The 55,131-nt window shown below is 65.8% G+C and carries 56 protein-coding genes, 1 tRNA gene and 1 pseudogene (1 of these 58 only partly in view); 22 read left to right on the top strand and 36 right to left on the bottom strand.

The features are described from left to right. Positions 1–2,196, bottom strand: the 5' portion of a protein-coding gene (locus ACQGNJ_RS01135; protein WP_426687387.1) for an efflux RND transporter permease subunit. Its footprint begins 1,044 nt before the window's first position; the window shows 2,196 of its 3,240 coding nt (coding positions 1–2,196); it begins with the start codon at positions 2,194–2,196; its stop codon lies off the left edge, out of view. A gap of 99 nt (positions 2,197–2,295) precedes the next feature. After that, complete coding sequence (locus tag ACQGNJ_RS01130; protein ID WP_426687386.1) at positions 2,296–3,549, bottom strand: efflux RND transporter periplasmic adaptor subunit; 1,254 nt, start codon at positions 3,547–3,549, stop codon at positions 2,296–2,298. A 472-nt stretch (positions 3,550–4,021) separates the two neighbouring features. On the opposite strand from ACQGNJ_RS01130, the gene ACQGNJ_RS01125 reads away from it, so the two are divergent. After that, a complete protein-coding gene (locus ACQGNJ_RS01125) occupies positions 4,022–4,543 on the top strand; it encodes a c-type cytochrome (protein WP_426687392.1) in 522 nt (173 codons plus the stop codon). A gap of 185 nt (positions 4,544–4,728) precedes the next feature. On the opposite strand, the gene ACQGNJ_RS01120 is transcribed toward ACQGNJ_RS01125, so the two are convergent. Further along, complete coding sequence (locus ACQGNJ_RS01120) at positions 4,729–5,316, bottom strand: acyl carrier protein phosphodiesterase (protein ID WP_426687385.1); 588 nt, start codon at positions 5,314–5,316, stop codon at positions 4,729–4,731. A 48-nt stretch (positions 5,317–5,364) separates the two neighbouring features. Between ACQGNJ_RS01120 and ACQGNJ_RS01115 the strand changes: the two genes are divergently transcribed. Together ACQGNJ_RS01115 and zapE are read left to right on the top strand one after the other, a co-directional pair. Beyond that, positions 5,365–6,054: an alpha/beta hydrolase gene (locus ACQGNJ_RS01115; protein ID WP_426687391.1), complete on the top strand. Its 690-nt coding sequence runs from the start codon at positions 5,365–5,367 to the stop codon at positions 6,052–6,054. Positions 6,055–6,090: 36 nt separating this feature from the next. Then, positions 6,091–7,212, top strand: coding sequence for a cell division protein ZapE (gene zapE / locus ACQGNJ_RS01110; protein ID WP_426687384.1), 1,122 nt, complete (start codon positions 6,091–6,093; stop codon positions 7,210–7,212). 15 nt (positions 7,213–7,227) lie between these two features. Here zapE and ACQGNJ_RS01105 read toward each other — a convergent pair whose 3' ends face one another. The 3 genes from ACQGNJ_RS01105 to gpmA all read right to left on the bottom strand — a co-directional run bounded on the left by ACQGNJ_RS01105 (position 7,228) and on the right by gpmA (position 8,998). Continuing rightward, positions 7,228–7,782 (bottom strand): CcdC protein domain-containing protein, encoded by a 555-nt coding sequence (locus tag ACQGNJ_RS01105; protein ID WP_426687383.1) that lies wholly within the window; start codon positions 7,780–7,782, stop codon positions 7,228–7,230. Between the two features lie 97 nt (positions 7,783–7,879). Next, a complete protein-coding gene (locus ACQGNJ_RS01100; RefSeq protein WP_426687382.1) occupies positions 7,880–8,251 on the bottom strand; it encodes a cupin domain-containing protein in 372 nt (123 codons plus the stop codon). 3 nt (positions 8,252–8,254) lie between these two features. Then, positions 8,255–8,998 (bottom strand): 2,3-diphosphoglycerate-dependent phosphoglycerate mutase, encoded by a 744-nt coding sequence (gene gpmA, locus ACQGNJ_RS01095; RefSeq protein WP_426687381.1) that lies wholly within the window; start codon positions 8,996–8,998, stop codon positions 8,255–8,257. A 154-nt stretch (positions 8,999–9,152) separates the two neighbouring features. Between gpmA and ACQGNJ_RS01090 the strand changes: the two genes are divergently transcribed. Further along, on the top strand, positions 9,153–9,812 hold the full coding sequence (locus ACQGNJ_RS01090) for a DUF4097 family beta strand repeat-containing protein (protein ID WP_426687380.1): 660 nt from the start codon (positions 9,153–9,155) through the stop codon (positions 9,810–9,812). Between the two features lie 98 nt (positions 9,813–9,910). Here ACQGNJ_RS01090 and hemF read toward each other — a convergent pair whose 3' ends face one another. Both hemF and ACQGNJ_RS01080 read right to left on the bottom strand, forming a co-directional pair. Beyond that, complete coding sequence (hemF, locus tag ACQGNJ_RS01085) at positions 9,911–10,813, bottom strand: oxygen-dependent coproporphyrinogen oxidase (protein WP_426687379.1); 903 nt, start codon at positions 10,811–10,813, stop codon at positions 9,911–9,913. Between the two features lie 125 nt (positions 10,814–10,938). Next, positions 10,939–11,643 carry an ElyC/SanA/YdcF family protein gene (locus tag ACQGNJ_RS01080; RefSeq protein WP_426687378.1) on the bottom strand — a complete coding sequence of 235 codons (705 nt, stop codon included), beginning with the start codon at positions 11,641–11,643 and terminating at the stop codon, positions 10,939–10,941. Between the two features lie 152 nt (positions 11,644–11,795). On the opposite strand from ACQGNJ_RS01080, the gene ACQGNJ_RS01075 reads away from it, so the two are divergent. The 5 genes and pseudogenes from ACQGNJ_RS01075 (at position 11,796) to ACQGNJ_RS01055 (ending at position 16,490) form a co-directional block, all read left to right on the top strand. Continuing rightward, the gene (locus ACQGNJ_RS01075; protein WP_426687377.1) at positions 11,796–12,989 is read left to right on the top strand and encodes a beta-ketoacyl-[acyl-carrier-protein] synthase family protein; all 1,194 of its coding nucleotides are present in this window, start codon (positions 11,796–11,798) and stop codon (positions 12,987–12,989) included. After that, entirely contained in the window at positions 12,986–13,777 is a 792-nt protein-coding gene (locus tag ACQGNJ_RS01070; RefSeq protein WP_426687376.1) for a beta-ketoacyl synthase chain length factor, read from the top strand. Before ACQGNJ_RS01075 ends, ACQGNJ_RS01070 begins: the two co-directional genes overlap by 4 nt. Beyond that, complete coding sequence (locus tag ACQGNJ_RS01065; protein ID WP_426687375.1) at positions 13,774–14,529, top strand: glycosyltransferase family 2 protein; 756 nt, start codon at positions 13,774–13,776, stop codon at positions 14,527–14,529. The genes ACQGNJ_RS01070 and ACQGNJ_RS01065 overlap by 4 nt, the downstream gene beginning before the upstream one ends. A gap of 63 nt (positions 14,530–14,592) precedes the next feature. Then, positions 14,593–14,855 (top strand): annotated as a pseudogene (locus ACQGNJ_RS01060) (cation:proton antiporter domain-containing protein); the annotation flags it as partial. A 54-nt stretch (positions 14,856–14,909) separates the two neighbouring features. Beyond that, positions 14,910–16,490, top strand: a complete 1,581-nt coding sequence (locus ACQGNJ_RS01055; RefSeq protein ID WP_426687374.1) for an NAD(P)/FAD-dependent oxidoreductase — start codon at positions 14,910–14,912, stop codon at positions 16,488–16,490. 12 nt (positions 16,491–16,502) lie between these two features. On the opposite strand, the gene fabG is transcribed toward ACQGNJ_RS01055, so the two are convergent. The 8 genes from fabG to ACQGNJ_RS01015 all read right to left on the bottom strand — a co-directional run bounded on the left by fabG (position 16,503) and on the right by ACQGNJ_RS01015 (position 22,993). Beyond that, complete coding sequence (fabG, locus tag ACQGNJ_RS01050; protein ID WP_426687373.1) at positions 16,503–17,240, bottom strand: 3-oxoacyl-ACP reductase FabG; 738 nt, start codon at positions 17,238–17,240, stop codon at positions 16,503–16,505. Between the two features lie 17 nt (positions 17,241–17,257). Continuing rightward, a complete protein-coding gene (locus ACQGNJ_RS01045; RefSeq protein WP_426687372.1) occupies positions 17,258–17,692 on the bottom strand; it encodes a hotdog family protein in 435 nt (144 codons plus the stop codon). Continuing rightward, on the bottom strand, positions 17,676–20,069 hold the full coding sequence (locus ACQGNJ_RS01040; RefSeq protein WP_426687371.1) for an MMPL family transporter: 2,394 nt from the start codon (positions 20,067–20,069) through the stop codon (positions 17,676–17,678). Before ACQGNJ_RS01040 ends, ACQGNJ_RS01045 begins: the two co-directional genes overlap by 17 nt. Before the next feature lie 2 nt (positions 20,070–20,071). Next, on the bottom strand, positions 20,072–20,728 hold the full coding sequence (locus tag ACQGNJ_RS01035) for a LolA-related protein (RefSeq protein ID WP_426687370.1): 657 nt from the start codon (positions 20,726–20,728) through the stop codon (positions 20,072–20,074). Further along, positions 20,655–21,611, bottom strand: a complete 957-nt coding sequence (locus tag ACQGNJ_RS01030) for a lysophospholipid acyltransferase family protein (protein ID WP_426687369.1) — start codon at positions 21,609–21,611, stop codon at positions 20,655–20,657. The genes ACQGNJ_RS01035 and ACQGNJ_RS01030 overlap by 74 nt, the downstream gene beginning before the upstream one ends. After that, entirely contained in the window at positions 21,608–21,913 is a 306-nt protein-coding gene (locus ACQGNJ_RS01025; RefSeq protein WP_426687368.1) for an ApeI family dehydratase, read from the bottom strand. Before ACQGNJ_RS01025 ends, ACQGNJ_RS01030 begins: the two co-directional genes overlap by 4 nt. Next, complete coding sequence (locus ACQGNJ_RS01020) at positions 21,910–22,626, bottom strand: COG4648 family protein (protein ID WP_426687367.1); 717 nt, start codon at positions 22,624–22,626, stop codon at positions 21,910–21,912. Before ACQGNJ_RS01020 ends, ACQGNJ_RS01025 begins: the two co-directional genes overlap by 4 nt. A 97-nt stretch (positions 22,627–22,723) precedes the next feature. Beyond that, on the bottom strand, positions 22,724–22,993 hold the full coding sequence (locus tag ACQGNJ_RS01015) for a phosphopantetheine-binding protein (RefSeq protein WP_426687366.1): 270 nt from the start codon (positions 22,991–22,993) through the stop codon (positions 22,724–22,726). A gap of 92 nt (positions 22,994–23,085) precedes the next feature. On the opposite strand from ACQGNJ_RS01015, the gene ACQGNJ_RS01010 reads away from it, so the two are divergent. Next, positions 23,086–24,078, top strand: coding sequence for a chorismate transformation FkbO/Hyg5 family protein (locus ACQGNJ_RS01010; RefSeq protein WP_426687365.1), 993 nt, complete (start codon positions 23,086–23,088; stop codon positions 24,076–24,078). Between the two features lie 96 nt (positions 24,079–24,174). Here the strand turns inward: ACQGNJ_RS01010 and glmU are convergent, their stop codons facing one another. The 15 genes from glmU to ACQGNJ_RS00935 form a co-directional block, all read right to left on the bottom strand. After that, positions 24,175–25,545, bottom strand: a complete 1,371-nt coding sequence (gene glmU / locus ACQGNJ_RS01005) for a bifunctional UDP-N-acetylglucosamine diphosphorylase/glucosamine-1-phosphate N-acetyltransferase GlmU (RefSeq protein WP_426687364.1) — start codon at positions 25,543–25,545, stop codon at positions 24,175–24,177. Positions 25,546–25,617: 72 nt separating this feature from the next. After that, the gene (locus ACQGNJ_RS01000; RefSeq protein ID WP_426687363.1) at positions 25,618–26,151 is read right to left on the bottom strand and encodes a hypothetical protein; all 534 of its coding nucleotides are present in this window, start codon (positions 26,149–26,151) and stop codon (positions 25,618–25,620) included. 166 nt (positions 26,152–26,317) lie between these two features. After that, a complete protein-coding gene (locus ACQGNJ_RS00995; protein ID WP_426687362.1) occupies positions 26,318–26,743 on the bottom strand; it encodes a F0F1 ATP synthase subunit epsilon in 426 nt (141 codons plus the stop codon). 120 nt (positions 26,744–26,863) lie between these two features. Further along, positions 26,864–28,276, bottom strand: a complete 1,413-nt coding sequence (gene atpD, locus ACQGNJ_RS00990; protein WP_426687361.1) for a F0F1 ATP synthase subunit beta — start codon at positions 28,274–28,276, stop codon at positions 26,864–26,866. 128 nt (positions 28,277–28,404) lie between these two features. Continuing rightward, positions 28,405–29,322 (bottom strand): F0F1 ATP synthase subunit gamma, encoded by a 918-nt coding sequence (gene atpG, locus ACQGNJ_RS00985; RefSeq protein ID WP_426687360.1) that lies wholly within the window; start codon positions 29,320–29,322, stop codon positions 28,405–28,407. Between the two features lie 120 nt (positions 29,323–29,442). After that, positions 29,443–30,993 (bottom strand): F0F1 ATP synthase subunit alpha, encoded by a 1,551-nt coding sequence (gene atpA / locus ACQGNJ_RS00980; RefSeq protein ID WP_426687359.1) that lies wholly within the window; start codon positions 30,991–30,993, stop codon positions 29,443–29,445. A 233-nt stretch (positions 30,994–31,226) separates the two neighbouring features. Further along, complete coding sequence (locus ACQGNJ_RS00975) at positions 31,227–31,760, bottom strand: F0F1 ATP synthase subunit delta (protein ID WP_426687358.1); 534 nt, start codon at positions 31,758–31,760, stop codon at positions 31,227–31,229. A 3-nt stretch (positions 31,761–31,763) separates the two neighbouring features. Continuing rightward, on the bottom strand, positions 31,764–32,234 hold the full coding sequence (locus tag ACQGNJ_RS00970; RefSeq protein ID WP_426687357.1) for a F0F1 ATP synthase subunit B: 471 nt from the start codon (positions 32,232–32,234) through the stop codon (positions 31,764–31,766). A gap of 102 nt (positions 32,235–32,336) precedes the next feature. Continuing rightward, positions 32,337–32,630, bottom strand: coding sequence for a F0F1 ATP synthase subunit C (atpE, locus tag ACQGNJ_RS00965; RefSeq protein WP_426687356.1), 294 nt, complete (start codon positions 32,628–32,630; stop codon positions 32,337–32,339). A gap of 68 nt (positions 32,631–32,698) precedes the next feature. Next, positions 32,699–33,523 carry a F0F1 ATP synthase subunit A gene (gene atpB / locus ACQGNJ_RS00960; protein ID WP_426687355.1) on the bottom strand — a complete coding sequence of 275 codons (825 nt, stop codon included), beginning with the start codon at positions 33,521–33,523 and terminating at the stop codon, positions 32,699–32,701. Positions 33,524–33,526: 3 nt separating this feature from the next. Further along, positions 33,527–33,991 carry a hypothetical protein gene (locus ACQGNJ_RS00955; protein ID WP_426687354.1) on the bottom strand — a complete coding sequence of 155 codons (465 nt, stop codon included), beginning with the start codon at positions 33,989–33,991 and terminating at the stop codon, positions 33,527–33,529. A 161-nt stretch (positions 33,992–34,152) separates the two neighbouring features. Then, positions 34,153–34,539 carry a phasin family protein gene (locus tag ACQGNJ_RS00950; protein WP_426687353.1) on the bottom strand — a complete coding sequence of 129 codons (387 nt, stop codon included), beginning with the start codon at positions 34,537–34,539 and terminating at the stop codon, positions 34,153–34,155. 302 nt (positions 34,540–34,841) lie between these two features. Continuing rightward, the gene (locus ACQGNJ_RS00945) at positions 34,842–35,576 is read right to left on the bottom strand and encodes a 3'-5' exonuclease (protein WP_426687352.1); all 735 of its coding nucleotides are present in this window, start codon (positions 35,574–35,576) and stop codon (positions 34,842–34,844) included. A gap of 25 nt (positions 35,577–35,601) precedes the next feature. After that, positions 35,602–35,958 (bottom strand): 6-carboxytetrahydropterin synthase QueD, encoded by a 357-nt coding sequence (queD, locus tag ACQGNJ_RS00940; RefSeq protein WP_426687351.1) that lies wholly within the window; start codon positions 35,956–35,958, stop codon positions 35,602–35,604. A gap of 301 nt (positions 35,959–36,259) precedes the next feature. Further along, positions 36,260–36,336 (bottom strand) — tRNA-Met (locus tag ACQGNJ_RS00935). A 179-nt stretch (positions 36,337–36,515) separates the two neighbouring features. On the opposite strand from ACQGNJ_RS00935, the gene ACQGNJ_RS00930 reads away from it, so the two are divergent. The 9 genes from ACQGNJ_RS00930 (at position 36,516) to ACQGNJ_RS00890 (ending at position 42,370) form a co-directional block, all read left to right on the top strand. Then, positions 36,516–37,073, top strand: a complete 558-nt coding sequence (locus ACQGNJ_RS00930) for an RNA pyrophosphohydrolase (protein WP_426687350.1) — start codon at positions 36,516–36,518, stop codon at positions 37,071–37,073. A 94-nt stretch (positions 37,074–37,167) separates the two neighbouring features. Further along, positions 37,168–37,377: a (2Fe-2S)-binding protein gene (locus ACQGNJ_RS00925; protein ID WP_426687390.1), complete on the top strand. Its 210-nt coding sequence runs from the start codon at positions 37,168–37,170 to the stop codon at positions 37,375–37,377. A gap of 134 nt (positions 37,378–37,511) precedes the next feature. Continuing rightward, on the top strand, positions 37,512–37,982 hold the full coding sequence (gene bfr, locus ACQGNJ_RS00920) for a bacterioferritin (RefSeq protein ID WP_426687349.1): 471 nt from the start codon (positions 37,512–37,514) through the stop codon (positions 37,980–37,982). A 100-nt stretch (positions 37,983–38,082) separates the two neighbouring features. After that, positions 38,083–38,838: a DUF6776 family protein gene (locus ACQGNJ_RS00915; RefSeq protein WP_426687348.1), complete on the top strand. Its 756-nt coding sequence runs from the start codon at positions 38,083–38,085 to the stop codon at positions 38,836–38,838. After that, positions 38,825–39,256, top strand: a complete 432-nt coding sequence (locus ACQGNJ_RS00910) for a bactofilin family protein (protein WP_426687347.1) — start codon at positions 38,825–38,827, stop codon at positions 39,254–39,256. Before ACQGNJ_RS00915 ends, ACQGNJ_RS00910 begins: the two co-directional genes overlap by 14 nt. A 46-nt stretch (positions 39,257–39,302) precedes the next feature. Beyond that, entirely contained in the window at positions 39,303–39,671 is a 369-nt protein-coding gene (erpA, locus tag ACQGNJ_RS00905) for an iron-sulfur cluster insertion protein ErpA (protein WP_426687346.1), read from the top strand. An 11-nt stretch (positions 39,672–39,682) separates the two neighbouring features. After that, complete coding sequence (nudC, locus tag ACQGNJ_RS00900; RefSeq protein WP_426687345.1) at positions 39,683–40,657, top strand: NAD(+) diphosphatase; 975 nt, start codon at positions 39,683–39,685, stop codon at positions 40,655–40,657. 66 nt (positions 40,658–40,723) lie between these two features. After that, positions 40,724–41,410 carry a hypothetical protein gene (locus ACQGNJ_RS00895; protein WP_426687344.1) on the top strand — a complete coding sequence of 229 codons (687 nt, stop codon included), beginning with the start codon at positions 40,724–40,726 and terminating at the stop codon, positions 41,408–41,410. Between the two features lie 90 nt (positions 41,411–41,500). After that, positions 41,501–42,370, top strand: a complete 870-nt coding sequence (locus tag ACQGNJ_RS00890; protein WP_426687343.1) for a beta-lactamase induction protein — start codon at positions 41,501–41,503, stop codon at positions 42,368–42,370. Between the two features lie 10 nt (positions 42,371–42,380). Here the strand turns inward: ACQGNJ_RS00890 and ACQGNJ_RS00885 are convergent, their stop codons facing one another. Both ACQGNJ_RS00885 and ACQGNJ_RS00880 read right to left on the bottom strand, forming a co-directional pair. Next, entirely contained in the window at positions 42,381–44,255 is a 1,875-nt protein-coding gene (locus ACQGNJ_RS00885; RefSeq protein ID WP_426687342.1) for an MFS transporter, read from the bottom strand. Between the two features lie 172 nt (positions 44,256–44,427). Then, complete coding sequence (locus ACQGNJ_RS00880) at positions 44,428–47,454, bottom strand: TonB-dependent receptor (protein ID WP_426687341.1); 3,027 nt, start codon at positions 47,452–47,454, stop codon at positions 44,428–44,430. Between the two features lie 288 nt (positions 47,455–47,742). Here ACQGNJ_RS00880 and ACQGNJ_RS00875 point away from each other — a divergent pair, with 288 nt between their 5' ends. Continuing rightward, positions 47,743–48,312, top strand: a complete 570-nt coding sequence (locus tag ACQGNJ_RS00875) for a helix-turn-helix domain-containing protein (protein WP_426687340.1) — start codon at positions 47,743–47,745, stop codon at positions 48,310–48,312. 59 nt (positions 48,313–48,371) lie between these two features. Here the strand turns inward: ACQGNJ_RS00875 and glyS are convergent, their stop codons facing one another. Both glyS and glyQ read right to left on the bottom strand, forming a co-directional pair. Further along, the gene (gene glyS, locus ACQGNJ_RS00870) at positions 48,372–50,519 is read right to left on the bottom strand and encodes a glycine--tRNA ligase subunit beta (RefSeq protein WP_426687339.1); all 2,148 of its coding nucleotides are present in this window, start codon (positions 50,517–50,519) and stop codon (positions 48,372–48,374) included. Beyond that, complete coding sequence (gene glyQ, locus ACQGNJ_RS00865; protein WP_426687338.1) at positions 50,516–51,439, bottom strand: glycine--tRNA ligase subunit alpha; 924 nt, start codon at positions 51,437–51,439, stop codon at positions 50,516–50,518. The genes glyS and glyQ overlap by 4 nt, the downstream gene beginning before the upstream one ends. Before the next feature lie 95 nt (positions 51,440–51,534). Here glyQ and tfpB point away from each other — a divergent pair, with 95 nt between their 5' ends. Together tfpB and ACQGNJ_RS00855 are read left to right on the top strand one after the other, a co-directional pair. Beyond that, positions 51,535–53,355 (top strand): type IV pilus assembly ATPase TfpB, encoded by a 1,821-nt coding sequence (gene tfpB / locus ACQGNJ_RS00860; RefSeq protein WP_426687337.1) that lies wholly within the window; start codon positions 51,535–51,537, stop codon positions 53,353–53,355. A 33-nt stretch (positions 53,356–53,388) separates the two neighbouring features. Next, a complete protein-coding gene (locus ACQGNJ_RS00855) occupies positions 53,389–54,117 on the top strand; it encodes a glutamine amidotransferase (protein ID WP_426687336.1) in 729 nt (242 codons plus the stop codon). Positions 54,118–54,122: 5 nt separating this feature from the next. On the opposite strand, the gene ACQGNJ_RS00850 is transcribed toward ACQGNJ_RS00855, so the two are convergent. Further along, on the bottom strand, positions 54,123–54,806 hold the full coding sequence (locus tag ACQGNJ_RS00850) for a rhomboid family intramembrane serine protease (protein WP_426687335.1): 684 nt from the start codon (positions 54,804–54,806) through the stop codon (positions 54,123–54,125). Positions 54,807–55,131: the final 325 nt, after the last annotated feature.

Raw genomic sequence — 55,131 nt, 5'->3', positions numbered from 1 at the left:
GATGCTCTGCACCGGCACGCCCAGGCGGCTGGCTTTCTCGCGGTCGATGTCGAGCTTCAGCGCATTGCCGTTGTCGGCGAGGTTGTTGTCGACATCGGCCAGCTCCGGCCGCTGGCGCATCGCCTCGGTCATCTGGTTGGCATAACCGGCCAGCTCGGCCGAGTTCACGTCGGACATCGTGTACTGGTATTCGGTGGCGGCGACGCGGCTGTCCAGCGTCACGTCCTGCACCGGCTTGAGATACAGCGCCACGCCGGGAATGCCGGCCACCGCCTGTTGCAGCCGCGGCAGCAGCTTGTCCAGGCCGTCGCGGTCGCCACGATCCTTCAGCACGATGCTGAGCTGGCCCTGGTTGAGCGTGGGGTTGATCGTGCCGGCGCCGATGAAGGCGGCCACGCCGGCCACCGCCGGGTCCTTGCGCAGGGCTTCGGCGACCGCCTTGGTGCGGTCTTCCATCTGCGGGAAGGCGACGTTATCGTCGGCCTGCACCACGCCGGTGATCAGGCCGGTGTCCTGCTCGGGCAGCAGGCCCTTCGGAATGGCGATGTACAGGAACACGGTCAGCACCACCGCGGCGCCAGCCACCAGCATGGTCAGGCGCTGATGATCGAGCACCCAGTCCAGCGAACTTTCGTAGACCGCCACGGTGCGCGACCACACGGTGCGCTTGCCCGCCGCGGCGTGGTGCTCGTGCGCGTCGTCGCCCTCGGGCAACTGGTCGGGCTTGAGCAGGTAGGCGCACATCATCGGCGTCAGCGTCAGCGAGACCAGCATCGAGATGGTGACCGCGATGGTCAGCACCCAGGCGAACTCGTGGAACAGCCGGCCGGTGACGCCGGGCATCAGCAGCAGCGGCAGGAACACCGCCACCAGCGACACGGTCAACGACAGCACGGTGAAACCGATTTCCTTGGCGCCGATCTCGGCCGCTTCCTGGCCGCTCTTGCCCTTCTCGATGTAGCGCACGATGTTCTCGATCATCACGATCGCATCGTCGACCACGAAGCCGGTGGCCACGGTCAGCGCCATCAGCGACAGGTTGTCCAGCGACATGCCGGTGAACGACATCACCCCGAAGGTACCCAACAGCGACAGCGGTACCGCGGTGGCCGGAATGATGGTCGCCCACAGCCGGCGCAGGAACACGAAGATCACGCCGATCACCAGGAACACGGTGAGGATCAGGGTGAATTCGACATCGTGCACCGAGGCGCGGATGGTCACCGTACGGTCGGCGAACACGTCCAGGTGCACGTCGGCCGGCAACGCGCTGCGCAGTTCCGGCAGCACGTTGCGGATCTGCTCCACCGTCTGCACGATGTTGGCGCCGGGCTGGCGGCGCACGTCCAGCAGCACCGCCGGCTGGCCGTTCGCCCACGCGGCGAGCTGGTCGTTCTCGACGCCGTCGACCACCTTGGCCACGTCGGACAGCCGCACCGGCGAGTTGTTCTTGTAGCTGATGATGGTGTTCTTGTACTCGGCCGCATCACTCAACTGGTCGTTGGTGCCGATCGAGTAGCTCTGCGTCTTGCCGTTCAGCGTGCCCTTGGGCGCGTTGACGTTGGCCTGGGTCAGCGCGCTGCGCACGTCCTCCATGGTCAGGCCGAGGTTGGACAGCTGCGCCGGGTTCACCTGCACGCGCACCGCGGGGCGCACGTTGCCGGCGATCGAGACCAGGCCCACGCCCTGCACCTGCGACAGCTTCTGCGCGATGATCGAGTCGGCCAGGTCGTTCACCTCGCGCAGCTGGCGGCTGTCGGAGGTGAGCTTGAGGGTGAGGATCGGCGCGTCGGCCGGATTGACCCGGTTGTACACCGGCGGATACGGCAGGTTGCCGGGCAAGGTGCCCTTGGCCTGGTTGATCGCCGCCTGCACGTCCTGCGCGGCGATATCCACGTCGCGATCCATCGAGAACTGCAGGATGATCGTGGACAGCCCGGCGGAGGAGTCCGAACTCATCATCGTGAGCCCGGAGATCTGCCCCAGGTTGCGTTCCAGCGGGGTGGTGATCAACGAGGCCATGGTGTTGGCGCTGGCACCGGGATACTGCGTGCTCACCACCAGGCTGGGCGCCTCGATCTCCGGCAACGCCGACACCGGCAGCTGGCGATAACCCAGGATGCCGAGCAGCAGTACCGCCACCATCAGCAGCGAGGTGGCGATCGGTCGGCGAATGAAGAGGGTCGAGAATCCCATGGCTATCCGTAACGTCTAAAGTGCGGTTTCAGCCGCGATCATGGCTGGCGCGCGGCCACAGCCGCGCAACTTCGAGTGGCGCGGCGGGCAGCTGCCTGCTCAGCCGTGACGGCGACCACCGCCCTTGCTGTTCTGCTTGGCCTTTTCCATTTCGGCCGCGGTCGGCACGGCCGGTACTTCGCCCGGCTTCAGCGCATTGACCTTGCTGCCGGGCTTCAGCCGGAACTGGCCCTCGGTGACTACGCGGTCGCCGACCTTGAGCCCGCTGCCGATCATCACGTGGCTGTCGCCGACCTCACCGGCCACCACCACCGCCTGCATCTTGACCGTGCTGTCGGGTTGCACCTGGTAGACATAGTCGCCATCCGGACCACGCTGCACTGCCTGCGCGGGAATCACCAGGCCGCCATCGACCGTGCTCACCAGCAATTGCACGTTGACGAACTGGCCGGGCCACAGCTCGTTCTTCGCATTCGGGAATTCGGATTTCAGGCGGAAGGTGCCGGTGCTGGTGTCGATCTGGTTGTCGATCACCTTCAGCACGCCACCGCTGGCGATCGGATGCGCGTCGGTGCGATCGAGCGCGGTGACCTGCAGCTCGGCACCCTCCTGCGCAGCGGCCTTGCGCACCAGGTCGAGGCTCTGCTCGGGCAAGGTGAACATCACGTTGATCGGGTGCAGCTGGGTCAGCGTGACGATCGTGCTGGAGGTGGTCACCACGTTGCCCGGGTCCACGCCGCGGATGCCGGCCAGGCCGTCGATCGGCGAAATGACCTTGGTGTAGTTCAGCTGCACCTGGCTGTCGCGCACGCTGGCCGCGTCGGCCGCCACGGCGGCCTGATACTGGCTGGCGGTGTTGCGCAAGGTGTCCAGATCCTGCTTGGAGATGTAGCCCTTGGCTGCCAGGTCCTGGCTGCGCGTCAGGTTGCTCTTGGCGGTGTCGAGCATGGCCTGGTCCTGGCGTTGACGCGCCACGGCCTGGTCATAGGCCGCCTGATAGGTGCGCGGATCGATCTGCGCCAGCACCTGACCCTTCTTCACCGGCTGGCCTTCGACGAAATCCAGGCTGAGCAGCTGGCCGCCGACCTGCGGGCTCAGGCTGACCGTGTTGAGCGCCTGCACCGTGCCCAGCGCGGTCAGGTAGACCGGCACATTCTGCTTGGCCACCGGCACTACCGTCACCGGCACCGGCGGCGTTTCGTCCTTGCCATCCTTGCCGCCACGGGCCTTGCCGCTCGCCTGGGCCGAGGCCGCGGTGCCCGCCGGCGCCGGTTTGTGCAGCAGGCGGAAACCCAGCGCCGCCACCACGATCACGGCGATGACGATCAACGCGATCTTCCAAAAACGCGACATGTAAAACTCCTGGATTGAACGGTGCGGCCATGCGGCACGCAGCAGCGTGACTTGCATCTGCAGCTGGCGACGCTGTCGGACAGCGCCGACGAGCGGCTCTCGAAGTGAAAGCATAGGGGCAGTTCAACGGAAATGAACAATGCCGGTTGACATGGGTGCGCCATGACCGATGGCAGGGTAGCGGCTTAGCGCATGGCGGCGCCGGCACATGGTGACGGCATGCCAGCGCGGTCGGTCGTCACGCAAGCCTGAAACTTGCCGCGCGCTTCGTTTATAATCTCCGACTGGTTGCCTGTCCGATCCCCGAACCCGGGCCGGGGGCAAGCTTGATCCTCGTCGCTCGCTCATGAGGCGCCCCCGCGGGAAGTGCTCATGGTCCGGTGCGACGGCAACAGGCAATCGAGGCAGGACGGGGCAGCCATCGTGGCGTTCCGTCGCGCCCACTGACAGGAGTACGTGCGTGAGCGGTTCCATGAGCAAGGCGGACCACAGCGTCCTGCGCCAGTTTTCGATCATGATCGGCGGCCTGGCCGTGCTGACGGTGGTGCTGATCTTCGGCGCGCTGGCCATCCACGAGCACGAGCCGAAAGAAACCAATCCCGACCAGCCGGCCCAGGTGACCGCGCGGATCGCACCGGCCGGCGCGGTATATGCCGGCAACACGGGGCGTGCCGCGATGCAGGCTGCCGCCGATGCCGCCGCCAAGGCCGCTGCTTCGCAGGTCGCCTACGGTGGCACCACGGACGGCAAGGCGATCTTCGATCACCTGTGCACCAGCTGCCACACCGCCGGCGTCGCCGGTGCACCCAAGGTGGGCGACAAGGCCGCCTGGGCGCCGCGCCTGGCCCAGGGCATCGACGTGCTGGTCAAGCACGCGATCGAGGGTTACCACGGCCCCGATGGCAACTTCATGCCGGCTAAGGGCGGCAACCCCGCGCTCACCGACGAACAAGTGACCAACGCCGTGCACTGGATCGCCGATCAGGCGAAGTAAACTTCGCCTGATCCAACAAGCCTTCTCCAAGCGCCGCCCTCGGGCGGCGCTTTCGTTTGCCCCTTCCCCTGCAACGCAGGGGGAGGTTGGGAGAGGGTCCGCTCTTGATCTTGATCCAAGCCGCCATGCAGAAGATCAAGAGCACCCCACCCCAGCCCTCCCCTGCAAGCAGGGGAGGGAGCAATTCAATGCCCCGCGATCCATTCCCGCGCAAACTCCCGCAGCTCCGGAAAGAACGTCTCGAACCGCTGCTGCAGTCCCGCCTCGTGCTCCAGCAGCACCGGCAAAGCCGAATCCAGCGGATTGGCCCGGCTCAGTCGTTGCCCGATCCCCGTCAGGGCATGGCCCAACACCATCGGGTCGGCGTAGTTCGCCGGCAGTCCCTGCAGCTCCATGTACTCGCGGAAGCGCCGCAATGCCGGCGGCAGCAGTGCGTCGCGCTGCCACAGCAAGCCGCGCAACGCGTCGGAATACGGCTGCAGCGGCAACCCGCTCCAGCGCGGAAAGCCGCGCGCCAGGCAGTGGTCGAACCACATGTCGAGCAGGATCCCTGCATACCGCCGATATGGCGCGGGCAGCAGCGCCTTGGCCGCCAGCACCTCGGGGTGGGCATCGGTGTACACGTCGATCGCGCGATGCAGGCGAATCCCGGCGATCACCCGTGGCGGAAACAGCGCCGGATCCGGTTGCCCGTGGACGAAATCGCCCAGCATGCCGCCCAGTTGCAGTTCCTCGTCGTCACCGGCCAGCAGCGCATGGGCCAGATGGTTCACGGGCGGCTTCCGCGGCAGCCGAGCCGCGCGGCGGTTATCATCGTGCGCATGAATCCCACCGAACTCCCGGCCGCACCGGCCACCTTTCCCGATATCGCCGCCAGTTTCATGCTGGATGGCCCGGCCGGCAAGCTGGAAGCCATCAGCGATGTCGCCGAGCCGGCCGGCGCACGCCGCGGCGTCGCGGTGATCTGCCATCCGCTGACGTCTGAAGGCGGCACCATGCATAACAAGGTGGTGACCATGGCCGAGCGCGCGCTGCGCGAATCCGGACTGGATACCATCCGCTTCAATTTCCGCGGCGCCGGCAATTCGGCCGGGGCATTCGACAAGGGCGACGGCGAAAGCGCGGATCTGGCCGCCGTGGTGGCCTGGGTACGCAAGGTGCGGCCGGATGACGCGCTGTGGCTGACCGGCTTCTCGTTCGGCAGCTACGTGACCATCCGCAATGCGGGGCAACTGCACGCCGACGTGCTGATCAGCATTGCGCCGCCGGTGGGTCGCCGCGAGTTCGGTCCGGTCGCGCTGCCGACCTGTCCGTGGCTGGTGGTGCAGGGCGAGGCCGACGAGGTGATCGACCCGCAGGCGGTGTTCGACTGGATCGACACGCTGGAACACCAGCCCGAACTGGTGCGCATGCCCGATACCAGCCATTTCTTCCATCGGCGACTGATGGACCTGCGCGGCGCGATCAAGCACGCCGTGCTGGGCTGGCTGCCACCGGCGCGACGCGGCTGACCTGCGCCTTCCACCTCTCCCGGACCTGTCCGCTCCATGCGTGAAAATCCCTCGCTCGCGCCCAGCGCGCGCTACCACGAAGGCGTCGCTGCGCATCGCTGGGAATCCGACCCGACCCAGCTGGCGCTGCTGCCCGAATTCGATCGCATGCATGCGGCGCTGTGCGCCGCGCCGGCAAGTGAAACCGGGCTGCTTGGTCGACTGAAGTCCCTGCTCGGCAGCGACGAGCCGCCCGTCGCGGTGCCCGGCCTGTACCTGTGGGGCACGGTCGGCCGCGGCAAGACTTTCCTGATGGATCTGTTCGCCGCCAGCCTGCCCGGCGGCGTGGTGCTGCGCCGGCACTTCCACCGCTTCATGGGCGAGGTGCACCAGCAGCTGCGCGAGCTCGGCGAGCAGCAGAGCCCGCTGGTCGAGGTGGCTGCCGGCATCGCCGCACGCTGCCGGGTGCTGTGCCTGGACGAGTTCCTGGTCAACGACATCGGCGACGCGATGATCCTGGCCAACCTGCTCGACGCCTTGTTCGCACGCGGCGTGAGCCTGGTCACCACCTCCAACACCGCGCCGGCCAATCTGTACCAGGGCGGCCTGCAGCGCGCGCGCTTCCTGCCTGCGATCGCGCTGATCGAGCGGCAATGCCACGTGGTTGAAATGGCCTCCTCGCGCGACTGGCGACTGCGCGCGCTCAGCCAGGCTTCGGTCTACCTGACTCCACCGGGGGCCGAGGCGCATCGCGCGCTGGAGAAAATCTTCGCCGGCCAGGCCGGCGGCGAGACGCAGCTGGACGGCCAATTGCCGATCAACGGTCGCGACATCCCGTTCCACAAGCGCGCCGAGGGCGTGCTGTGGTTCGACTTCAGCGCGTTGTGCGAAGGCCCGCGCGCAGTCGCCGACTACATCGCGCTGGCCAAGGCCGGGCCGGCGATCATCATCTCCAACGTGCCGCAGTTCAGCATCTACAGCGAGGACGCGGCGAAGCGCTTCGTGCAACTGGTCGACGAGTTCTACGACCGCCACGTGAAACTGGTGCTGTCCGCCGCGGCGCCGATCACCGAGCTGTACGACGGCGAGCGCCTGCGGGCCGAATTCGGCCGCACCGAGTCGCGTTTGATCGAGATGCAGAGCGAGGAATATCTGGCCCTGCCGCATCGACCGGAATGAACCGGTCCGGCCGTGCTACAGCGCAGTCGCGGTATCCGGATGGGCGCGCTGGAAACGCCGATGGTGGATCAGCAGGCCGGTGAAGTAGGCGATGTAGTAACCGACCAGCAGGCCGATCACCAGCATCGTCAGTGGACTGAGCGCCTGCCCCATCGGCTGCATCGCCGCGTAGCTTGCAGACGCCGCCGGTGCCAGCTGCATCTGGTGCCACATCTCGAACAGGCGCCAGGCCAGCCGGCCGAGCAGCAGGGCGGTAAGCAAGGCGCCGATCCACGGATTCGGCACATAGCAGTCACCCTTGACCGGATCGACTTCGAAACGGGTGAGGCGCAAGCCGAGCAGACCCACCGCGCCACCGACCAGGACCCCGCCCAGCAGGCCTTCGGCCAGCGCGGGCCGTTGCAGACCGGTGAGCGCGAGCAGACTGCCGATGATCGCGAACATCACGATGCGGCCGATCATCCGCTTGCGCCGGATCGGCTGGCGGCCGAACTGGCGGCTTACGCGCTTCCAGACCATCCAGGCCAGCAGCGGCAGCATGATCAGGTAACTGGTCAGATGGGCAGGCATGGGCGCGGATCACTTTGGCGGGAATGGGTACAGCTTAGCCGGGCCGGCAGCGGCTGACGATTGACGCCTGTCATGCATCGACGCCCGTTCGGCACACTCAGTCGCCACCCAGCTGCTGGGCGATCGAGCGCGTGCGTTCGGTGACGACATTGCCCGTATGCAGGGTCGACTTGCGCTCGATCAGCAGCAGCAGGCACTCGGCCGCGGCCACCGGATTATGGCGAACGCCCCTGGGCACCACGAACAGTTCGCCCCGGTCCAGTTCCACCACGCCGGTTTCCAGTTCGATGCGCAGGTGGCCGTCGAGAATCAGGAACAGCTCGTCCTCGCCGTCATGGCTATGCCAGCCGAACGTGCCGAGGACCTTGGCGACCTTGAGGTAGCTGTCGTCCAGCTCGCCGATCACCCGCGGCGACCAGTACTCGACCAGGGCGGCAGCGGCGGCCTTCGGCGAGATGGCGGCGGGCATGCCCTACTTCGCCTTGCCCTGGTTCGCCACCGCCGCCATCTTCGCGGCGATCGCCGCAGCGTCACCGAGGTAGTAGTGGCGCAGCGGCTTCAGCGCGTCGTCGAACTCGTAGACCAGCGGCACGCCGTTGGGGATGTTGAGCTCCACGATCGCCTCGTCGGAGATGCCGTCGAGGTATTTCACCAGCGCGCGCAGCGAATTGCCGTGCGCCACCACCAGCACGCGCTGGCCGGCGCGGATCGCCGGCGCCAGCACCTGGTGCCAGTACGGCAGCACGCGCTCGACGGTGTCCTTCAGGCATTCGGTGTCGGGAATGTCCTGTGGGTCGAGGGTCGCGTAGCGCGGATCGCCGACCGCGTCGTTGGCGGCGCGCTCCAGCGGCGGTGGCGGAATGTCGTAGCTGCGCCGCCACACCTTCACCTGCTCCTCGCCATACTTCAGCGCGGTCTCGGCCTTGTTGAGGCCGGTGAGGCCGCCGTAGTGGCGCTCGTTGAGGCGCCAGTCGGTGACCACCGGCAGCCACATCAGGTCCATCGCGTCCTGCACGCCCCACAGTGTGCGCACGGCACGTTTCAACACCGAAGTGTGGGCCACGTCAAAACTGAAACCGTCCGCCTGCAGCAGCCGTCCGGCCTCGCCTGCCTCGGCGATGCCCTGCTCGGTGAGATCGACGTCGGCCCAGCCGCTGAAGCGGTTGTCGAGGTTCCACTGCGATTGGCCGTGGCGGATCAGGACGAGCTTGTGCATGGGGTTGCCCAGAAGGTTGCTGAACCGGGAATGGTGCAGGCCCGCCCCGGCAGCGTCAAATGCGGCCCCTGCCACAGGTCATGCTAAACCGGCGGCCGGCGCGTGGCATCTCAATCCAGCCAAGTCTGCAAACCCACCCCACAAGGAGATTGTCATGCGCCGATTCCCCACCATCCTGATCACCGCCGCGTTCGCGCTGGGCCTGCCGCTGCTGGCCGCCGCCCATGACGGCGACATCGACAAGGTCAACGGCACGGTGCGGGTCGAGGCCGGCCAGCACGCGGGCGATGTCAGCACGGTCAACGGCGCGGTGCATATCGCCGACGGCGCCGTGGTGCAGGAGGCCAGCACCGTCAACGGCGCGGTCGAACTGGGCGACAAGGCGCAGGCCAGCGAACTGGGCACGGTCAACGGCTCGATCAGCCTGGGCCGCGCCAGCCGGGTCAGCGGCAAGGTGGAAGCAGTCAACGGCAGCATCCGGCTGGATCCGGGCGCCGACGTCGGTGGCCGGCTGGAGAACGTCAACGGCGCGATCGTGCTCGACGGCGCGCACGTCGCCGGCGGTCTGGGCACGGTCAGCGGCGACATCACGGTGGGCAGCAACTCGCGCGTCGAGGGCGGCATCCTGGTCGACCAGCAGCACGGCTGGTTCAGCGGCAACAGCCGCCCGCCGGTGGTGGTGATCGGCCCGCACGCGGTGGTACAGGGCACGCTGGAATTCCGCCGCGAGGTGGTGCTGAAGGTCAGCGACAGCGCGCAGATCGGCCCGGTCAAGGGCGCCACGCCGGTGAAGTTCAGCGGCGCAACGCCGTAAGCCAGGAGTGAGTGGAGAGGAGTGAGAAGTGAGAGAAGTGCAAAAGCTTGCGCGCTCCGCTTTCTCTCACTTCTCACTCCTCTTCCCTCACTTCCTGCTCAAAGCCAGTCGCGCGGCTTCAGGTACTCGGCCAGCTTCGCTTCGGCGGAGCCGGCTTCCGGCTGGTACGCGTATTCGAAACGCACGCGCGGCGGCAGGCTCATCAGGATCGACTCGGTGCGGCCGCCGGACTGCAGGCCGAACAGGGTGCCGCGGTCGTAGACCAGGTTGAACTCCACGTAGCGGCCGCGCCGGTACAGCTGGAATTCGCGCTCGCGCTCGCCGTACGGCGCACCCTTGCGGCGTTCGACGATCGGCAGATAGGCATCGAGAAAACCGTGGCCGACATCGCGGGTGAAGGCGAAGCAGCGCTCGAAGCCGCCCTCGTTCAAGTCGTCGTAGAACAGGCCGCCGACGCCGCGGGTCTCGTCGCGGTGCTTGAGATAGAAGTACTCGTCACACCATTGCTTGTAGCGCGGATAGACGTCCGTACCGTACGGCTCGCACAGGTCACGCGCCACCGTGTGCCAGTGCCGCACGTCCTCGTCCACCGGATAGAACGGGGTCAGGTCGAAGCCGCCGCCGAACCACCACACCGGCTCAACGCCTTCCTTGCTGGCCTCGAAGTAGCGCACGTTGGCGTGGGTGGTCGGCACCTGCGGGTTCTTCGGATGCAGCACCAGCGACACGCCGGTGGCGATGAAGCTGCCGCCGGCCAGCTCCGGCCGGTGCGCGGTGGCGCTGGGCGGCAGTTGGGTGCCGGACACGCGCGAAAAATTCACCCCGGCCTGCTCGAACACCGCGCCGTCGCGCAACACGCGGGTACGCCCGCCACCGCCTTCGGTCCGCGTCCAGGCGTCCTGCTCGAAGCGCGCGGCGCCATCGACCTGTTCGATCGCCGCGCAAATGCGCTCCTGCAGTTCGCGCAGAAAGACTTCGGCCCGGTTCGCTTGTTCGCTCATGTCTGACCCTTTCATTCGACCCGGCCAGTTTACCAAGTGCACCGGTATCGACCGCTGCGGCCTGACGCCGCGTTGGCGTGCGCCAGATCAGGCCACGCGAGCCATGCCTGGCAGCGGGCTCTTGCTCAGCTGATCCGCGTCACCATGCGCTGACGGCCGACCAGTTGCGCCCAGCGCAGGCCGAGGTCGATCCACATCAGGTAACTGGCCTCGATCAGCAAGCGGCCGAGATAGATGCCGTGGCGCGGCAGCCGCGCCTCGGCCGCCACCGGCGACGCGTCGAAACCGAGCCGGCGGGCGAGCAACAGGCAGCGGGCCAGGTGATACCGACTGGTCACCAGCGCCACCGGCGGCCGCCGGCCTTCACCCGCGTCGATGTCAAGCAGCCGGCGCGCGTGGCGCAGGTTTTCCAGCGAGTCGACCGAGTCCTGCTCCAGCACGACGCGCAGTTCACCGGCCAGTCCCTGCTCCCGCAACCAGACCTGGCCGGCGGCGGCTTCGCTGTGCCGGCCGCCGCTGTAGCCGCCCAGCAGCATCAGCTGATCGGTGTGCCGCTGCTCGGCCAGTACCAGTGCCCGGCGCAACCGCTGCCGGTAATCCGGACCGGGCGCATCGCGCACCAGCTGGCGACCGAACACCAGCACGATCATCCGCCGCGGCGGCAACAGCGGGCTGCGCACCGCCACCCGGCATACGTGGATCAGATAGCCCAGCCAGACCAGCCCCGCGCTCAGCAGCAGGGCTGCCAAGGTGACCACCGCCGCGAGTTGCACGTCGCGATCGCGCAGGTAACGCCAGGGGCTTCGTGGTGACGATGGCGTGGTTGGCACGGCGACTCGCGGCGCGGCGGGAATGGTGCAGTTTAGCGGCCGCATCCTGTTCGCAGCACCTTCATGCGACGGACCGCAACCTTGCCGCCGGCGTGATCACGGGCTAGGCATTCCGCCAGGCCACCGTTAGGCTTTCAAAGATGCCCCTCAAGATGCCACCTCTCGCCGTCACCGGCCACACCGCCACCTCGGCGCTGGGCAGTGGCCTGACCGCCCAACTCGCAGCTCTCGAAGCGGCCCGCAGCGGCCTGCGCCCGAACGACATCAGCAGTGTGCCGCTGGCGTGCTGGATCGGTCGGGTCGCCGGCGTGGAAGCCGTGCAGTTGCCCGCCGGGCTGCAGGAATGGGACTGCCGCAACAACCGGCTGGCCTGGCTCGGCCTGAATCAGGACGGCTTCCTGAAGAAAGTGGACACCGCCCGCAGCCGCTACGGCGCGGCGCGCGTGGCGCTGCTGCTGGGCACCTCCACCGCGAGCATCGGCGCCACCGAAGAGGCTTACCGCGACCTCGACGGGGACGGCGGCTTTCGCGACGAGAAACTCTACTCGCCGCTGCACGCGCCCCACTCGCTGGCGGCCTTCGTGGCGGCGGCGTTGCAGCTGGAAGGCCCGTGCCTGACCGTGTCCACCGCCTGCTCGTCCAGCGCCAAGGTGTTCGCCAGCGCGGAACGGATGATCCGGCTTGGCCTGGTCGATGCGGCGGTGGTCGGCGGCGTGGACAGCCTGTGCGACAGCGTGCTGTTCGGCTTCAATGCACTGGAACTGATCTCGCGCGAACGCTGCCGCCCGTTCGATGCGGCGCGCGACGGCATCTCGATTGGCGAGGCCGCCGGCTTCGCCCTGCTCGAACGCGCCGAGGTGGCGCCCGACGCGCTGCAGTTGCTGGGCTACGGCGAAGCCAGCGACGCCCACCACATGTCCACCCCGCATCCGCAGGGCCTCGGCGCCGAGCTGGCCCTGCACGACGCACTGGCACGGGCCGGCCTGGCCGCAAGCCAGGTCGATTACATCAACCTGCACGGCACCGCCAGCCAGAAGAACGACGAAGTGGAAGCCGCACTGGTCTCGCGTGCCTTTCCCGCGCGCACCCGGGCGAGTTCGACCAAGGGCTACACCGGCCATACGCTCGGCGCCGCCGGCATCATCGAGGCGACCATTGCACTGCAGGCGATCCAGTCCGGGATGATTCCGGGCAACCTCGGCGGCGACACGCCCGATCCCGCCTGCGGTGTGCAGTTCGCCTGGCGCAATGAAAAGCGGGAAGTCGCGGTGGCGCTGAGCAATTCGTTCGGATTCGGCGGCAACAACGCCTGCCTGGCGTTCGCCCGCGCTGGGTTCGTCGCATGACCGCACTGGAGTTCTTCATCGACGGCGTTGGCCTGTGGTCGCCACAGCTGGCCGACTTCGCCGACCTGCGCAGCGTGCTGGACGGCAAGACCCCCGCGCCGTCGCCGCGGCGACCGGCCGCCGCCACGCTGCCGGCCAACGAACGTCGCCGCGCGCCGGACAGCGTGTTGCTGGCGGTGGAAGTTGCCGGCCAGGCGGTGGCGATGAGCGGCCAGGGAGCAGCGGCAGTGGCTTGCGTGTTCGCCTCCTCGCATGGCGACCAGGCGATCACCGACTACATGTGCGCCACGCTGGCGCAGGCACCGACCGAGTTGTCACCGATCCGCTTCCACAATTCGGTGCACAACGCCGCGGTCGGCTACTGGACCATCGCCACTGGCTGTCACGCACCGTCCACCGCGATCGCGGCGCAACGCGCCAGCTTCGGTGCGGGGCTGCTGGAGGCGGCCAGCCAGGTGTGCGCGGAGCAGCGCCCGGTGCTGCTGGTGTGCAGCGATTTCGTCGGTACCGGGCCGCTGCTGGAAGTCACCGGTTGCACCCAGGCGTTCGGCTGCGCGCTGATGCTGATGCCGGTCGCCGGTGCGCGCAGCCTGGCCCGGTTGCGCCTCACGCTGACAAACGCACGCCCATCCAGCACACTCGACGAACCCATGGCCGGCTGGCGCGATGGCAATCCCTCCGCCGCCGCCCTGCCGTTGCTGGCGCTGCTGGCGCAGGGCCGGGGACGTTGCCAACTTGAAGCCGCCGCGCGGCTGGGGCTGCAGATCGACATGGAGAAAGTCGCTTGAATACCGTCAACCCGCGCTGGTGCGTGCTGATCCCCTGCCTCAACGAGGAAGCCGCGATCCGCTCGGTGATTGCATCGGTGCTCGCGCTGGGCGCGCCGGTGATCGTGATCGACGACGGCTCGGACGATCGTACGGCCGACATCGTCGCCGCGCTGCCGGTGACGCTGCTGCGCAACGAGCGGCGCTGCGGCAAGGGCGAGGCCTTGCGCCGCGGCTTCCGCGAGGCGCTGCGGCAAGGCTACGACGCCGTGCTCACCATGGACGGCGACGGCCAGCACCTGGCTGACGACATTCCGCGCATCGTTGCCGCAGCGGCGCAGCATTCGCGGCACATCGTGATCGGCGCGCGGCTGCTCGACAAGGAACAGCAGCCCACCGGCCGCCGCCGCGCCAACGCGGTGGCCGACTGGGGCATCTCGTGGGCATGCGCGCAACCGGTCGCCGACACCCAGAGCGGCCAGCGCTGGTACCCGCGCGCCGCGCTCGACCTGGTCGACCTGCCGGCGGAGAACTTCGTGTTCGAGGCGGCCATCCTGATCGCCGCCTCGCGCGAAAAGCATCTCGGCGTGGTCTCGGTGCCGATCGCCTCGCGCTATCACGGCAGCTTCCGCCCCAGCCACCTCAAGCCGGTGCGCGACGTCACCCGCATCACCACCTACACCATCGGGCGGGTGATCCATTACGGCAACATCATCGCCAGCTATCGACGGTCGCGCGCCGCCCCCGTCATCGCCGGCGGCACGCCCGGCTGAGGCCATGGGCCAGGCGCTGCGGCTGCAGTTGGTGGTGATCCTGCTCACCTCGCGCGGACTGGCCTGGCTGCTGCGCTGGGCGCGCGGCTGGGCGGGCATGGCTGGCGCGACAGTTTCGCGGTGGGCTCGCTGATGAACGCGCGCGGCATGGTCGAACTGACCGTGCTGGAGATCGGCCTGGATGCCGGCGTGATCGGCCCGCCGATGTTCAACCTGCTGCTGAGGCGATCGTCACCACCATGATGACGACGCCAATGCTGCGGCTGTTCAGTCGTGATCGGGCGGGCGCGGTCGCCGCCGGATCACGCCACCCCGACCTGGAGTGAACCATCATCCGCAGCCTGCGATACCGCGTCACGCACTCCGGAGCCCGAACCTGCATGAGCCAGACCACGCACGAAGCGGTAATCCTTGGCGGCGGACTGGCCGGCCTGTGCCTGGCGCTGCAGCTGCGCGGCGAATTTCCGGACATGGACATCCTGGTGCTGGAACGCAACCGTCATCCGCTGCCGCCGGCCGCGCACAAGGTCGGCGAGTCGACGGTGGAAATCGGCGCGCACTACTTCGACCACACGCTGGGCCTGCGCGACCATCTGGATGCGGCGCACATCCGCAAGTTCGGCCTGCGCTACTTCTTCTCCGAAGGGCGCCATGACATCGAGAACACCACCGAACTCGGCGTGAGCAGGATCCTGCCGGTGCCCAGCTACCAGCTCGACCGCGGCATCTTCGAGACCTTCCTCGGCGAGGAAGCGCGGCGCCGCGGCATCGACTTTCGTGACGGCGCCACTGTCAAGGGCTTCACCCTGGGCGAGCACGGCGCGCAGCACGAGGTGCGTTTCATCGACGATGCCGGCGAGCACACCGTCAGCGCGCGCTGGCTGCTCGACGCCTCCGGGCGCGCGGCCCTGCTGCGGCGACGACTGGAGCTGACGCTCGACAACGGGCACCACGCCAACGCGGTGTGGTTCCGCATGGACACGCGGCTGGACATCGGCCGCTGGAGCGACGACGCCGAATGGGGCGCGCGCTGCAGCCCGCCGGAACGCTGGCGCTCGACCAACCACCTGATGGGCGCCGGCTACTGGGCGTGGCTGATCCCGCTGGGATCGGGTGCGCACTCGGTCGGCATCGTCTGCGATGCGGCGATGCATCCGCTGGACGGCATGCGCGATTTCGAACGCGCGCTGGAATGGCTGCAGCGCAAGCAACCGGCGATGGGGCGTGCGATCGCCGCCGAGCGCGACAGCCTGCTCGACTTCCACTTCCTGCGCAACTATTCCCACGGCAGCAAGCAGCTGTTCAGCGCCGACCGCTGGGCGCTCACCGGCGAGGCCGGCACCTTCCTCGATCCGTTCTATTCGCCGGGCAGCGACTTCATCGCCATCTGCAATACCTACATCGTGGCGCTCGTCGGCCACGACCGCGCGTCACGCAACGTCGCCCCGTTCGCGCACTTCTACGAGAAGCTCTACTTCTCGTTCTACGAGAACACGCTGGCTCTGTTCCGCGACCAGTATCCGCTGTTCGGCAACCCCGAGGTGCTGTCGGCCAAGGTCATCTGGGACTACGCGTACTACTGGGGCGTGCTGTGCCAGCTGGTTTTCCAGCACCGGCTCACGGATCTGGCACTGCTGGGCGAGATGCGTGCCGAACTGGAACAGGCGCAGGCGCTGAACACGCGCATGCAGCAACTGTTCCGCGACTGGCACGCTGCCGGCGGCGGACAGACCCGGCGCGAGATGCTCGACCAGTGCACGCTGGCCTGGTTTGCCGAACTGAACGCCACCTTGTATGACCCGCTCGACGACGCCGGCGTGCGCGCCCGGCTGCGCGACAACGTGCGCATGCTCGATGGCGTGGCCGATGCGCTGGTGCTGCAGGCCAGCGCCAGCGACCCGCGCCTGCACGCGCCGCTGTCGGGCCAGCCGCGACCGCCGCTGTTCAGGGCGGTGGCGTGAGTTTGCCGGTCGTCAGCCCATGCCGCCGTTGACGCCGATCACCTGGCCGTTGATGTAGGCAGCTGCGTCCGAGCACAGGAAGGCGACCAGCGCGGCAACTTCTTCCGGCTTGCCGGCGCGCTGCGCCGGCACCACCTCGCGGATGCGTTCCGGCGGAAACGCCGCATCGGCCATGCGCCCCTCGATCACCCCGGGCGCGACCACGTTGACGGTGATCCCGCGCGAGGCCATCTCGCGCGCCAGCGACTTGCTGGCGCCGTGCAGCGCGGCTTTGGCCGCGGCGTAATTGGTCTGCCCGCGGTTGCCCAGTTGCGCCGCCACCGAGCTGACCGAAACGATGCGGCCGAAGCGCTGCCGCGCCATCGGCAACAGCAACGGCTGGGTGACGTGGAAGAAGCCGTGCAGCGAGACATCGATGACCCGATGCCACTGCTGCTCACTCATGCCGGCCATCGGCGCATCGTCGTGGATGCCGGCGTTGTTGATCACGGCATGGATCGGCCCTTCGGACAACAGCGTATCGAGCGCGGCGCGGGTCACTTCGGCGTCGGCGACATCGAAGGCCAGCGCCTGCGCCCTGCCGCCGCCAGCGACGATCGCCGCGGCGGTTTCCTGCGCCCGGGTCAGGCTGTGATGGCCGTGCACGATGACCTGCCAGCCGGCGGCGGCCAGCGCGTGGCAGATGGCTCCGCCGAGTTCACCGCTGCCACCGGTAACCAGCGCGCGACGTGATGTGCCTGTTTCGGACATGGGACAACTGCTCCTGATCAACGCGCGGGATGGATCACCGCGGCACGGCCGCTGGCCAGCAATCGTCCGCGATGTTCGACGCGAAACGTGTATTGCGCGCCGCCCTCGTCGGCATAAAGACACTCGCCGTAAACGTCCAGCTCGCCCTCGAGCTGGTCGACATGCTCGGCGAACAGTTGCACGTCACGCAGGCTGACCAGCATGCCGGGCCGCACCTGCTGGTCGCCACGCGAACGCGCCAGCAACGCACCGTGCACGGCCATCGCCTGCGCGCCGTACTCGGCCAGATGCACGGCGTGCAGGCCAGCTTCGCCGCGCAGCGGATTGTCTGCGCGCGCATGGCCGGCGCTTTGCGCATGGATGCCGGTCGCGTCCCACGCACACACCACGTCGAGCAGGCACATCGTGCCTGCGTGCGGAATCAGCGCGGCCCAGTCACTCTTCGGAAGCATGCGGCGCCATCAGGATCGACAGACAGAAATGGAAGGCCACGCCCAGGCTTACGGTAAGCCCGATCGCCCGCAGCACCGGAATCGTCGCCCACGCCAGCATGCCGAACACCAGCAGCGCGGAGAGCACGCAGACGATGGTGGCGTGCAGCGTGCGCCGCTGCTCGGCGGGGTCGCCGGTATCGCGCTCGAAGAACAGCGCGTAATGCAGGCCCAGGCCGCCGGCAAGGATCAGCGCGACCAGATGGAACAGCGAGATCTCGATGCCCATCATCCGCTCGACCGCCAGCACCAGGAAGGTGGCCAGGGTCATCGGTGCCAGCACGTGCCAGGCGCGACGCACGCTGCGCAGCGCGAAGCTGATGGTCAGCACCAGCAACAGGCTGGCTGCCAGCAGCGCCTGCAGGATGCGCGTGCGGTAGTCGACCACCAGCGATTCGGAGGCGGCCTTCAGATCCAGCAGGCGCACCATGCCGCCGCTGTCCGCACCCAGCGCCCGCAGTGCGGCCACGTCATGCACGCCACTGACCGTGCCCAGGCCCAGCCAATGCCCGTCACGATGCAGCAGCATCGCGGCGAGGCGTTGGCCCAGCGGCGTCTGTGCATAGCGTTCCGGCGTCAGCGGCGGCAGCGTGCGCGCGGTTTCCACGTCGTCGACAAACGGCTGGAACAGATCGGCGCGGAACGGCAGGCCGTGCAGCGCCTGATCCAGCGCGTGCTGCAAGCTGGCCCGATCGGGCAGCTGTTGCTGCCGCTCGCGCTGCACGGCAACGCTGGGCAGATAACGCGACGGCAACTCGAGTGCGTCGACTGCATGCCTGCCGACCAGTGCGTCGACCTGCGGTTGCAGCTTTTCCGACAGCGCCAGCACGCCCTGTTCGGTCGGTGCCTGCAGCACCAGCATGTAGCGCACGTCAGGGGCGCCCAGCGCCTCGCGCAGGCGTGCGTCGTGCAGCAACAGGTCCTGCGGCAGCGGGGTCAGCGCGGCGAGGTTGTTCTGCCAGAACGGACCACGCGCGAAGGTCAGCATCACCACGATCGCCACCGCCACCAGCAACGGAATCCAGCGTGGCCGCGGCAGTCGATCGACCAAGCGCCGCGCCCGTGCCAGCCACGCCATGTCGGCCACGTCGCGCACGCGCCGCGGCAGCAGGTGCGGCAGCAGATAGCGCGTGCTGAAACCCGCCACCAGCAACCCGACGATGGTGAACACCGCCAGCTGCTTCAGGCCATTCACACCGGAGGCGTAGAACGCCAGGTAGGCGATGCAGGCCGAGGCGATCGCGGTCAGCAGCAGCGGCCACAGCGCGCGCACGCTCTGCACCGCATCCTCGCCGGCGCGCCGGTGGCTGAGCACGCGGATCGGATACTCCTGCGCCACGCCGAGCAGGGTGAAGCCGAAGGCCAGGGTGATCCCGTGCACTTCGGGAAACGCCAGCGTCAGCGCGGCAATGCCCGCCAGCGCGGCGCTGGCGATCGGCAGCGCACCCAGCAGCAGCGAGCTGAAGCTGCGGTAGGCCAGCAGCAGCAGGGCGACGAAACCGACCGTGGAGATGCGTCCGATCCAGTCGGCCTGATGGCGGGTCTGGGCGCCGACGACCACGCTGAAGTAGCCCGGTCCGCTAAGGTCGAGTGTGGCTGCGGTACTGCCCGGCAGCGCAGCGAACGCCTGCCGGATGCCGCCGATCGACTGCTCCTGCGCTCCGGGATCGAAACCGGCGGCCACTGTCTGCACCAGCAGCAATGCCTCGTCTTGCGGCGAGAACCACACACCCTCGCGCACTTCCGGCGACTTCGCCGGCGCCCACAACTGGGCCAGCTTCAGCACTTCCAGCGTGGGATCGCGCGGCAGCAGGCCCTTGAGCAAGCTGGCGGCGGGCGAGGACAGATCATCCAGCCGCTGTTGCAACTGATCGGCGAGATACGGCTCGTCCAGCGGCTGCGTGTCCAGCGTCGGCGACAGCAGGAAACGGTATGGCAGCAGGCTGGGGTCGAGCGCGCCGAGGTCGAAGCTGCCATTGACCACCTGGCTGTAATGCCGGTCCTTTTTCAGCGCCGCGGCCAGGCCCTGGCTCAGGCTCGCCAGCGCGGCATCGCGCTGCGCGGGCGGCAACGTTGCACAAGGCGTGACGGCAGAACCGTCCCTGGTGGCATGCGCATGCGGGGTCGTGCAGCGCGCGCTGATGGCCAGCAGCAGCAGGCGCGAGCCCGGCCCCTCGCCGACCTGCTCCATCAGCAGGCGCTGGTCGGGCGTGGTCGGCGCCGGCATGAAGCTGCGCAGGTCGGTGCTGATCTTCAGCCGCTGCGCGACCATCCAGCCGAGGCCGGCCAGCGCCAGCAACCAGAGCACCAGCAAGGTTGCGCGGGCACCCCGGCGCATGCTCAGTGGCTGCCCAGGCACAGCGCCTGCAGCGACTCGCGGGTCGGCTCGGCGGGCATCTTCGGTGCCAGCGACCCCAGCAGGTCGACCGCCAGATCGCCGTCGGCTTCCTGCATGTGCATGCAGCGCGATTCGTTGCCGACGCCGTCGATGCGGATGCTGGCCACGGTCTTGGCCACGCGCGCGTCGCGTGGCACCAGGGTCAGCGTCCACGCGCCGGCGGCGCTGCCGCTCTGGCTGATCTCGAAAGACTGCTGCAGCCGGGCCGGGTCACCGCTGAGCAGGGCCACGAAGCTGTCCAGCAGCACCTGCAGTTGCGGTGCGCGCTTCAGCGAAAAGTGGCGCGCGCTCTTGCCATCACGCTGCTGGGTGACTTCCCCGTCGGCAATCGTGGCGGTCTCGTGCTGCGGCTGGTCGACGCGGCGCTGCAGCTGGTCGCCGCCCAGCCAGGACAACTCCCCGGACACCACCAGCGGCTTGTCCAGCACCTGCATGAAGCGCGCTTCGGCGAAGGCCGTGTGCGCGGGGGCGGGCTGGCCCAGCGCGACTATCAACGCCTGCGCGGTGGAAGACGCGGGCGCCGGCTCAGACGCTGACGCGGTCGCGCACAGCGTCAGCAACAGGCTCGGCAGCAGGAGGTGCGTCTTGCCAGAAATCATAGAAATTGAACCAGTTGTAGGGAGCGACGTGAATGTAGTGCTCCAGTCGTTGGGCATAGCGGGCAATCAGCGCATCGAGCGCCGGGCCCCGATCATGCCGGGGAATCTCCACCCGCTCGCTGAACGGCTCGAACACCAGGCGATAGCGGTTGCCGCCCAGATACAGGCCGAAGCACAGTACCACCGGCACCTGCAGCGCATGCGCCAGCAACCACGGGCTGATCGGGAATGGCGCGGGCTTGCCCAGGAAGTCGGTACGACGCAGCACCTCATGCCCGCGCCCGCGGTCGGCGAGCATCGCCACCAGCGCGCCGCTCTGGCAGGCCTCGGCCATCGCCAGCGCAATGCTGGTGCCGTCCTGCGCGGCGTCGATCACGCAGGCACCCACCTCGGGCGCCAGTTCCTCCAGCAGTTCGGTCATCGCCGGCGTCTTCTGCTTGTCCAGCACCACGCGCAGCGGCATCTTCGGGCGGCGTGCACCGACCGCGCGCAAGGCTTCGAAACTGCCCTGATGGGAGCCGAACAGCAACACGCCCTTGCCACGGTCGAAGCGCTCGTCGAGCAGTTCCAGGCCATGGGTTTCGATCTCGAACGGCCGCTCGCCGTGCGCCAGCAGGAAGATCCGGTCCAGGATCGTGGCGGCGAAGCAGTGGATGTGTTTCAGCACTTGCCAGGCCGACACCGGCTTGCCGAGCACGCGCTCCAGGTACTGCCGCGAAGCCAGCCGCTCCGGCCCGCGACGCAGGTAGAAGTACAAGGTGATCGGATACAGGCACAGCCGACCCACCCGCCGCCCGCCATACAGCGCGATGCTGCGAATCAGCCAGATCGCGAAACGGCCGCCGCCCTCGGGCCGGCTCTGCCAGTGTTCGGGTTTGCTCACGGGGCTCCCTCCACCACACCGCGCGCCAGCAGCAGGCCATCGCGGCGGATCTCGAAACGGGCCCGCGAGCCTTCCGGCGCGGCCTCGGTCAGGCACAGCGTGGCGGTTTCATCCGGCCGCAGCGGCGCCACGAATTTCGCCTCGAGCACGCGCACCAGTCGCTGCCCGCGCCAGCGCCGCAACGCCAGCGCGACCTGCTCCAGCAGCAGCACGCCCGGCACCAGCGGATGACCGGGAAAGTGGCCGGGCAAGGCGGCGTGCCCGGCGTCGATGCGCAGGTTCTGCTCGAAGCCGGCGCTCATGATCGGATCACCCGCTTGCCACGGATCAGCTGCGGCCAATGCACCGCCAGCTGCAGCATCATCGCGTGCAGACCCGGATGACTGAGATGACGCAGGCGCCAGCGTCGATAGCCGTATTCCAGCAGGAACGCCGCGCCCAGCACGGCATAGCAGCCCAGGTGCAGCCAGGCGGCGGCCCAGCGTTCCGGTACGTGCAGCGGCGAGGCGACGCCGACGCGTTCCAGCAGGCCGCTGTGATCGGCGCACAGCAGCAGCACGGTGAGCAGCAGCGCCTGCGCGCCCAGCAACAGCGTCCAGAACCAGGTGAGCTGCCGCGCATAGGCGGCGACGCCCGGCAACTGCAGCCGCTCGGCACCTTCGATGGCGATGATGAAGCGTTCCACCAGCGGCTCGCCGGTGGCCAGGCTGCGGCCGAACCAGATCGCCAGCAGCGCATTGATCACGATGGGTATCGCCTCCAGCAACAGTCCGGCGAAGCCCTGCTTCCACGCCAGCAGCAAGCCAGCCAGCGTGGCCGACCAGAGCAGCCACGCGGTGCTGCGCCACGCCAGCAGTCGCGGCAGCAGCAGCACGGTCAGCAGCAGCGCCAGCGCCAGCAACGCGAACACCTGGCGATGGCTCACCGCGCCAGCGATCGCCAGCAGCGGATACAAGGGCAGCAGGCACAAGGCATAAAGCCGTGCATGGTCGGACGAGGGAGACGTAGCCGTCATGCCAGGGGTCGCAAGGAGTCGATCCAAAGCGTCAGCCTGCCACCGCTGCTGGAAGAGGACGTGACGGACCGAAGCGGGGTGCGAAGAATCGCCAGCCTCAGCTGGCGCGGTTCTGCTCGACGTGATCGGAAAGCGTGCGCAAGCTGGCGAAGATCTGCCGGTTCTCGGGATTGTCCGAACGCAGCTGGAAGCCGTAATGCCTGGACACCGCCAGCGCGATCTCCAGCGCGTCGATCGAGTCCAGTCCGAGCTCGCCCCCGAACAGCGGCGCATCCGGTTCGATCTGGTCCGCTGTCACGGACTCCAGATTGAGGCACTCCACCACCAGAGTGGCCAATTCGTGCTGCGCTGCGGTCTGCTCTGCCATGCTTGATTCCGTACGGTGAATTCATTGCCTCCCCCCGGTGGCAGTGGGCGCGGAGTGTAACATAGCGCCCTTGTCGTTCCCGGTTGCAAAGCATGGTTCAGGGATGTGAAAACCCGCAGCTCGACTCGCCGGTGCGCCGTGCGCCGCGAGTTTCCTATCGCATGGGCACGCCGGCTGCGCTGCTTGCCGAAAGCGGCACGCTGGCGGTGTTCGGCTTCGGCAGCGATGCCCCGCACAGCGATGATTCGCGCTACCTGCAGGTTCCGCTGGAAGCCTTTGACGGCCCGGCGCCGCTGGAGTTGTGGCAGGTCGATGCACCGGTCAACAGCTGGCGGGACGGCGCGCTGCACTGGTCCGCGGGCGGCGGCTGGCTGTTTGCCTCGATCGAACTTGACGAGCGCGAATACGGCGGCGCCACCGCCGCCGCCGAGCTGGCCTACCGGCGACTGCACCAACTGGTGGCGGCGCGGGCGGAACAGCACGTACTGCGGATATGGAACTACCTTGGCGCGATCAACCATGGCGACGGCGACGCCGAGCACTACAAGCACTTCTGCGATGGCCGCGCCAGCGGCATGGGCGATTTCTTCGCCGAGGGCTTTCCGGCTGCCACCGCCATTGGCCATCTCGACGGCGCGCATCGGCTGCAGGTTTATCTGCTGGCCTGCGATCGGCCCGGCCGGCGCGTGGAAAATCCACGCCAGGTCAGCGCCTGGCAATACCCGCGCCAGTACGGCCGCACGCCACCCAGCTTCGCGCGCGCTATGAGCCTGCCGGCCGGCGACGCACTGGCCATCTCCGGCACCGCGGCGGTGGTTGGCCACGCCTCGGCCCACCAGGATGACCTGGACGCCCAGCTTGCCGAAACCATGCTCAACCTCGACGCCTTGCTGGCCAACGCCGGCATGGCCAGTGGCTTCGACAGCCATTCGCCATTGAAGACCTATGTGCGCCACGGCGCCGATGCGTCGCGGGTGCGCCAGTTCCTCGAGACACGCCTGCCGGGTGTGCCGGTACTGCTGTTGCATGGCGAGATCTGCCGCAGCGAACTGCTGGTCGAGATCGATGGCTGGCGTTACGCGTAGGGCGCAGGGCGAGGAGTGAGTGGAGAGGAGTGAGGAGTGGGAACGAGCCAAGGTGGACCTGCTCCTGCCTTTCTCTCACTCCTCACTCCTCTTGCCTCATTTTTGCTTCAAGGGTCGCTTCCACCCTTCGAAGGTCTGCTGTTTGCCGCGGGCCACGGTCAGCTCGCCGTCGGGCGCATCGCGGGTGATCACCGAACCGGCACCGATGGTGGCCCGGGCGCCGATGCGCACCGGTGCGACCAGCGCGCTGTTGGAGCCGATGAAGGCACCGTCGTCGATGCGGGTGAGGTGCTTGTTCACGCCGTCATAGTTGCAGGTGATGGTGCCGGCGCCGATATTGACCTCGCGCCCGACCTCGGCATCGCCGAGATAGGTGAGATGGTTGGCCTTGCTGCCCTCGCCCATGCGGGTCTTCTTGGTCTCGACGAAGTTGCCCACGTGCACGCCGGCATCCAGTTCGGTACCCGGTCGCAGGCGCGCGAACGGGCCGATCGTGCAGGGCCCGTGGGTGATCACGCCGTCGAGGTCGCAGTGCGACTGCACCACCGTGCCGGTGGCCAGCCGTACGTTCCTGAGCCGGGTGAACGGACCGATGCGAATGTCGTCGCCAAGCACGACCTCGCCTTCCAGGATCACGTCGATGTCCAGCTCCACGTCGCGCCCGGCCGTGACGGCGCCGCGTACCTCGATGCGTTGCGGGTCGACCAGGCGCACGCCATCGGCCAGCAGCGCTTGCGCAGCGCGCTGGCGCCACGCGGCCTCCAGCTCGGTCAGCTGCAGCGGATTGTTCGCACCGGCGGCCTCCACCGGGTCGACGCACTCGACGCTCAGCGCCGGCACATTTTCTGCGGCCGCCATGCGAAAGATATCGGTCAGGTAATACTCGCCCTGCGCGTTGTTGCGGTCGAGCCGGCCGATCCAGCCACGCAACGCCTGCGCGTCGGCTATCAGGATGCCGGTGTTGACCAGGTTGACCACGCGCTGCACCTCGTCGGCGTCCTTCTCCTCGACCACCGCCCGCACGTAGCCGTTGCCGTCGCAAAGCACCCGTCCGTAGCCACGCGGCTCGGCCAGACGCATGGTGAGCAGGCTGAAGCCGCCCTCGGCCTGTACCAGTTGCTGCAGCGTCTCGACCCGGGTCAACGGCACGTCGCCGTACAGCACCAGCACGCGCGCCTGGTCCGGAATGTCGCCCAGTGCCTGCTCCACTGCATGGCCGGTACCCAGGCGCTCGGCCTGCAGCGCCCAGCGCAGGTCGGCCTGGTCGGCGAACGCCGCCTGCACCTGATCGCCGCCATGACCGTAGACGATGTGCAGCGCGGCCGGCTGCAACGCGCGCGCGGCGGCAATGACATGGGCCAGCAGCGGCCGGCCGGCCAGCGGCATCAGCACCTTCGGACGATGGGACTTCATCCGGGTGCCGGCGCCGGCGGCGAGGATGACGACGTGGAGCGGGGCGTGGTTCATGGGTGTCGGCCTTGACGTGTTTCAATCAAAAAGCATAGCAGCCGGTTCGGGCGTGACGCAGGCAAATGTGGCTCAGGGCCTGGCGGCCGCGGCCGAAACCGTGGACTTGCCGGCATGGCATTCGAAACGGAACAGGTAGGTCAGGCTGAACGGGCGGGTTTCGCTGTCCACCACGTGACTGTTGCCATCGGCATCGGCGGCCCAGCGGCTGATCTGCAGCGGGTTGAACTGCCATTGCCGCGCTGCCGCGCGAACCGCGTCGATGAAGGCATGCCGACTCGGATCTGCGTGAGCCTCTCCATCCACGCGAACCTCGCCGACCGCACCCTTTCCGTCGATGATCAACAGTGCCGACAGTTCTTCCGGGGGCGGGCAGCTGGCCAGCAGACCCGCCGGATACACCGGGCTCACCCGTCGGAACGGCGTGCCGCCGCTGGAAACCTCGCCCATCGCCAGCTGATAGCGCACCGTGCCAGGCGGCAACTCCATGCGCCAGGAAGACTCGCCTGTTGCGGGCGGCGGCGCCACGGGTCGCGTGGCGCAGCCATCCAGTACCAGCCATGCCAGCAGGCCGCAGCAGCGCCAGGCCAGGCTCGATCCGTTCATGTCCTTCCCTGTATCGGAAGCATCATCGTGCCGAGACAAAAACGCCGGCACAAGGCCGGCGTTCGCAGTTCGCAATGCCCATCGAAGCAACCGCTTCATCCACGAGTGCGGCCATGGATGGCCGCTTCTTGATCTTGGCTCTGCGCTCATGGACGAGCGCACAAACTCAGTGCTTGAGGCTCTTGCGCAGACGCTCCAGCGCCTGCAGCTGGGTCATCGCCTCGGCCAGCTTGACCTGGGCTTCGGCAATTTCCATCGCATCCGTGCGGTTGGCCAGCGCATCTTCAGCTTCCTTCTTGGCCTGCTGGGCGGAGGCTTCGTCCAGGTCGGACGCACGCGCGGCGGTGTCGGCCAGCACGGTGACGACCTGCGGCTGCACTTCCAGAATGCCGCCGGAAACCCAGAACTGCTGACGCTCGCCACCGTCCAGCAGCACATCGACATGGCCGGGCTTGAGGCGGGTGATCAGCGGTGCGTGGCGCGGCGTGATGCCGAGTTCGCCCAGCTCGCCGGTGGCAACGACCATCGTCGCGTCGCCGGAGAAGATCTCGGCTTCGGCGCTGACGATGTCGACGCGAATGGTTTGGCTCATAGTTCTCTCTCGCTACGCTCGGTCGAACGGGATTCGGAATTCGGGACTCGGGATTCGTCAAAGGCGCGATGACGCCGCTCTCCGACTCCCTGATTCCGAATCCCCAATCCCGGCTTCAGTTCAGGCCGCCTTCTTGGCGCCCATGTCCTCGGCCTTCTTGATCACCTCGTCGATGCCGCCGACCATGTAGAACGCCTGCTCCGGCAGATGGTCGACGTCGCCGTCGACGATCATCTTGAAGCCGCGGATGGTTTCCTTCAGCGACACGTACTTGCCCGGCGAGCCGGTGAACACCTCGGCCACGTGGAACGGCTGCGAGAAGAAGCGCTCGCACTTGCGCGCACGCGACACCGCCTGCTTGTCTTCCTCGCTGAGCTCGTCCATGCCGAGAATCGCGATGATGTCCTTCAGTTCCTTGTAGCGCTGCAGCGTACCCTGCACGCGGCGGGCGACGTTGTAGTGCTCCTCGCCGATCACCAGCGGATCGAGCTGGCGGCTGGTCGAGGCCAGCGGGTCCACTGCCGGGTAGATGCCCAGGCTGGCGATGTCGCGCGACAGCGCCACGGTGGAGTCCAGATGCACGAAGGTGGTCGCCGGCGACGGATCGGTGTAGTCATCGGCGGGCACGTAGACGGCCTGGATCGAGGTGATCGAACCGGTCTTGGTCGAGGTGATGCGCTCCTGCAGCACGCCCATTTCCTCGGCCAGGGTCGGCTGGTAGCCCACGGCGGACGGCATGCGTCCGAGCAGCGCGGACACCTCGGTACCAGCCAGCGTGTAGCGGTAGATGTTGTCGACGAACAACAGCACGTCCTTGCCCTTGCCGGTCTCGTCCTTCTCGTCGCGGAAGTACTCGGCCATGGTCAGGCCGGTCAGCGCCACGCGCAGGCGGTTGCCCGGCGGCTCGTTCATCTGGCCGTACACCATCGCGACCTTGTCGAGCACGTTGGAGTCTTTCATCTCGTGGTAGAAGTCGTTGCCCTCGCGGGTACGCTCGCCCACGCCGGCGAACACGGACAGACCCGAGTGCGCCTTGGCGATGTTGTTGATCAGCTCCATCATGTTGACGGTCTTGCCGACGCCGGCGCCGCCGAACAGGCCGACCTTGCCGCCCTTGGCAAACGGGCAGACCAGATCAATGACCTTGATGCCGGTTTCCAGCAGGTCGGTCGCAGCCGCCTGCTCGTCGTAGCTGGGCGCTTCGCGGTGGATGACCCACTGATCCTTCTCGCCGATCGGACCGGCCTCGTCGATCGGGTTGCCGAGCACGTCCATGATGCGGCCGAGGGTCGCCTTGCCGACCGGCACCTTGATGCCTTCGCCGGTGTTGCGCGCCTGCAGGCCGCGCTTCAGGCCCTCCGTGGAACCGAGCGCGATCGTGCGCACGATGCCGTCGCCAAGCTGCTGCTGGACTTCCAGCGTGATCTCGGTGCCGTCGATCTTCAGCGCGTCATACACCTGCGGCACCTGATCGCGGGGAAATTCCACGTCGACGACTGCGCCGATGATCTGAACAACTTTGCCCTGGCTCATGCTGATAGCTCCGGATGAATCTCTAAGGTTTCGATTTGTACAAAGCGCCGAGGTTGCGTCGCTCTTACTGGGAGTGCGGCCACGGATGGCCGCTCTTGATCTTGTTCTGCGATCAGGGACGATCGCATTTATACAGCCGCCGCGCCGCCGACGATCTCCGAGATTTCCTGGGTGATCGCTGCCTGACGTGCCTTGTTGTAGACCAGCGTCAGTTCGCCGATCACCTTGTTCGCGTTGTCCGACGCGCTCTTCATGGCCACCATCCGCGCGGCATGCTCGCTGGCGAGGTTCTCCAGCGCCGCCTGGTACACCACCGACTCGATGTAGCGTCCCAGCACGTGCTCCAGCACGGTCTGCGCGTCGGGCTCGTAGATGTAGTCCCAGTCGTGGCTCGCCTCCAGCTTCACGCCGGCATAGGCCGATTCGCCCGCCGCCTGATGCGCTTCCATTTCCGACGCCACCAGCGGCAGCGGCAGCAGCGCATCGATCGTCGGCTTCTGCGTCATGGTGTTGACGAAGTCGTTGTAGGCCAGGAACACGCGATCCAGTCCGTTGGACGCATAGGCGTCCATCATCACCTTGATCACGCCGACCAGCTGTTCCAGCTTGGGCCGCTCGCCCAGGTGGGTGACGCTGCCGATCAGGTTGACGCCCTTGAGACGACGAAAGAATGCGACCGCCTTCTGGCCCACCGCCACCACATCGACCTGCACGCCCTTGTTCTGCCATTCGACGATGGCCGGCAGCAGGCGGCGGAACAGGTTGGAGTTGAGGCCACCGCACAAACCGCGGTCGGTCGAGACCACGATGAAACCGACCCGCGCGACGTTGTCTCGCTGGGTCAGGAACGGATGGCTGAAATCGGTACTGGCCTGGGCCACATGCGCGATCACCTTGCGCATCGAACGGGCGTACGGGCGCGAGGCCTTCATCAGGTCCTGCGCGCGACGGATCTTTGCGGCAGAGACCATTTCGAGCGCGCGCGTCACCTTGCGCATGTTCTGCGTGCTCTTGATCTTGGTTTTGATTTCGCGTCCGCTGGCCATGCTTTACTCGCTCGCTTTGCTCACTCGGGGGATTCGGGATACGGGATTGGGGATTCGCAGAGGCCGCACGCTCAAGCTCTTACCGAATCCCGAATCTCAAATCCCGAATCCCGGCTCCTCTTACCAACTACCGGTCTTCTTGTACTCGTCCAGCGAGGCCTTGAAGGTAGCTTCGATCTCGCCGTTCCAGTCGCCGGTGGCCACGATCTTCTTCATCAGTTCTTCGTGGTTCTGGTGCATGAACGCGTGCAGGCCTTTCTCGAACGCCAGCACCTTGTTCACCGGCAGGTCGTCGAGGTAGCCCTTCTCCGCGGCGTATACCGACAACGCCAGCTCGACGATCGACAGCGGCGCGTACTGGCCCTGCTTCATCAGCTCGACGACGCGCTGACCGCGGTCCAGCTGGGCGCGGGTGGCCGGATCCAGGTCCGAGGCGAACTGCGCGAACGCGGCCAGCTCGCGGTACTGGGCCAGGGCCAGCTTCACGCCGCCGGACAGCTTCTTGACGATCTTGGTCTGCGCGGCACCGCCGACGCGGGACACCGACACACCGGCGTTCACGGCCGGGCGGATGCCGGCGTTGAACAGGTCGGTTTCCAGGAAGATCTGGCCATCGGTGATCGAGATCACGTTGGTCGGCACGAACGCGGACACGTCGCCACCCTGGGTCTCGATGATCGGCAGCGCCGTCAGCGAACCGGTCTTGCCCTTCACTTCACCGCTGGTGAACTTCTCGACGTACTCCTCGTTCACGCGAGCTGCGCGCTCGAGCAGACGGGAATGGAGATAGAACACGTCGCCCGGATACGCTTCGCGGCCCGGCGGACGCTTCAGCAGCAGCGAGATCTGGCGATACGCCACCGCCTGCTTGGACAGATCGTCGTACACGATCAGCGCGTCTTCGCCGCGATCGCGGAAGAACTCGCCCATCGCGCAACCCGAATACGGGGCCACGTACTGCAGCGCGGCCGACTCGGAAGCCGAAGCCACCACCACAATGGTGTGCGCCATCGCGCCGTGCGCTTCCAGCTTGCGCACCACGTTGGCCACCGACGAACGCTTCTGGCCGATGGCGACGTAGATGCACTTAACGCCCGAATCCTTCTGCGCGATGATCGCGTCGATCGCCAGCGCGGTCTTGCCGGTCTGGCGGTCGCCGATGATCAGCTCGCGCTGGCCGCGGCCGACCGGGATCATCGCGTCGACCGACTTGTAACCGGTCTGCAGCGGCTGATCGACCGACTTGCGCCAGATCACGCCCGGCGCGACCTTCTCGACTTCGGCGTTGAGCTTGGCGTTGATCGGGCCCTTGCCGTCGATCGGGTTGCCCAGCGCGTCGACGACGCGGCCAAGCAGCTCCGGGCCGACCGGCACTTCGAGGATGCGGCCGGTGGTCTTGGCCGTGTCGCCTTCGCGCAGGTGCTGGTATTCACCGAGCACCACGGCGCCGACCGAGTCACGCTCCAGGTTCAGCGCCAGCGCAAACGCGTTGCCCGGCAGCTCGATCATTTCGCCCTGCATCACATCGGCCAGGCCGTGGATGCGCACGATGCCGTCGGACACGCTGATGATCGTGCCCTCGTTGCGTGCTTCCGCGCCAAGCTTGAACTGCTCGATGCGGCTCTTGATCAGTTCGCTGATCTCGGACGGATTCAGTGTGCTGCTGGACATGGTCATCTATCCCGGAAATTGAATGCTCTTGTTAAGAGTCCGGCCCGGACGGCCGGTTTTGCTCTTCGCGAAAGGGACTTCGCGTGTAACCAAATCTTTCCGGCCATCGACGGCCGGTCTTGCGCTTCGCGAAAGGGACTTCGCGTAAAACTGACCCGCGTGGTGAGCAAGGGAGGCGGCGTGGTCAGGTACGTGCCACTCGTCTCTCGCTTCTCTCCACTTTGTCTCTGCTCTCAATTTGCCAGGGCGCTGGCCAGCTGCGCGAGACGTCCGCGCGCCGAGCCGTCGATCACTTCGGTGCCGGCATCGATTACCACACCGGCCAGCAGCGAGGCATCGACCGAGGTTTCCAGTTCGATCTCGCGCTTGAAGCGGCGCTTCAACGACACCTTCAGCTGCTCCGACTGCGCCGCATCCAGGGTCATCGCGCTGGTCACCTTGACCAACAACTGCGACTCGGATTCGCGCTTGAGCATCTCGAACAGCTCGGCCACCTCGGGCAGCAGAGCCAGGCGACGCTGTTCGGCCATCTCGGTCAGGAACTGGCCGAACGGCGCATCCACGGCCATGCCGGCCGGCAGATGCAAGGCCACCAGCTGGGCCGGCAGCACCCGCGGATCATTGCCGAGGCCGGCCACGAGCGCGTCGCCCGCCACTGCCGCCGCGAATGCCAGCGACTGCGACCACGAAGCCAGCGTGCCGGACGCATGAGCCACCTCAAACGCGGCGCGAGCGTACGGGCGAGCGAGAGTGATTGCCTGGGCCATGGATCAGAGACCTGCTGCGAGCTGGTCGAGCAGAACCTTGTGCGTCGAGGCATCCACCTCGCGCTGCACGATCTTGCTGGCACCCTGCACCGCCAGCGCACCGACCTGTTCGCGCAGCTGGTCGCGCGCACGCTGCGCCATCGACGCGATGTCGTCCTGCGCGGCGGCCTTCAGCCGGTTGATCTCGCTGATCGCTTCATCACGGGCCTTTTCGATGATCTGATTGGCGGTCTGCTGGGCTTTGTCGATGATCTCCGAAGCCTGCAAGCGAGCCTGCTTGATCTCGCCAGCCACCTTCACGTCTGCGCTCTTCAGCTCGGCGTGGGCGCGCTCGGCGGCATTCAGCCCTTCGGCGATCTTGATCTGGCGATCTTCGATGGCCTTGTTGATGTGCGGCCAGATGAAGTGGACGCTGAACCAGATCAGGATGGCGAACGAAATCATTTCGCCAATCAAGGTCGCGTTGAAATTCATCGCTGCATTACCTGTAAATACGGAACAAGACAAACGCGGGTACAAAAGACCCGCGCCAGATACGCGACGACGCCTTGACCGGCGCCATCGCGAAGGTACTTCTTACTGGCCCTTGCCGGCAGCCGTCAGCACCGTACCCAGCAGCGGGTTCGCCACGGCGAAGTACATCGCCAGCGCCACACCGATCAGGAACGCGGCGTCGATCAGACCGGCCAGCAGGAACATGCGACCCTGCAACAGCGGCACCAGCTCCGGCTGACGCGCAGCGGCTTCAAGGAACTTCGAACCCATGATGCCGATACCGATACAGGCGCCGAGCGCACCAAAACCGATGATCAGGCCGAGCGCGATGGCGGTGAAGCCCTGGATTTGTGCAAACTGGACGAGATGTTCCACGGTAGTCTCCTGAGAAATTCAAACTGGAATAGATAAAACGGTTGCAACAGTTGATTCGAGTACGCCGATCAGTGGTGATCGTGCGCCATCGAGATGTACACAATCGTCAGCACCATGAAGATGAATGCCTGGATCGAGATGATCAGGATGTGGAAGATGCCCCACACCGTGTAGCCGATGATGCCCATGCCGTACAGCGCCCAGCCAGCCGCGCCGGCACCGGCGCTGAACAGGCCGGCGATCAGCATGAACACCAGCTCGCCTGCGTACATGTTGCCGAACAGTCGCATCGCCAGGCTGACCGGCTTGGACGCAAGCTCGACCAGATTCAGCGCAAAATTGGGAATCCACAGCAGCGGGTGCTTGCCGAAAGGTGCGGTGAACAGCTCGCTCATGTAGCCGCTGAAACCCTTCGCCTTGAAGCTGTAGAAGATGATCAGCGCGAACACGGTCAGCGACATTGCAAACGTCATGTTGACGTCGGCGGTGGGCACGGCACGGAAGTGTTCGACGCCGAACTTCTCGGTGATCCAGGGCAGCAGGTCGACCGGCAGCAAGTCCATCGCGTTCATCAGGAACACCCAGACGAACACGGTCAGCGCCAACGGACCCAACACGCGACGGTCACCATGGAACACGTCCTTGACCTGGCCGTCGACGAATTCGAGGATGATCTCGACAAACGCCTGACCTTTGCCAGGCACACCGGCCGTGGCCTTGCGCGCCTTCAACCAGAACCACGCACAGAACAGCACGCCGAGCGCCAGCGACACGGTCATCGAGTCGATGTTGATGGGCACCGCCCAGAACCCGCCCTCGCTGACATGCGGTGTCAGATGAGTGAGATGGTGCTGAATGTATTCGGTAAGACCGCCAGTCGGCTCGCTTGCCATGGATCAACCCTTGAATCTGAACGCCAGCAGATAAACCGCGTAAGCCGCCGCCAACCCCGTGATGGCGGCCAGCGGTGGCAACTTGAGTTGGAACAGGATCACGATCAGCCCTCCGACGATCACGATCCATTTCAGGAGCACGCCCGTCAGCAACCGGCCCAACGCTTGACCCGCCCCCGTCACGCCGCTGAAGAATCGCGCCGACATCAGCGCGGTACCCAGCGCCACCATCGTCGCGCCCGCAGCAGCCGAAACCGCTTCACGCGGCCCCAGTGCGAGAAACACGAGGCCAACCAGCAACGCCACCAACAGCTGCAGCAGAACTATGCGCAGCGCGATGTGTCGACCAGAGGCAAGACTGTTGAGCAACGTAGCTTCTCCGCGCGGCCTGCAGCAGGCGGCACCGATACAGCTGCGGGCCACGATCCAATCCGTAAAAGTATAGCAGTTGGAAAGTTGCAGGAACAAGCCGTGACACCTGCGGCATCGTGGCCTGCAGCGCGCTTAACGTCTTGAATCATGACGCCGTCGCAGTCATGCCGCAAATTCTTTCGGCAGCACGCAAAAGCAGGGCCGGACACGAAGTCCGGCCCTGCTCACGCCGCGTGAAGCGCAACGATACCGCTGAATTACTTGGCGGAAGCCTTCTTGGCGGCCACCGGTGCGGCAACCGCGTCGTTGGCAGCCTGACGCTGTTCCTGCACCAGCGCGTTCATCGACTCGGCGGTCTTCTGGGTCACGGCGATCACTTCCTGCGACACCGCCACGGCGCGCTCGGCGTTCTCGCGACTCAAGCTGCTGCCCTTTTCCCACAGGCTGCGCAGGCCGTCCATGTCACGGGTTTCCATCGCTTCGGCGACGAACTGGGCGGAGATCTTGCTCTGCTCCTCGAGCGCCTTGAGCTGCAGCTCGGCGACCGTCTCCAGGCCCTTCAAGGCCAGCGACTGCGCCTTGAACGCGCTGTCGGTGAACTGCTTGGTGAACGCGAAGAGCTGGTTGTTGTATTGCTGAGTCATGGCTTTGTCCTCGTTGAGGATGGGGTAGTGGAGTCACTCTAACAACAACTTTTGTGCAGTGCAATATATATTTTGCGAAGTGAACCAGACCATTGCAGGAATATTCAGTGAAAACGGCCGCTTGAGCGGCCTGAAAAACCCATCGCGCCGCGGCAAAAATGGCTGTCTGGCGCCGTTTATGGCAACTGGCAAAACGCGCTGACCCGGTCGATGGCCCATGCAGTCCGTGCCTTGGGCTGCTCGCCTGCGCATTTCCGGCCGGGACACCGATCCGGCTGGCCCCAAGCTTCAGCCGCACAGCGCTAATGCCGGCGAGATGAGTTCGCCATGCGTTCCGGCTCAAGCTCGCCGGCAAACGTTCGCCCAAGAAAGGCCGACACCTTCGCCGCACTCTGCCGGTTGATCGCCTCCAGCAGATCCGGCGTGATCGACGAGCACCGATACCGCCGCTGCATCGACTCACCAATATGCAACAGCAACCTTGTCGATACCTCCGCATCGGCCTCCGCTCGATGCGCGGCGCCGCGATAGGAGATGTTCAGCGCCTGCGCCAGTCCGCCCAGCTTGTAACTGCGCTGCCCCGGCAACATCCGGCGCGCCAGCTTCAACGAACAGATCAAGCCGCGATGCCGCGGTGACAATCCCAGCCGCTGGCTCTCCGCCAACAGGAAGCGCGCGTCAAAACCCGCGTTGTGCGCCGCCAACACATCCTCTCCGATGAATTCCAGCAACCGCGGCAGCACCTGCGCTACCGGCGGCGCCGCATCCACCATCCGCTGCGAGATACCCGTCAACGCCGATACGAACGACGGAATGCGCACGCCGCAATTGATCAAGGTGACATATCGCTCCGCCACCACGCCATCCACAATGCGCAGCGCCGCCACCTCGGTAATGCGGTCGCCCGCCACCGGACTGAGGCCGGTGGTCTCGAAATCGAGCATCACGATAGGTTGGTCGAACAAGACAGATCCCGCACGGTCACGCCGAATGCGGCGCCGGCGAAGGATAGCGGCTCGACCGGACAAGTCGGCCAATTCCGTTGATCAATCACCCAACCGGTCAGGGACCCCGGTAACGACATCCGGACGTGCAGGTCTCATGTACCACCACCTCGGAAAGCAGCGGCAACCCCGGCTTCAGCCGATTCCAGATCCACATCGACAGCCGCTCACTGGTCGGATTCTCCAGCCCCTCGATGTCGTTGAGGTAGTGATGATCGAGCTGATCGTAAATCGGCTGAAATACCGCCTTCACGGCGGAAAAATCCATCACCCAGCCAGTATTCGCTCCGAGTTCACCACTGAGATGAATCTCGACTCGAAAGGAGTGCCCGTGCAAGCGGGAACATTTGTGCCCTTCCGGCACGTTCGGCAAACGGTGTGCCGCCTCGAGGGTGAAGACTTTGAAGATATCCATCGGCGGATTGTACATCTGGCTTCGCAACACATCCGCGCCCAAGGAGGCGACTCGGGCAAGAGCGACTGCCAGACTGCCACCAGCCCCAAGGCAGACGACCGGACCGCGACATGTCCGCCCAATCGACCGGGCTGGTCACGCCAACGAACACGTTCATGTGCTCCCGCAAACAAACGGCATGTCCATCGTCCGGCGAAGCCAGATCGCCGGGACAAGGCATTGCGAAACGGCATGCCAACTGCTGGGCGCCGTCGCTGTCGCAGGGCCTGCCGACCGGATTGGGCTACCCGCAGGATGCGTTTGGTGGCTATGGGTGGACTCGAACCACCGACCCCAGCATTATGAGTGCTGTGCTCTAACCAGCTGAGCTACATAGCCATTGGGATGCCCGCCGGGAGGGATCGGAACGATCGGGGGCGGGCGCGGAAGTGTAGTGGGCCGGGGGCGCGGGTTCAAGTGTGTTGCTTGCTGCGGCTTTGCGGGCTGTGGTTGAATCGCGGTCAGGACTTCGCGGCAGCTTTGCGGCAAGCTTGCGGCATGCGGCCTCAGGAGGCGACATGATTGATGTAGATGGCTACCGTCCGAACGTCGGCATCGTGCTGCTGAATGCAGACGGGCAGCTGTTCTGGGCGCGCCGGGTCAATCGTGATGGCTGGCAGTTTCCGCAGGGCGGCATGCGTACGGACGAGACGCCGCTGGAAGCGATGTACCGCGAACTGGAAGAGGAAACCGGTCTGGCCGCGCATCATGTGGAGGTCATCACGGCCACTCACGGCTGGCTGCGTTATCGCCTGCCGGACCGTTATGTGCGCCGGCATCAGCGGCCGACATGCATTGGCCAGAAGCAGGTGTGGTTCCTGCTGAAGCTGGTGGGTGGCGAGGAAGCGCTGAAGCTCGACGCGTGCGACAAGCCGGAATTCGACATCTGGCGCTGGGTCGATTTCTGGTACCCGGCGGCCCATGTGGTGAACTTCAAGCGGCAGGTGTATGAACGCGCGCTGCGCCATTTCGCGCCCTTGGTCGAGGACCTGTTCAGCGTGAACCTGGGCAACTTGCCGCCGCGCGAGAGCACCGGTGAACCCGCGAAACCGCAGGGCGGACGCGCGGTCGCCTGATCGCTTTGATTGAACAGGATGCCGGGACAGCTTGGCTGAATGCCAGGCATCGACTCATAGTCACATGTTGACAATCATTCGCATTCGCGTTCTCATGCGCGCCATGTATATCTGCATGTGCAACGCCGTCACCGATCACGACATCCGCCGCGAGGCGGCTGCCGGCGTGCAGACGTTTGCCGAGTTGCAGGCACGCACCGGCTGCTCGGACTGCTGCGGCAGCTGTGACAGCGAAGCGCGCGCCACGTTCGACCAGGCACGCTCACAAGTGGTGATCTGCCCGCTGCCGCTCGCCGCGGCCTGAGCTTCCTCTCCGTTGATGTCGCTGCTCGGCCGGAGCCAGCTCCGCATGCCGGGGGCAAAGCTTTCCGTTCTCATTCCCGCCGCAGCGGCGGGAAGTTTGTATAGTCGTGATTGCTATCGATCGGAGTGGAAGCCATGAAGGGTGATGCCAAGGTCATCGAGTTTCTCAACAAGGTGCTCTACAACGAGTTGACCGCGATCAACCAGTATTTCCTGCACTACCGCATGCTCAAGGACTGGGGCTACACCGAGCTGGCGGCGCATGAATACAGGGAGTCGATCGAGGAGATGAAGCACGCCGATCATCTGATCGAACGCATCCTGTTCCTCGACGGCCTGCCCAACCTGCAGCATCTGGGCAAGCTGCGCATCGGCGAAAACGCGATCGAGTCGATGCAGGGTGACCTGGACCTGGAGCTGGCCGCGGTGAAGGATCTGCGCGAGGCGATCGCGTACAGCGAAGGCATTGCGGACTACATCAGCCGCGATCTGTTCAAGGACATCCTGCACGATGAGGAAGAGCATATCGACTGGCTGGAAACCCAGTTCAGCCTGATCAGGGACATCGGTGCGGAGCGCTATCTGCAGAGCAAGATGCAGAGCTGAAGTCCGCCGCACTGAACGGGAGCCCGCGATTCGTGCGCCCGTTCCTTGACGCTTTCGTCACACGGGGGCTATACCTTGGGTTTTCCCCTGGAACAGCCGCATGGGCTCACGACCACCACCGCGTTTCGTGGTGCGCCGCCACGACGATACCGGCCATCGCCGACGCTGGTGGTGGCTGGGTCTGGGCTGGCTGGCCAGCCTGCTGGCGGTCGGTGTCGCGGTGGCCGCGTTCGGCCGCCACGCCAGCACTCCGGCCGTGGTGGACAAACGGGCGCAGCGCGCTCTGCTGGCCCAGATCGACGACCTGAAGCAGCAGCTGGCAAACCTGCAGCGCTCGGCCCAGGTCAATGAAGTGGCTACGCGCTCGCTGCGCGGCACGCTGGCGCAGCGCGAAGAGGAACTCAGCGGATTGCGCGCGGACCTCGGCTTCTACGCGCGACTGGTCGGCGGCGATGCGCAGCGGCAGGGACTGAAGCTGCAGGAAGTGAAGCTGCAACCGATCGTCGGCTCGCGCGGCTGGAACCTCAGCCTCAGCCTGACCCAGAACGCCAAACGCGGCGACGAGATTTCCGGCAACGCGCAAGTCAGCGTGGAAGGTCTGCGCGGCGACAAGGTCACCCGGCTGGACTGGGCCGCGCTGGGCGATGCCGCGCAGAAGGATGGCATGCCGTTCCGTTTCACCTATTTCCAGCAGTTGCACGGCACCATCGTGCTGCCCGCGGATTTCCGCCCGACGCGCCTGCGCATCAGTGTCCAGCCCGCCAGCGGCGAAGCGGTGAACCGCGCCGTGGCGTGGGGCGACGCGCTGAGTGGCAACATCACCACCGCCCAAGGGGACCACGATGCTCAACCGTAGACGCAACGACCGCAACAACCACAGCAACAACGAAACCAGCCTGATTGCACGCGGCACCTCGATTCGTGGCGACGTACGCTTCAGTGGCGCGCTGCACCTGGACGGCCGGATCGAAGGCAGCGTGATCGGCGAGGGCGAGGACGCGATGTTCACCCTGAGCGAGCATGGCCAGGTGCACGGAGAGATCAACGTACCGAACGCGGTGATCAACGGTCACGTGACCGGCGACGTGCACGTCAGCGTGCGGCTGGAGCTGGCGGCGCAGGCGCGCATCGACGGCGACCTGCGTTATCACACGCTGGAGATGGCTGCCGGTGCCCAGGTCAATGGGCGCATTGCGCGCCAGGCCGAGGAAGCGCAGCGCAACCTGCCTGCACCGGCGCAGGATTCAGGCGTGGACGAGGCGGTACCGGCCTGACGCGGTATGCTTGGCTACAGTCCGCCACGCCCCCATCTAGAAAGCCATGGAAACCATCCTCACGATTCCCGACTACCAGAGCGCCGGCACGCCGCTGATCTTCACCGCCGCGGCCGCGCACAAGGTGCATGAGCTGATTGCCGAGGAAGGCAACCCGGCGCTGAAGCTGCGCGTGTACATTTCCGGTGGCGGCTGCTCGGGCTTCCAGTACGGTTTCACCTTCGACGAGGCGCAGGCCGAAGACGATCTGGCGGTGGAGCGCGACGGGGTCACCCTGCTGTGCGATCCGTTGTCGCTGCAGTACCTGGGCGGCGCGCAGATCGACTATGCGGAGAACCTCAGCGGCGCGCAGTTCGTGATCAGCAACCCGAACGCGAAGACGACCTGCGGCTGCGGCTCTTCGTTCTCCGCCTGACGGAACCGCCGATGGACCGGGCCTGGCTTCCCCCCACCAACACGTTTGCCGGGCTCAGCCTGGTGCTGGATCGCGTGGCCGAATCGCGCGACGAATCGGTGTGGATCGTCGAGCAGGCGCGCTCGGGTGCCGCGCGCTATCTGCTGCTGGACGGCGCTGGCGAAGCGTTCCTGCGCCGCGACAGCGACCAGCTGCGCTGGCTCGATGTCGATGAACGCGAACGCTGGCTGGGCAACACCCGCGCCAGCCTGCTCGGCATGGCATACGAACGCCCGCACTTCCTGCTGGTGGCGGACGATGCCGAACGCATTGGTGAACTGGAGAGCGCGCTCGACGCGCGTCGGGCGAGCCTGCGCAGCGCCGGGCTGCAACTGGCGGCGGACGAAGCTGGTCTGTTCGCCTATGCCAAGGGCCTGTCGCACTGGCAGCGCGAAACCCGCTTCTGTTCGCACTGCGGCGCGCCGCTGCTGCTGGTCGCCGCCGGCCATCGCGCGCAATGCACCAATCCGGAGTGCGCGCGCCTGCATTTCCCGCGTACCGACGCGGCTGTGATCATGCTGGTTGAACACGAAGGCGCCTGTCTGCTCGGTCGCCAGGCCGGCTGGCCGCCCGGCCGCTACTCCACCCTGGCCGGTTTCATCGAACCGGGCGAGGCGCTGGAAGACGCGGTGCGCCGCGAAGTAGCCGAGGAAGCCGGCGTGATCGTCGACGAAGTGCGCTACCACTCCTCGCAGCCATGGCCGATGCCCGCCTCGCTGATGGTCGGCTTCATCGCCACAGCGCGCTCGCGGCAGATCGCCAGGCGCGATCACGAGCTGGAAGACGCGCGCTGGTTCACTCCGCAACAGATCGTCGACGGCATCGCCGACGGCAGCTTCGTGCCCTCCACCCGATTGTCGGTGTCCTATCAGTTGCTGGCGTACTGGCTGGAATGCCGGGCCGGTCTCGTATTGGATGCGCTGGTCGACGGCGCCGCCGCGCACTGAATCCACGAGCAGAACTTCGCGTCACCGCCACGGTCTGATTTGCCGCACCCGATCAGGAAACCGGCGATGGCGCATGGAAGCACTCATCTGCAGGCGCGGGAAACGCACAGCGTGCGGCGTGCGTGGCTGGTGGCATTCGGTCGCGGAAGCATTCTCGGCTTTGTCATTTCGCTGCACCTGGTTCTGCTGGCACTTTTGTTCGGCCCGGTCACTCCGCTCCGAGCTGTTGCTGATGGTCCGCGCGGGCAACGCAACGTGCTGCTCATTCGATGGGTGGCGCAGGTGGTCACGCCACGCCGCGTACGTACAGTCCAGAAGCGAGCGGTGCAGGACATGCGAGTTCCGCGAGCGGCGTCGCGAGCGATTCCCGCGCCGGAAGTGGCGGCCGAACCCGGCCCGACAGCTTCGGCGGCAGCGGCTCCAGCGGGTGACTATCACTCGCCCTTGTTGAGCGGTCGTACCGGCATGGCGGAGCCGCCATCTGTTTCGCGCTTGCCCGGTGCAGACGCGACATACGTTCGCGGCATCGTGCTCAACGAGGGATCGAGCCTGCATCAGGTGGTACGCGCGATGACCCATGCCAATCGCTGCCAGTACACGCGGATGAAGATGGGACAAAGCCCCCATCAGTTCGTCACGCGCCAGCTGATGGAACGCGCACTCGAGGCCGATGGCTGCGGCCCGCAGACCGCGCACAGCGCTGCCGACGACACGGTAGAGGCGATCTCGCGCCAAGCGATCTTCGGGCATTGAAATGCCCATGCGATGAGCTGCATCGCTGGCGCGCGATGCGCCCGGGCGGTCGCATACAATGGTCGCCAACTTCCGCGAAGCTGTTTCCCCATGGCCATTCGTCTGCTCGTCGTCCTGATCGCCCTTGGCTTGCTGCACGTGATGCCGCAACTGGCGCGGTGGCGTGGCGATGGCTGGTTCCGACGCTGGGTGGCGCAACTCGGCGACACCAGTGGCGGCGCTCGAGTCGCGCTGACCCTGGGGCTGCCGACAGCGCTGTGCGCGCTGGCCGCCTGGTGGCTTGGCTGGTCGCCGCTGGGCGCACTGCTGCACTTGCTGTTTGGCCTGGCGGTGCTGCTGTACTGCTTCGGCCCACGCGAGTTCGAAGCCGACCTGGAGGCCATCCTGCACGCACCGGACGGCGTCAGTCGCGAGGCGGCGGCGCAGAATCTCGCCGACCTCGGCCAACCGGTTGCATGGAACGCGCCGGCGCTGGGCGAAGCCATCGCCTATGCCGCGCTGCGCCGTCGTTTTGCCGTGCTGCTGTGGTTCTTCCTGCTCGGCCCCGCTGGCGCGCTGCTGTACCGACTGGCGCAGATGCTGGGTCGTGACGACACGATTCACCTGGACCCCGCCGCCGAACGTGCCGGCGGTTACGTGGCCAATGCGCTGGACTGGCTGCCGGCCCAGCTGCTGACCTTCACCCTTGCCGTGGTCGGTCACTGGGACGCGGTGCTTGATGCGTGGCAGCGCTGGCACCAGCAGGCTGCACCGACCAGCTGGTACAGCGCTGGCCCGGGTTTCCTCGGCGCCGCCGCCAAGGCCGACGTGCTGACGGATATCGTGGCGGGCGATGGTTACGCCGAGGAACACAGCGACCCGTTATCCGAATTGAAGCGGCTGCGCAGCGCGCTGCTGCGCGCGTTGCTGGCCTGGCTGAGTGTGGTGGCGCTGATTGTGATCGGCGGCTGGGTCAGCTAGCGCGCTTTCGTCAGGCCAGCTCGCCGCGCAACTCGCGCACCCGCGCTTCCAGCTCGGCGGCGCCAGCGTGTTCCGGCAGACGCGGTGCATCGACCACCAGCTCGACCCTGGCGCGGAAGCGACGAGGCAGGCGGGAACGACCGAGCATGGAGTCGCGCCGACTCCACACACTGCCCCACAGCCCGCGCAAGGCCATCGGCACCACCGGCACCGGCCGCCGGGCCAGGATCTTCTCGACGCCGGCACGGAACGGCGCGATGGCGCCGTCGCCGGTGAGGCCGCCCTCGGGGAAGATGCACACCACCTCCCCATCGGCCAGCGCGGCGTCGATGGCGTCGTAAGCCTGCTGCAGCACCACCGGATCTTCCTTGCGCCCGGCGATCGGGATGGCCTTGGCGGTGCGGAACACGAAGCTCAGCAGCGGGATCTTGAAGATCTTGTAATACATGACGAAGCGCATGGGACGACGCAGGTTGGCCATCAACAGCAGCGGGTCCATGAAGCTGACGTGGTTGCACACCAGCAGCACCGGTCCTTCCTCGGGAATCTGCTCGGCCCCGTCCGCGCGCACCCGGTACAGCGTGTTCACCAGCACCCAGGTGATGAAGCGCATCACGAACTCGGGCACCAGGGTGAAGATGTACCAGGCGACCAGCACGTTGAGCAGTGCCGCGGCCAGGAAGATCTGCGGGGCATCCAGCCCCAGTGCGCCCAGCCCCAAACCGAACCCGGCAGCGAGCACGATCAGCAACGCGTTGAGGATATTGGTGCCGGCGATGATCCGCGACAGCTTCTCGCGCGGCGCGCGCGCCTGCACGAAGGCAAACAGCGGCACCACGTAGAAGCCGGCGAACGCACCGATCAGGGTGAGGTCGAGCGCCACCCGCCAGCTGCCCGTGGAATGCAGGAAGGCCAGCCAATCCAGCCCGCGCGTCACGGCCACGCCATGACGCGCAAAGTACAGGTCGACACCGAAGGCGGTCAGCCCGAACGCACCAAGCGGGACCAGACCAATCTCCACCCGCCGTCCGGACATCCGTTCGCACAGCAGGGCACCAACGCCGGTGCCGATCGAGAACAGGGTCAGTACCAGGGTGTTGACCGAACCGTCGCCACCCAGCGTTTCGCGCGTGTAGATCGGCAGCTGTGCGATCAGCACGGTACCGAAGAACCAGAACCACGAAATGCCGAGGATCGCGTTGAACACCGCGCGGTCGGCACGGGTGATCGCCAGCACCCGCGCGGTTTCGCTGAACGGGTTCCAGTTGAATTTCAGCTCCGGCGCGGTTGCCGGCGCAGGCGGAATCTTGCGACTCACCAGATAGCCGGCCACGGCCACCGCGATGGTGGCACCCGACGCCAGCAGCGGCCCCACCCCGGCCACCAGCATCAGCGAGTTGCCGGCGATCATGCCCGCCAGCATCGCCATCTGCGTGCCCATCTCGACCAGTCCGTTGCCGCCGACCAACTCCTCGCGCTTAAGCGCCTGCGGCAGGATCGCGTACTTGATCGGCCCGAACATGGTCGAGTGCATGCCCATCATGAACAGCACGATCAGCAGCAGCGAGGTGTGATGGGTGTAGAAGCCGTACGCAGCCAGCGCCATCGCGCCGATCTCGAACAGCTTCACGTAACGGATGATCCGGCTCTTCTCGTACTTCTCGGCCAGCTGACCGGCCGTGGCAGAGAACAGGAAGAACGGAATGATGAACAGCGCCGGCGCCAGATTGGTATAGAGCGACACCGTGTGGTCGTCCAGGCTCATCTGGAACGCCACCAGCATCACCAGCGCATTGCGGAATGCATTGTCATTGAAGGCGCCCAGCGCCTGGGTCCAGAAGAACGGCGCGAAACGCCGTTTGCCCAGCAATGCGAATTGGCTCATGCGATGTCCTGGTGTGGGATGCCCCACGCCCGCGTATCGACGCAGTGGGAGTCGGGCAAGTATTGCGGCGCAAACATTGCCAGTACAACTCAAAAAAAACGCCACCCTGTTGGGGTGGCGTTTTCGTCAAGCCCAGCTCGGGGCAGGAAGCCCCTTACTTGGTGCGTGTTGCTTAGTAGTCGTACGACATCGACAGGCGCACATAGCGCGGCGACGAGTAGTACGTACCGAGGCCATACGTGTTCGAAAGCGTGGACACGTTGGTCGACGAACGCGGATCGGTAGCAATCGCGCGACGCTGGTTGAGCACATTGAACACATTGAGCGAGAAGCCCAATTTGTGGTCGGCGAACGCCGGACGATAGCCCACGCCCAGATCGACCTTCTCGGTCCACGGGGTGTTACCCGCGGCGCCGTTGCCACTGACTTTGCCGAAGCAGTAGTGGTAGTCACCACCGTAGCCGATCGGGTCGGTCTGGTTCGAACCGAAGTAACCGAGACAGTTCTTCGGCGAACCGGACTGGATGCGAACCGCTGCCGATACCAGCCATTCCGGCGTGATCTGGTAGCTGCCACGAACTTTCAGCTGGTGACGACGGTTATTCGCCAGCAGGCCGCCGCTGCCGATCATCAGCTCAGCTGCATCCCAGTCTTCCGTCTTGGATACGTCGTCCTGGCCCAGGTCGGAACGCACCTGCCCTTCGGTATTGCCCCAGCTGCGGGAGAACGTGTAGTCCACGCGTGCCTGCCAGCCGTTGTTGAACGGATGTTCCAGGTACATGTCAAGCGCGTAGTACTTGCGCTTGGCACCCTGGTTGAAACCCCAATCCGCCTGCGACATCTGGACGCTCTTGTAGCCGCCAGTGGACGAGTCGTTGAGCAGGAAGGTGTTGGTACGGCCCGGGTTGAAGATGTAGCAGCTGTGGATATCGAGTGTGGACGTATCGACGCCCTGCGCGACCAGCTTGTCTTCGATCTTGCCACCGTCGCAGACGTCATCGATCGCCGACTGCAGCGTCCGGTAGGTCGCCTTGGCACCATAGGCCCAATCCGAGCCCAAGGTCTTGTCAAAGCCAAGAATCGCCTCGTCTTGGTACTGCGACTTCAGGTCGGTCGGAGCAAAGGTCTTGTTGTCCGGAGCAATGCCGTACTCGCCGTTGGCCGAGACCGGGCCGGGGCCCATCGCGGTCAGGCCGGTCGGATTGCCACTGGCATCAATACCGGTGTAGGTGAAGTATTCGCGGGTAAAGGTGGACGCGGACGCGCCACGAATTGCCACGCTGTTCGGCAGGGCCAGGAAGTAACGACCCAAGTTGCCGTAGACCTTGAACGACTGGTCACCGAACACGTCCCAGCTGGCACCCAGACGCGGGGCCCACTGGTTCTTCTGATCGACGTACGGCTTGGCGGCGCTGTTGTAGTTCGTGAAGTGATCGTTACGCACGCCCAGGCTCAGCATCACGTTGTCGCTGACCTGCCACTTGTCCTCCAGATAGAAGGCTTTCTGCTTCACCGACATGCTGGTGGTGGTCTTGAAGATGTACTGCTGGACGTAGTAACCGTTGCCGCCCGGCGCACCAACGCCGAGGGTCGGGTTGATCGGGGTGCCCGGGTGAGCGGTCTTGCTGTAGATCCAGATGTAGCCTGGGCCACCCATGTCCGAGCCCTGGTTATGGGCGAAGTAGGACTGGTTGTCGATACCGAACGCGAGGTGGTGATCAGCCAGCTGGTATTCCAAGTCGGCGCGCAGACCGCGGGTCTTGCTGCCGGCATCCGGGGTGGTGGTTGCGTAGGCAGCGACGCCGTTGCGGATCGGGGTACCACCGGTGATGGCCGGATCCTGGTTCGTCACGCCCGACAGGAACGGCAGCGTGGGGCTGAGACCCGGGATGACCGTAAAGTTGTCGGTCTTGCTCTTGCCGTAGGTCACCGACAGGGTCAGGTCATCGGTCAGGTAACCGGTGTACTTGGCGATGTCGTACTTGCTGGCGTCCTTGGTCGAGGTCGGGTGACCCGAGATCTGGGTGCCACGTGTGCCGCTGGCGTAATCGTAGCTGTAAAGGTCGCCGGCGTAGGACGTGTTGCTCTGGATGTGGGTGTATTCCAGGATGTTGCTGTCGTTGATGTTCCAGTCCAGCTTGGTGTACAGCTTGGGCATGCTGTACTTGTACTGGTTGACGTTCGGTGCGCCGGCGGCGGAAGTCGACGTGGACGAACCCTGCTGCTTTTCGGACTCGGCGGCCACGAACATGAACAAGCGGTCGCGGATCAGCGGGCCGCCGACGTAGGCGGAATAGGTCGTATCCCAGCTGGTGTTGTTCTTGCGGTTACGATAGATCGTGCCCGGCAAGGTCGGATTGTTGTAGCTAAAGCCCGCCGGCGGCTGCGCGTTCGGGTAATAGATGTTTTCCGGATCATTGGCCAGCGAACGCGGCGCCCAGGTCACCTGTGCACCGAAGTGCCATTCGTTCGTGCCGCGCTTGCCCACTTGGCTGATCACGCCGCCGTCCGAACGACCGTACATGGCGCTATAGCCGCCGGTGTAGGTTTCCTGCTGGTCGATCGAGCCGTACGGCAGGCCCACGCCGCCAAGAGCCTTCAGCGGGTCGGTGGTGTTGTAACCGTTGATGTAGTAGGCATTCTCGGTAACGCCAGCGCCGCCGAACGAAACGGTGCGACCAAAAGCACCGTTACCGGAAACCGCACCAGGGGCCAGCAGAGCAATGGCTTCGGCATTGCGGCCGATCGGCAATTTGGCCAGTTCCTGCGCGGTGATGACCGTACGAGCGTCAACCGACGAAACGTCGATCACGGGAAGCGAATTGGCCTGAACCGTCACGGCTGCGAGATTCTGGGCGTTTTCCGCACCGGCGAAGGACACCGTCGTACCGGCGCCCACAACGATGTTGATGTTGTCGCGCGACTCGACCGCAACGCCATCCTTCTTCAGGGTGACGGTGTAGGTGCCGAGCGGCAGGTTGGTGACGCGGTAGCGGCCAGCGCTATCGACTGCAACCTCGCGGGTGACACCAGTGGAGCCACTTACAGTGACGGTCTCACCAGCCGCGGCCGGCGCCTGACCGAAAATGCTACCGGTGGTCGCCTGACCGAAGGCCAGTCCGGCAAAGCCCAGGCCCAATGCCAGGGCGAGCGCGGTACGCTGCAGTTGCACCGTCTTGAAATTTTTACGCGAATTCATCAGTAGTAACTCCCCAGAGTTCAGCCCAACGAGCTGGGCACATGAAACTTTTTGTGTGTTCAACCATCCAACGGCAACAGCCCAGACAACCCGCCTGACGCTGTCCATCCAAATGCTTTTGAGGCACTTTCCTGCGCAATCTCCAGCGCAAGTTGATACGACACTAATTCAAGGATTTGCGAAGGTCAACACTTTCATAACTTTCTGCATGCAGTCTTGTCATTGACTTTTATAGAAAAAAAGTGCTAAACGCTTGACCAACTTTCGCTCCCCATGCAGGCAAATGCCATGAGCGTGCAAGAAACTGCTACTCCACCAAGCGAATCAGTCCCGGGCTCGTTCTCGGATCGCATTAAGTTACTCATCCAGCGTGTGGGCAGCGCCACGGAAATCGCAAGAATGTGCGGCTTCTCGGAAGGTGTGGTACGCAGTTGGCGCGACGGCAACACCGATCCGTCGCGGGCTCGCTGCGTCACGCTGGCACGCACCCTCGGTATATCGCTGGTTTGGCTGGTAGCTGGCGAGGGGACGCTGCAGATCGACCCGAATTCGGCGAACTATGAAGATCAGCGCAGCTCGGAAAAGGTCGCGCCGCACCGTCCCCACACCCGCCCCCAACTATTTGGGACGGCCACCGACAACACCCTGGACACGCAACGACTGAATGCCGCCGTACGTATCCTGCAATCGGAACTGAGTCTGGCGGACAGCCAGCTTTCCCTGTCGGACAATGCCGACCTGCTTACCCAGCTCTATGAAATCCTCGGTCCCGGCGGCTCACACGTCGATCCACTGGCGATGGTGGAATTCAACCAGCAGCTTGGCAGCCGCATCCGCAAGGCACGCGAGACGGCCTGATCAAGCGTCGAAGAAAAAGCGCGGCAGCCAACTGGCTGCCGCGCTTTTTCGTGTCTGCATCAAAGCAGGGCGATGTCGGCGATCGCGCCGAATTGTGTCTTCAACTGGTTGAGCAGCGCGAGGCGATTGGCGCGCACGGCCGGATCGTCAGCATTCACCAGCACGTTTTCGAAAAAGGCGTCGACCGGTGCCTGCAGGCGCGACAGGCGCGCCAGAACGGCGGCATAGTCCCCGGCGGCCAGCGCGGCAGCATTGTCCTGCTGGGCTGAGGCCAAGGCGTCGGCCAGCTCGCGTTCCGCGCCCGCTTCGAAACGGGCCGGATCCACGTTCCGCCCGATCGGCTGCGCACCAGCTTCATCCGCCTGCTTGCGCAAGATGTTGGCGACGCGCTTGTTGGCGGCGGCCAGACTGGCTGCTTCGGCACAGCGGCCGAACTCGGCAACGGCCCGCAGACGGCGATCGAAATCGGCCAGGCTGGCCGGCTGCACGGCCAGCACCGCCTCGAACTGGTTGTGGTCGAAGCCCTGTTCGGCGTAATAGCCGCGCAGGCGGTCGAGCACGAAGTCATACAGCTCGTCGAGCAGGATCGCGCGACGCTGGCCTGCGTTCAATGCAGGGCGTTTGCCATCCTTGCCGGGCTTGAGGCCCGCTTCCAGCGCCGCATCGGGCAAAAGCTCCAGCGCCTCGATGAAGCTCCCCCGCAGATCCAGTTCCAGGCCACCCTCGATCAGGGTGCGCGCCAGACCCAGCGCCGCTCGACGCAGCGCAAACGGATCCTTGTTGCCGCCCGGCTTCATGCCGACGGCGAAGATGCCGGCCAGGGTATCCATCCGTTCAGCCACGGCCAGCACCTGACCAAGCTTGTCGGCCGCGATACGGTCACCACCGAAACGTGGCTGGTAATGGCTGTCCAGAGCCTCGGCCACGGTCGCAGACTCGCCGTCGTGGCTGGCGTAATACCGTCCCATCACGCCCTGGAGCTCGGGGAACTCACCGACCATGCGGGTCAGCAGATCGCATTTGGCCAGGCTGGCGGCTCGCGTGGCCGAACCGGCGTCGACGCCCACCCGGTTGGCAATCACCCGCGCCAGCTCCGCCACGCGCACGGTCTTGTCCCACTGGCTGCCCAGCGCCTGCTGGTAGGTCACGCCCTTGAGCTGTTCCTGGTAGCTGGCCAGCGGCGTCTTCAGGTCCTCGTCCCAGAAGAACTTGGCGTCGGCAAAGCGCGGCCGGATCACGCGCTCGTAGCCCTTGCGGATCTCTGCCGGATCCTTGCTTTCGATGTTGGCGATGCCAATGAAGTGCTCGGTAAGGTTGCCGCTGGCATCGAATACCGGCACGAACTTCTGGTTTGCCACCATCGTGGTGACCAGTGCCTCCGGCGGTACTGCGAGGAACTCGCGCTCGAATGTGCAGGCGATCGCCACCGGCCATTCGGTGAGGTTGGCGAGCTCGTCGAGCAGGGCGGCGTCCAGTCGCGGCACGCCACCGGTGGCGCCGGCAACCCGCTCGATCTGATCATGGATGCGCTGCCGGCGCTCCTGCGGATCGGCCAGCACGTTGCAGGCGCGCATGGCATCCAGCCAACCGTCGGCGTCGGCCAGGTGCACCGGTTGCGGATGCATGAACCGATGTCCACGCGACTTGCGCCCGCTATGCAGCCCCAGCACCTCGCCATCGACGATCTCGGAGCCATGCAGGATCACCAGCCAGTGCACCGGACGCACGAAGCTGTAGTCGTGGTCGGCCCAGCGCATTGGTCGCGGGATCGGCAAGGTCTTCAGGGCCTCGTCGATGATCTCCGGCAGCAGCGAGGCCACGGGCAGACCCGGCGTCACGCTGCGCCAGACAAACCAGCTGCCCCTGTCGGTTTCCAGTTTTTCCAGCTGGTCCACGCCGACACCGCAGGATTGCGCAAAGCCGAGCAGTGCCTTCGACGGCTGACCCTCGGCATCCAGCGCCGCGCTCAATGCGGGACCCCGGCGTTCGATCGCCTGATCTGGCTGGGCCACCACCACGTCGGGAATATGGACGGCCAGACGGCGCGGTGAAGCATACGCTCGCGCTTGGTCCAGACCGGCGCCGACGCCGCGCTTGGCCAGCCCGTCGCAGATCCCGCGCCGGAACGCGGCGGACAATTCATCGAGCGCCTTCGGCGGCAGTTCTTCGGTACCCAGCTCGATCAGCAATGACTTGGCGGCGATCATGCAGCCTGCTCCCTGGTGCTTGCCACAGCCGCATGCCTGAGTCCCGGAAAACCGAGTTTCTCGCGCTGCGCCACATAGGTTTCGGCGACGCTGCGCGACAAGGTACGCACACGCAGGATATAGCGCTGGCGTTCGGTGACGCTGATCGCCCGGCGCGCATCAAGCAGGTTGAAGGTATGGCTTGCCTTCATCACCTGCTCGTAGGCCGGCAACGGCAGGTTGGCGGCGATCAGCTGGTTGGCGGTGGCCTCGCATACATCGAACCAACGCAGCAGCTCGGGCACGTTGGCATGTTCGAAGTTGTAGGTGCTCTGTTCCACCTCGTTCTGGTGGAACACGTCACCATAGGTCACGGTGCCGCGCGGGCCGTCGGTCCAGACCAGGTCGTAGACGTTGTCCACGTTTTGCAGGTACATGGCCAGACGCTCCAGGCCATAGGTGATCTCGCCGGTCACCGGGCGACATTCCAGGCCGCCGGCCTGCTGGAAGTAGGTGAACTGAGTCACTTCCATCCCGTTCAACCAGACTTCCCAGCCGAGGCCCCAGGCGCCCAGCGTGGGCGATTCCCAGTTGTCCTCGACGAAACGCAGGTCGTGGACCAGCGGATCCAGCCCCAGCTCTTTCAGCGAGCCGATGTATAGGTCGAGGATGTTCTCCGGATTGGGCTTCATCACCACCTGGTATTGGTAGTAGTGCTGCAGGCGATTCGGGTTCTGCCCATAGCGACCATCGGTCGGTCGGCGCGAGGGCTGCACATAGGCAGCGGCCCACGGTTCCGGACCCAGCGCGCGGAGGAAGGTGGCGGGGTGGAATGTGCCGGCGCCGACCTCCGTATCGAGCGGCTGCAGCAACACACAACCCTGCGCCGCCCAGTAGCGGTTGAGGGCCTGGATCACATCCTGGAAGGTGCGTGCGGACATGGCTTTCCGTGACCTTGGGTAAAGCGCGTTAGTATAGCTGCAGCTTGCTTTGCCACCGGGCCAGACCCGGAAATGCAGTACGGGGAAACCACCGGATGGCCGCTTCACCGCAAATCGCTTCGCTGCTTGGCCGACGCGGCCGCCTTGAGCTGGACGAGCTGCTGGCAGCGCTGGTGGTTGATGGATATCTGCTGGCCGACGACGCCAAGCAGGTGCGCATGGGCGCGCGGGCGGGACGCAGTACGGTGGAGTTGCATCCGCTGGTGGTGATCGCGAACGCGAAGCTGGCAAACCAGCACGATCCGGGGCGTCCGCTGAGCCTGGAAAGCCTGACCGAATGGCTGGCCGGCCACGCCGGGCTGCCCTATCTGAAAATCGACCCGATGAAAATCAACGTCGCGTCGGTAACCCAGGTGGTCAGCCATGGCTATGCCAAGCGCCATCGGATCCTGCCGATCGCGGCCACCCCGGGCGAGGTGACGTTCGCGACCTGCGAACCGTTTGAATCGGGCTGGGCACTGGACCTTAGCCAGATGTTGCGGCGGGATATCAAGCGCGTCGTGGCCAGCCCGATCGACATCAACCGTTATCTGCAGGAGTTCTATGGCGTCCAGCGTTCCATCCAGCTGGCGCAGGACGCCAAGACTGGAAGCACGGCCTCGGCCTCCATTCTGAATTTCGAGCAGTTGGTCGAGCTGGGCAAGAGCGGCGAGGTCGGTGCCGACGACCGCCACGTGGTGCACATCGTCGACTGGCTGCTGCAGTACGCCTTCGAGCAACGCGCCTCGGACATCCACCTGGAGCCCCGCCGCGACATCGGTCATATCCGCTTCCGCATCGACGGCATCATGCAGAAGGTCTTCGAGCTGCCTGCACCGGTGATGACCGCGGTGACCGCGCGCATCAAGATCCTGGCGCGCATGGACGTGGCCGAGAAGCGTCGTCCCCAGGACGGCCGCATCAAGACCCGCTCGTCGTCCGGCCGCGAAGTGGAGCTGCGCATCTCGAACATGCCCACCGCCTTCGGCGAGAAAGTGGTGATGCGCATCTTCGACCCCGACCTGGTGGTGAAGGATTTCGTGCAGCTGGGTTTCTCGCCGGGCGAGGGCGCGAACTGGCGCAGCATGGTGGAACGGCCGCACGGCATCGTGCTGGTCACCGGGCCCACCGGCTCAGGCAAGACCACCACGCTGTATTCCACGCTGAAACACCTGGCCACGCCGGAACTGAATGTGTGCACGGTGGAAGACCCGATCGAAATGGTCTCGCCGGAGTTCAACCAGATGCAGGTGCACGCGGCGATCGATCTGGATTTCGCCGCCGGCGTGAGAACGTTGCTGCGGCAAGACCCGGACATCATCATGATCGGCGAGATCCGCGACCTGGAGACCGCGCAGATGGCGGTGCAGGCCTCGCTGACGGGCCACCTCGTGCTGTCCACCCTGCATACGAACGACGCGCCGAGTGCGGTGACCCGCCTGCTCGACCTGGGCGTGCCGCACTACCTGATCCAGTCCACCCTGACCGGCGTGGTCGCGCAACGACTGGTGCGTACCCTCTGCCCGCATTGCAAACAGGCTGGCGTGCAGGATCCGCAAGCCTGGAACGTGCTCACCCACGGCTGGGACATGCCGGTGCCTGCGCAGGTGTTTCAACCGGTGGGCTGCCTGGAATGCCGCAACACCGGGTTCCTCGGCCGCACTGGCATCTACGAGATGCTGAAGCTGTCGCCGCGCCTGCGCGGAATGATTTCGGCCCAGCTCGATCTCAGCGGATTCGGCCAGGCTGCGCTGTCCGAAGGCATGCGCCCACTGCGCATCTCGGCGGCCGATCAAGTGGCAGCCGGCGTGACCACCGTGCAGGAGATCCTCACCGTGCTGCCGCCGATCGATGCCTTCGAAGATCGCCAACCGTAACCGCCATCCACCCATGCGCGAGCATCACCCTGCATGAAACCCGTTCTGATCGTCCGTACCGGCCGCGCCCCGGACGCCATCCGCGCCCGCCACGGCGATTTCCCGCACTGGTTCAGGCTCGGGGCCGACTTGCGTCCGCAGCAGCTTCGCGTGGTTGATGTCGCGAACGGCGAAGCCTTGCCAGCGCTGGAAGAGGTCGCCGGCGCGATCATCACCGGTTCGGCGGCGATGGTGACCGAGCGTGCGCCGTGGAGCGAGCGCACGGCGGGCTGGATCCGGGACGCCATGGATATCAGCCTGCCACTGTTCGGTGTCTGTTACGGCCATCAGTTGATGGCGCACGCACTGGGTGGCCAGGTCGGCTATCTCCCGGGCGGGCGTGAAATCGGCACGCAGTCAATCAATTTGACCGATGCCGGCAAGGTCGACTCGCTGGCCCATGGCCTTCCCCAGAGTTTCCGCGCGCACACCACGCACGAGCAGAGTGTGCTCGAAGCGCCCGCCGGCGCCGTCGTGCTGGCGCGATCGGCCAGGGATCCACATCAGTGGCTGCGTTACGGCCCACAGGCACTCAGCGTGCAATTCCATCCGGAATTCAATGCCGAAGTGATGCGCGCCTATGTCCGACGCAAACACGCGGACATGAGCCGCGAAGGCAGCGACCCGAAGCGCGTGTTCAAGGAAGTCGCCGCCACACCGTTCGCCAGGCGCCTGCTGCGCCAGTTCGCCAGCGTCCATCTGCAGATACGTGCCGCGGGCTGAGCACGTCAGCCACGCAAGCGGCGCGCGATCCCCTCGCGCGAGAACAGGGCGAACATCACCCCGAACAGGAAACCACCGATGTGTGCCCACCAGACGTAGGCGCCGTAGCTCGGGCCCGCATAGCTGAACAGCAATTGCAGCAGAACCCATATCCCGATCAACAAGAAGGCCGGCACCCGTACGAACTCCAGGTACAGGCCCAGTGGCAGCACCAGGCCGAGGCGGGCGCGCGGGAAGAGCGCCACATAAGTGCCGACCACAGCCGATACGGCACCGCTGCACCCGATGATCGGCAAGCGCACTCCTGCCAGTGACAGCGCGCCGATCAGGTTGGCCACGATTCCGCCCACCACGAACAACAGCAGGAAACGGAGCGAGCCCAGCGCGCGTTCGCCAGGCAAGCCAAAGATCACCAGGAACAGCAGATTGCTGAGCAGGTGCAGCCAGGTGACATGGATGAACAGCGCAGTGAACAGGCGCAGGAGGGCGGGATCGGTCAGCTGAGGCAGTAGCGCCTCGTGCGGATCGAAAATGTTCGCCGGCACGGTACCCCACTCAAGCAGCAGGGATATCCGCTGGGGTGGCGGCGTCAACGCCAGAACCACGAAACACATGACGCAGACCGAAACCACCAGAAGCGTGGCCCAGTGCCAACGAGGACGCCGGCGCGTTTCCACATGAATGAACAAGAGCCGCTCCTGGCATGACCCGCTGACCGTACGAAGCGCATCATAGGCGATCAAGGAAGTGAGCAATGATGACGAGGCATGCAAACCTAGTCAAAGACGTCCGAGTGTGGGGAGGCTCGGGGCGATAGTCATTTCCTGCATCGCGACGGCAAGTCGGCAAAGAAAAACCCCCACCGTTTCCGGTGAGGGTGTTTCAGGATAAAGCCCCTGGCGGTGACCTGTTGCGGGTCGCGACCTGTGGTCGCCACCGCACCAAAGAAAAACCCCCACCGTTTCCGGTGAGGGTGTTTCAGGATAAAGCCCCTGGCGGTGACCTACTCTTGCA

It is taken from the genome of Rhodanobacter ginsengiterrae (assembly GCF_050026815.1).
GTDB lineage: Bacteria > Pseudomonadota > Gammaproteobacteria > Xanthomonadales > Rhodanobacteraceae > Rhodanobacter > Rhodanobacter ginsengiterrae.
This window is presented reverse-complemented; position numbering and strand designations above follow the sequence as displayed.

Excerpts from the sequence above, each read along its gene's own strand:
- ACQGNJ_RS01130 (WP_426687386.1), bottom strand. The coding sequence starts at position 3,549 with ATGTCGCGTTTTTGGAAGATCGCGTTGATCGTCATCGCCGTGATCGTG.
- ACQGNJ_RS00875 (WP_426687340.1), top strand. The coding sequence starts at position 47,743 with ATGAGCGTGCAAGAAACTGCTACTCCACCAAGCGAATCAGTCCCGGGC.
- atpD (WP_426687361.1), bottom strand. The coding sequence starts at position 28,276 with ATGAGCCAGGGCAAAGTTGTTCAGATCATCGGCGCAGTCGTCGACGTG.
- ACQGNJ_RS00890 (WP_426687343.1), top strand. The coding sequence starts at position 41,501 with ATGGCCATTCGTCTGCTCGTCGTCCTGATCGCCCTTGGCTTGCTGCAC.
- queD (WP_426687351.1), bottom strand. The coding sequence starts at position 35,958 with ATGGATATCTTCAAAGTCTTCACCCTCGAGGCGGCACACCGTTTGCCG.
- atpA (WP_426687359.1), bottom strand. The coding sequence starts at position 30,993 with ATGTCCAGCAGCACACTGAATCCGTCCGAGATCAGCGAACTGATCAAG.
- ACQGNJ_RS01010 (WP_426687365.1), top strand. The coding sequence starts at position 23,086 with ATGGTTCAGGGATGTGAAAACCCGCAGCTCGACTCGCCGGTGCGCCGT.
- ACQGNJ_RS00975 (WP_426687358.1), bottom strand. The coding sequence starts at position 31,760 with ATGGCCCAGGCAATCACTCTCGCTCGCCCGTACGCTCGCGCCGCGTTT.
- glyS (WP_426687339.1), bottom strand. The coding sequence starts at position 50,519 with ATGATCGCCGCCAAGTCATTGCTGATCGAGCTGGGTACCGAAGAACTG.
- ACQGNJ_RS00910 (WP_426687347.1), top strand. The coding sequence starts at position 38,825 with ATGCTCAACCGTAGACGCAACGACCGCAACAACCACAGCAACAACGAA.
- bfr (WP_426687349.1), top strand. The coding sequence starts at position 37,512 with ATGAAGGGTGATGCCAAGGTCATCGAGTTTCTCAACAAGGTGCTCTAC.
- ACQGNJ_RS01020 (WP_426687367.1), bottom strand. The coding sequence starts at position 22,626 with ATGACGGCTACGTCTCCCTCGTCCGACCATGCACGGCTTTATGCCTTG.
- ACQGNJ_RS01090 (WP_426687380.1), top strand. The coding sequence starts at position 9,153 with ATGCGCCGATTCCCCACCATCCTGATCACCGCCGCGTTCGCGCTGGGC.
- ACQGNJ_RS00885 (WP_426687342.1), bottom strand. The coding sequence starts at position 44,255 with ATGAGCCAATTCGCATTGCTGGGCAAACGGCGTTTCGCGCCGTTCTTC.
- glmU (WP_426687364.1), bottom strand. The coding sequence starts at position 25,545 with ATGAACCACGCCCCGCTCCACGTCGTCATCCTCGCCGCCGGCGCCGGC.
- ACQGNJ_RS00970 (WP_426687357.1), bottom strand. The coding sequence starts at position 32,234 with ATGAATTTCAACGCGACCTTGATTGGCGAAATGATTTCGTTCGCCATC.
- ACQGNJ_RS01045 (WP_426687372.1), bottom strand. The coding sequence starts at position 17,692 with ATGCTTCCGAAGAGTGACTGGGCCGCGCTGATTCCGCACGCAGGCACG.
- atpB (WP_426687355.1), bottom strand. The coding sequence starts at position 33,523 with ATGGCAAGCGAGCCGACTGGCGGTCTTACCGAATACATTCAGCACCAT.
- ACQGNJ_RS00915 (WP_426687348.1), top strand. The coding sequence starts at position 38,083 with ATGGGCTCACGACCACCACCGCGTTTCGTGGTGCGCCGCCACGACGAT.
- ACQGNJ_RS00930 (WP_426687350.1), top strand. The coding sequence starts at position 36,516 with ATGATTGATGTAGATGGCTACCGTCCGAACGTCGGCATCGTGCTGCTG.
- ACQGNJ_RS01025 (WP_426687368.1), bottom strand. The coding sequence starts at position 21,913 with ATGAGCGCCGGCTTCGAGCAGAACCTGCGCATCGACGCCGGGCACGCC.
- tfpB (WP_426687337.1), top strand. The coding sequence starts at position 51,535 with ATGGCCGCTTCACCGCAAATCGCTTCGCTGCTTGGCCGACGCGGCCGC.
- glyQ (WP_426687338.1), bottom strand. The coding sequence starts at position 51,439 with ATGTCCGCACGCACCTTCCAGGATGTGATCCAGGCCCTCAACCGCTAC.
- gpmA (WP_426687381.1), bottom strand. The coding sequence starts at position 8,998 with ATGCACAAGCTCGTCCTGATCCGCCACGGCCAATCGCAGTGGAACCTC.
- ACQGNJ_RS00895 (WP_426687344.1), top strand. The coding sequence starts at position 40,724 with ATGGCGCATGGAAGCACTCATCTGCAGGCGCGGGAAACGCACAGCGTG.
- ACQGNJ_RS01100 (WP_426687382.1), bottom strand. The coding sequence starts at position 8,251 with ATGCCCGCCGCCATCTCGCCGAAGGCCGCCGCTGCCGCCCTGGTCGAG.
- ACQGNJ_RS01105 (WP_426687383.1), bottom strand. The coding sequence starts at position 7,782 with ATGCCTGCCCATCTGACCAGTTACCTGATCATGCTGCCGCTGCTGGCC.
- ACQGNJ_RS01075 (WP_426687377.1), top strand. The coding sequence starts at position 11,796 with ATGCCACCTCTCGCCGTCACCGGCCACACCGCCACCTCGGCGCTGGGC.
- ACQGNJ_RS01070 (WP_426687376.1), top strand. The coding sequence starts at position 12,986 with ATGACCGCACTGGAGTTCTTCATCGACGGCGTTGGCCTGTGGTCGCCA.
- ACQGNJ_RS01035 (WP_426687370.1), bottom strand. The coding sequence starts at position 20,728 with ATGATTTCTGGCAAGACGCACCTCCTGCTGCCGAGCCTGTTGCTGACG.
- ACQGNJ_RS00995 (WP_426687362.1), bottom strand. The coding sequence starts at position 26,743 with ATGAGCCAAACCATTCGCGTCGACATCGTCAGCGCCGAAGCCGAGATC.
- erpA (WP_426687346.1), top strand. The coding sequence starts at position 39,303 with ATGGAAACCATCCTCACGATTCCCGACTACCAGAGCGCCGGCACGCCG.
- ACQGNJ_RS01055 (WP_426687374.1), top strand. The coding sequence starts at position 14,910 with ATGAGCCAGACCACGCACGAAGCGGTAATCCTTGGCGGCGGACTGGCC.
- zapE (WP_426687384.1), top strand. The coding sequence starts at position 6,091 with ATGCGTGAAAATCCCTCGCTCGCGCCCAGCGCGCGCTACCACGAAGGC.
- hemF (WP_426687379.1), bottom strand. The coding sequence starts at position 10,813 with ATGAGCGAACAAGCGAACCGGGCCGAAGTCTTTCTGCGCGAACTGCAG.
- ACQGNJ_RS01000 (WP_426687363.1), bottom strand. The coding sequence starts at position 26,151 with ATGAACGGATCGAGCCTGGCCTGGCGCTGCTGCGGCCTGCTGGCATGG.
- ACQGNJ_RS01015 (WP_426687366.1), bottom strand. The coding sequence starts at position 22,993 with ATGGCAGAGCAGACCGCAGCGCAGCACGAATTGGCCACTCTGGTGGTG.
- ACQGNJ_RS00855 (WP_426687336.1), top strand. The coding sequence starts at position 53,389 with ATGAAACCCGTTCTGATCGTCCGTACCGGCCGCGCCCCGGACGCCATC.
- fabG (WP_426687373.1), bottom strand. The coding sequence starts at position 17,240 with ATGTCCGAAACAGGCACATCACGTCGCGCGCTGGTTACCGGTGGCAGC.
- ACQGNJ_RS01040 (WP_426687371.1), bottom strand. The coding sequence starts at position 20,069 with ATGCGCCGGGGTGCCCGCGCAACCTTGCTGGTGCTCTGGTTGCTGGCG.
- atpG (WP_426687360.1), bottom strand. The coding sequence starts at position 29,322 with ATGGCCAGCGGACGCGAAATCAAAACCAAGATCAAGAGCACGCAGAAC.
- ACQGNJ_RS01125 (WP_426687392.1), top strand. The coding sequence starts at position 4,022 with ATGAGCAAGGCGGACCACAGCGTCCTGCGCCAGTTTTCGATCATGATC.
- nudC (WP_426687345.1), top strand. The coding sequence starts at position 39,683 with ATGGACCGGGCCTGGCTTCCCCCCACCAACACGTTTGCCGGGCTCAGC.
- ACQGNJ_RS00880 (WP_426687341.1), bottom strand. The coding sequence starts at position 47,454 with ATGAATTCGCGTAAAAATTTCAAGACGGTGCAACTGCAGCGTACCGCG.
- ACQGNJ_RS01115 (WP_426687391.1), top strand. The coding sequence starts at position 5,365 with ATGAATCCCACCGAACTCCCGGCCGCACCGGCCACCTTTCCCGATATC.
- ACQGNJ_RS00950 (WP_426687353.1), bottom strand. The coding sequence starts at position 34,539 with ATGACTCAGCAATACAACAACCAGCTCTTCGCGTTCACCAAGCAGTTC.
- ACQGNJ_RS00925 (WP_426687390.1), top strand. The coding sequence starts at position 37,168 with ATGCGCGCCATGTATATCTGCATGTGCAACGCCGTCACCGATCACGAC.